Origin of the sequence: Massilibacteroides sp. (assembly GCF_028705895.1) — a bacterium.
Lineage (GTDB): Bacteria > Bacteroidota > Bacteroidia > Bacteroidales > Tannerellaceae > Massilibacteroides.
In genome coordinates, this window is record NZ_JAQWCQ010000001.1 from 57,672 (window position 1) to 115,342 (window position 57,671).

At 39.8% G+C, this 57,671-nt stretch carries 41 protein-coding genes and 1 riboswitch (2 of these 42 cut by a window edge); of the genes, 30 read left to right on the forward strand and 11 right to left on the reverse strand.

Annotated elements, in window-relative coordinates:
• The 6 genes from PHT93_RS00255 to PHT93_RS00280 all read left to right on the forward strand — a co-directional run.
• A protein-coding gene (locus PHT93_RS00255; protein ID WP_300238130.1) for a FecR domain-containing protein crosses the window boundary here: on the forward strand, positions 1 to 160 show its 3' end. The gene continues 815 nt to the left of window position 1, outside the view; only the last 160 of its 975 coding nucleotides appear in the window; the start codon falls outside the window, past its left edge; it ends in the stop codon at positions 158 to 160.
• A gap of 202 nt (positions 161 to 362) precedes the next feature.
• Positions 363 to 3,749, forward strand: a complete 3,387-nt coding sequence (locus tag PHT93_RS00260) for a TonB-dependent receptor (protein ID WP_300238131.1) — start codon at positions 363 to 365, stop codon at positions 3,747 to 3,749.
• A gap of 18 nt (positions 3,750 to 3,767) precedes the next feature.
• Positions 3,768 to 5,246 carry a RagB/SusD family nutrient uptake outer membrane protein gene (locus PHT93_RS00265; RefSeq protein ID WP_300238132.1) on the forward strand — a complete coding sequence of 493 codons (1,479 nt, stop codon included), beginning with the start codon at positions 3,768 to 3,770 and terminating at the stop codon, positions 5,244 to 5,246.
• Between the two features lie 109 nt (positions 5,247 to 5,355).
• Positions 5,356 to 6,891: a right-handed parallel beta-helix repeat-containing protein gene (locus tag PHT93_RS00270; protein WP_300238133.1), complete on the forward strand. Its 1,536-nt coding sequence runs from the start codon at positions 5,356 to 5,358 to the stop codon at positions 6,889 to 6,891.
• Positions 6,892 to 6,922: 31 nt separating this feature from the next.
• Entirely contained in the window at positions 6,923 to 7,957 is a 1,035-nt protein-coding gene (locus tag PHT93_RS00275; RefSeq protein ID WP_300238134.1) for a glycoside hydrolase family 43 protein, read from the forward strand.
• Positions 7,958 to 7,994: 37 nt separating this feature from the next.
• Positions 7,995 to 10,088 carry a beta-galactosidase gene (locus PHT93_RS00280; protein ID WP_300238135.1) on the forward strand — a complete coding sequence of 698 codons (2,094 nt, stop codon included), beginning with the start codon at positions 7,995 to 7,997 and terminating at the stop codon, positions 10,086 to 10,088.
• A gap of 11 nt (positions 10,089 to 10,099) precedes the next feature.
• Here the strand turns inward: PHT93_RS00280 and PHT93_RS00285 are convergent, their stop codons facing one another.
• The 3 genes from PHT93_RS00285 to PHT93_RS00295 are packed head-to-tail and all read right to left on the reverse strand — an operon-like array spanning position 10,100 to position 11,370.
• Positions 10,100 to 10,726 (reverse strand): lysine exporter LysO family protein, encoded by a 627-nt coding sequence (locus tag PHT93_RS00285; RefSeq protein ID WP_300238136.1) that lies wholly within the window; start codon positions 10,724 to 10,726, stop codon positions 10,100 to 10,102.
• Positions 10,723 to 11,004: a LysO family transporter gene (locus PHT93_RS00290; RefSeq protein ID WP_300238137.1), complete on the reverse strand. Its 282-nt coding sequence runs from the start codon at positions 11,002 to 11,004 to the stop codon at positions 10,723 to 10,725. The genes PHT93_RS00285 and PHT93_RS00290 overlap by 4 nt, the downstream gene beginning before the upstream one ends.
• 6 nt (positions 11,005 to 11,010) lie before the next feature.
• Positions 11,011 to 11,370, reverse strand: coding sequence for a hypothetical protein (locus PHT93_RS00295; protein WP_300238138.1), 360 nt, complete (start codon positions 11,368 to 11,370; stop codon positions 11,011 to 11,013).
• Between the two features lie 151 nt (positions 11,371 to 11,521).
• Between PHT93_RS00295 and PHT93_RS00300 the strand changes: the two genes are divergently transcribed.
• The 14 genes from PHT93_RS00300 to PHT93_RS00365 all read left to right on the forward strand — a co-directional run bounded on the left by PHT93_RS00300 (position 11,522) and on the right by PHT93_RS00365 (position 37,139).
• Positions 11,522 to 14,794 carry a glycosyl hydrolase gene (locus PHT93_RS00300; RefSeq protein ID WP_300238139.1) on the forward strand — a complete coding sequence of 1,091 codons (3,273 nt, stop codon included), beginning with the start codon at positions 11,522 to 11,524 and terminating at the stop codon, positions 14,792 to 14,794.
• Between the two features lie 237 nt (positions 14,795 to 15,031).
• A complete protein-coding gene (locus PHT93_RS00305) occupies positions 15,032 to 19,615 on the forward strand; it encodes a translocation/assembly module TamB domain-containing protein (protein WP_300238140.1) in 4,584 nt (1,527 codons plus the stop codon).
• Entirely contained in the window at positions 19,612 to 21,924 is a 2,313-nt protein-coding gene (locus PHT93_RS00310) for a BamA/TamA family outer membrane protein (protein WP_300238141.1), read from the forward strand. The genes PHT93_RS00305 and PHT93_RS00310 overlap by 4 nt, the downstream gene beginning before the upstream one ends.
• A gap of 57 nt (positions 21,925 to 21,981) precedes the next feature.
• Positions 21,982 to 22,941, forward strand: coding sequence for a tetratricopeptide repeat protein (locus PHT93_RS00315; RefSeq protein ID WP_300238142.1), 960 nt, complete (start codon positions 21,982 to 21,984; stop codon positions 22,939 to 22,941).
• Positions 22,942 to 23,088: 147 nt separating this feature from the next.
• Positions 23,089 to 23,241 (forward strand): 50S ribosomal protein L34, encoded by a 153-nt coding sequence (rpmH, locus tag PHT93_RS00320; RefSeq protein ID WP_022456740.1) that lies wholly within the window; start codon positions 23,089 to 23,091, stop codon positions 23,239 to 23,241.
• A 260-nt stretch (positions 23,242 to 23,501) separates the two neighbouring features.
• Positions 23,502 to 23,660 (forward strand): hypothetical protein, encoded by a 159-nt coding sequence (locus PHT93_RS00325; protein WP_300238143.1) that lies wholly within the window; start codon positions 23,502 to 23,504, stop codon positions 23,658 to 23,660.
• A gap of 1,088 nt (positions 23,661 to 24,748) precedes the next feature.
• Positions 24,749 to 25,375 (forward strand): PASTA domain-containing protein, encoded by a 627-nt coding sequence (locus PHT93_RS00330; protein ID WP_300238144.1) that lies wholly within the window; start codon positions 24,749 to 24,751, stop codon positions 25,373 to 25,375.
• Position 25,376: 1 nt separating this feature from the next.
• Positions 25,377 to 26,450 (forward strand): RluA family pseudouridine synthase, encoded by a 1,074-nt coding sequence (locus PHT93_RS00335; protein WP_300238242.1) that lies wholly within the window; start codon positions 25,377 to 25,379, stop codon positions 26,448 to 26,450.
• Position 26,451: 1 nt separating this feature from the next.
• Positions 26,452 to 27,438 (forward strand): D-alanine--D-alanine ligase, encoded by a 987-nt coding sequence (locus PHT93_RS00340; protein WP_300238145.1) that lies wholly within the window; start codon positions 26,452 to 26,454, stop codon positions 27,436 to 27,438.
• Between the two features lie 16 nt (positions 27,439 to 27,454).
• Positions 27,455 to 28,618 (forward strand): 1-acyl-sn-glycerol-3-phosphate acyltransferase, encoded by a 1,164-nt coding sequence (locus tag PHT93_RS00345; RefSeq protein ID WP_300238146.1) that lies wholly within the window; start codon positions 27,455 to 27,457, stop codon positions 28,616 to 28,618.
• Between the two features lie 313 nt (positions 28,619 to 28,931).
• Complete coding sequence (locus PHT93_RS00350) at positions 28,932 to 32,423, forward strand: DUF6383 domain-containing protein (RefSeq protein WP_300238147.1); 3,492 nt, start codon at positions 28,932 to 28,934, stop codon at positions 32,421 to 32,423.
• Between the two features lie 249 nt (positions 32,424 to 32,672).
• Positions 32,673 to 32,872, forward strand: a riboswitch (cobalamin riboswitch).
• Between the two features lie 35 nt (positions 32,873 to 32,907).
• Positions 32,908 to 34,902 (forward strand): TonB-dependent receptor, encoded by a 1,995-nt coding sequence (locus PHT93_RS00355; RefSeq protein ID WP_300238148.1) that lies wholly within the window; start codon positions 32,908 to 32,910, stop codon positions 34,900 to 34,902.
• Between the two features lie 15 nt (positions 34,903 to 34,917).
• A complete protein-coding gene (locus tag PHT93_RS00360) occupies positions 34,918 to 36,015 on the forward strand; it encodes a DUF5074 domain-containing protein (protein WP_300238149.1) in 1,098 nt (365 codons plus the stop codon).
• Positions 36,012 to 37,139 (forward strand): ABC transporter substrate-binding protein, encoded by a 1,128-nt coding sequence (locus PHT93_RS00365; RefSeq protein ID WP_300238150.1) that lies wholly within the window; start codon positions 36,012 to 36,014, stop codon positions 37,137 to 37,139. Before PHT93_RS00360 ends, PHT93_RS00365 begins: the two co-directional genes overlap by 4 nt.
• Before the next feature lies 1 nt (position 37,140).
• Here PHT93_RS00365 and PHT93_RS00370 read toward each other — a convergent pair whose 3' ends face one another.
• On the reverse strand, positions 37,141 to 38,511 hold the full coding sequence (locus PHT93_RS00370; RefSeq protein WP_300238151.1) for an FAD-dependent oxidoreductase: 1,371 nt from the start codon (positions 38,509 to 38,511) through the stop codon (positions 37,141 to 37,143).
• 356 nt (positions 38,512 to 38,867) lie between these two features.
• Here PHT93_RS00370 and PHT93_RS00375 point away from each other — a divergent pair, with 356 nt between their 5' ends.
• The 6 genes from PHT93_RS00375 to PHT93_RS00400 all read left to right on the forward strand — a co-directional run bounded on the left by PHT93_RS00375 (position 38,868) and on the right by PHT93_RS00400 (position 48,228).
• A complete protein-coding gene (locus PHT93_RS00375) occupies positions 38,868 to 42,119 on the forward strand; it encodes a S41 family peptidase (RefSeq protein ID WP_300238152.1) in 3,252 nt (1,083 codons plus the stop codon).
• Between the two features lie 351 nt (positions 42,120 to 42,470).
• On the forward strand, positions 42,471 to 43,151 hold the full coding sequence (locus PHT93_RS00380) for an ABC transporter ATP-binding protein (RefSeq protein ID WP_300238153.1): 681 nt from the start codon (positions 42,471 to 42,473) through the stop codon (positions 43,149 to 43,151).
• Positions 43,144 to 44,418 (forward strand): ABC transporter permease, encoded by a 1,275-nt coding sequence (locus tag PHT93_RS00385; RefSeq protein ID WP_300238154.1) that lies wholly within the window; start codon positions 43,144 to 43,146, stop codon positions 44,416 to 44,418. The genes PHT93_RS00380 and PHT93_RS00385 overlap by 8 nt, the downstream gene beginning before the upstream one ends.
• A gap of 24 nt (positions 44,419 to 44,442) precedes the next feature.
• Positions 44,443 to 45,699, forward strand: a complete 1,257-nt coding sequence (locus PHT93_RS00390) for an ABC transporter permease (RefSeq protein WP_300238155.1) — start codon at positions 44,443 to 44,445, stop codon at positions 45,697 to 45,699.
• 40 nt (positions 45,700 to 45,739) lie between these two features.
• Positions 45,740 to 46,861: an efflux RND transporter periplasmic adaptor subunit gene (locus PHT93_RS00395; protein ID WP_300238156.1), complete on the forward strand. Its 1,122-nt coding sequence runs from the start codon at positions 45,740 to 45,742 to the stop codon at positions 46,859 to 46,861.
• A 23-nt stretch (positions 46,862 to 46,884) separates the two neighbouring features.
• Entirely contained in the window at positions 46,885 to 48,228 is a 1,344-nt protein-coding gene (locus tag PHT93_RS00400; RefSeq protein WP_300238157.1) for a TolC family protein, read from the forward strand.
• An 80-nt stretch (positions 48,229 to 48,308) separates the two neighbouring features.
• On the opposite strand, the gene nagB is transcribed toward PHT93_RS00400, so the two are convergent.
• The 6 genes from nagB to PHT93_RS00430 form a co-directional block, all read right to left on the reverse strand.
• Positions 48,309 to 49,121, reverse strand: a complete 813-nt coding sequence (nagB, locus tag PHT93_RS00405; RefSeq protein WP_300238158.1) for a glucosamine-6-phosphate deaminase — start codon at positions 49,119 to 49,121, stop codon at positions 48,309 to 48,311.
• Between the two features lie 26 nt (positions 49,122 to 49,147).
• Positions 49,148 to 50,341, reverse strand: coding sequence for an FprA family A-type flavoprotein (locus PHT93_RS00410; RefSeq protein WP_300238159.1), 1,194 nt, complete (start codon positions 50,339 to 50,341; stop codon positions 49,148 to 49,150).
• Positions 50,342 to 50,354: 13 nt separating this feature from the next.
• On the reverse strand, positions 50,355 to 51,170 hold the full coding sequence (gene lgt / locus PHT93_RS00415) for a prolipoprotein diacylglyceryl transferase (protein ID WP_300238160.1): 816 nt from the start codon (positions 51,168 to 51,170) through the stop codon (positions 50,355 to 50,357).
• Positions 51,171 to 51,172: 2 nt separating this feature from the next.
• Positions 51,173 to 52,069, reverse strand: coding sequence for a diaminopimelate dehydrogenase (locus PHT93_RS00420; protein ID WP_300238161.1), 897 nt, complete (start codon positions 52,067 to 52,069; stop codon positions 51,173 to 51,175).
• A 78-nt stretch (positions 52,070 to 52,147) separates the two neighbouring features.
• Positions 52,148 to 53,143, reverse strand: coding sequence for a metallophosphoesterase family protein (locus PHT93_RS00425; RefSeq protein ID WP_300238162.1), 996 nt, complete (start codon positions 53,141 to 53,143; stop codon positions 52,148 to 52,150).
• A gap of 30 nt (positions 53,144 to 53,173) precedes the next feature.
• Positions 53,174 to 54,166, reverse strand: a complete 993-nt coding sequence (locus PHT93_RS00430; protein WP_300238163.1) for a sugar phosphate isomerase/epimerase family protein — start codon at positions 54,164 to 54,166, stop codon at positions 53,174 to 53,176.
• Positions 54,167 to 54,332: 166 nt separating this feature from the next.
• On the opposite strand from PHT93_RS00430, the gene PHT93_RS00435 reads away from it, so the two are divergent.
• Positions 54,333 to 55,271 (forward strand): hypothetical protein, encoded by a 939-nt coding sequence (locus PHT93_RS00435; protein ID WP_300238164.1) that lies wholly within the window; start codon positions 54,333 to 54,335, stop codon positions 55,269 to 55,271.
• A gap of 7 nt (positions 55,272 to 55,278) precedes the next feature.
• On the opposite strand, the gene PHT93_RS00440 is transcribed toward PHT93_RS00435, so the two are convergent.
• Positions 55,279 to 56,082, reverse strand: coding sequence for a tRNA threonylcarbamoyladenosine dehydratase (locus tag PHT93_RS00440; RefSeq protein ID WP_300238165.1), 804 nt, complete (start codon positions 56,080 to 56,082; stop codon positions 55,279 to 55,281).
• A gap of 210 nt (positions 56,083 to 56,292) precedes the next feature.
• On the opposite strand from PHT93_RS00440, the gene PHT93_RS00445 reads away from it, so the two are divergent.
• The 3 genes from PHT93_RS00445 to PHT93_RS00455 all read left to right on the forward strand — a co-directional run.
• Positions 56,293 to 56,511 carry a hypothetical protein gene (locus PHT93_RS00445; RefSeq protein ID WP_300238166.1) on the forward strand — a complete coding sequence of 73 codons (219 nt, stop codon included), beginning with the start codon at positions 56,293 to 56,295 and terminating at the stop codon, positions 56,509 to 56,511.
• A 182-nt stretch (positions 56,512 to 56,693) separates the two neighbouring features.
• Positions 56,694 to 56,897: a hypothetical protein gene (locus tag PHT93_RS00450; protein ID WP_300238167.1), complete on the forward strand. Its 204-nt coding sequence runs from the start codon at positions 56,694 to 56,696 to the stop codon at positions 56,895 to 56,897.
• A gap of 30 nt (positions 56,898 to 56,927) precedes the next feature.
• A protein-coding gene (locus tag PHT93_RS00455; RefSeq protein ID WP_300238168.1) for a metallophosphoesterase crosses the window boundary here: on the forward strand, positions 56,928 to 57,671 show its 5' portion. 162 nt of this gene lie beyond the right edge of the window; the window shows 744 of its 906 coding nt (coding positions 1-744); it begins with the start codon at positions 56,928 to 56,930; its stop codon lies off the right edge, out of view.

Sequence of the window (57,671 nt, forward strand, 5' to 3'; positions counted from 1 at the left end):
GGATATTGTTGTCAAAGATCCGGAGATATTGGACTATGAATATGTCGGTAAATTTCGGCAACGAGATGGTATTCTGACCATTTTGCAGGTTATTCAGAAGATTCATAAATTTAAAATAGAAAAAAATGACGAACTAAATAGAATTGTATTATCAAAATAAAATTGTTAACATTTTAAATCCGTATTAGTATGAGCCCGTGAACAATATAAAAAATCGGCAGATGGTTGCAACACCTGCCGATTGTGAAAGTAAACCCATTGATTAAAACATAGTATTTACTTAATTAAACGAAGATATGAAAAAAAATTCTTTGTTAACCCATTGGTTATACCAAAAACTAATCAAAAAAACATTCAGGATTATGAAGATAGCCTTCTTATGTATGTTTGTTTTCGTCTCACAGATGTTTGCCTTTACAGGTGAGGCGCAGAATGCCGTTGTAGAACTCCGGTCAGAGAGACTTTCAATAGAAGAATTGTTTAAAGAGATTGAGAGTCAGACAGATTATTTGATTGTTTACAGCACGAGTGAGATAAAATCAAATTTTGATGTTTCATTAAGTACTAAAAAAGCGAAAGTGTCAGAATTACTTGATGAGGCATTGAAAGATAAAAGTATGAAATATGAACTTTCTGATAATTATATCGTTTTATCACCTTCAGTAAAGAGTGGAAACACTCAGCAAAACGATAAGATTATCTCCGGAATCGTTGTTGACCAAAAAGGAGAATCTGTCATTGGTGCTAATGTTATAGAAAAAGGAACAACAAACGGTATCATCACAGATATGGATGGACGATTTACGTTGAGGGTCAGTCCCGATGCTATATTGTCGGTGTCTTATATCGGCTATAGACCCATAGAAATCAAAGTTGGGAATCAGGAATCTCTATCGATCACTCTTCAAGAAGACACGGAAGTATTGGAGGAAGTAGTGGTTGTGGGCTACGGCTCTCAACTAAAAAAGACAATTACAGGAGCGATTTCTTCTGTCAAAGCGAAAGATATTGAAGCGCCGAATGCTGTCAGTGCGGATAATTTATTACAAGGGAAAGTCGCCGGTTTGATAATTTCCCAGAATTCAGCTCAGCCGGGAAGTGCTATGTCTGTTAATATTCGTGGAAAATTATCTCCAAATGGCTCTAATAGCCCGCTGTATGTAATAGACGGTATGATTGTAAGTTCAGAATCTAATAAAGCTGCGAAAGTTGGACCTTCTGGCTTGCTTAGCACAGTTTTAAGAGATGGTTCGGATAGAAGCCCGTTGGCAACATTGAATCCAAATGATATAGCCTCTATTGATGTTTTGAAAGATGCGAGTGCCACAGCTATTTACGGATCTTCTGCGGCAAATGGTGTAATTCTTATTACTACAAAGAAAGGACAAAGTGGAAAACCCAAGGTAACTTATAGTGGTTCATTCTCCGCTCAGGGGGTGAAAAAATATTACGATATGTTGAACGCACAGGATTTTATGAATCTGGCTAACTTGGGAATGAAAGAACAGTGGTTGTATATTAATCGTTATGCTCCCTATGGAAATACATCAGCTCCAAGTTCAGGTTGGAGTGTTTTATATAATGAAGAACAACTAAAACAAACAGAATCATATGACCATTTTGATTCTGTAAGTCGTACAGGTCTGATCAATAACCACAATGTGTCCTTTAATGCGGGTAGTGAAAATTTCAAAGTGTATGCTTCCTTTAATTATTTTAATCAAAAATCATTGATGAAAATAAGTGATCTGGAACGTTTTAGTGGTCGTGTAAACATAGAAGCAAACTTTAGCAAGAGATTGAAATTAAATCTTTCAAGTATGTACTCCTTGTTGAATGCCAGCAATCCATCATCAGGTATGTGGCGTGGGAATGCAAATGAGGCGAACCAGACTAATGCGGCACTGTATTTTTCTCCTCGTCTTCCGCTAGAAGACGAATTCGGAAATCTTACAGCACCGGAAAATGCAATGTCTGCTAATCCATTGGCTTGGAGTTACATGAAAGATGAGACAACAACAAAGCGTATTATGTTTGCGCCGAATTTAGAATTTAAAATTTTGCCGGAACTTAAAGCTAATGTTCAGTTGTCTATAGATAAAACGGATGAAAACAGAGATGTCTTTTCTCCTTCCAAGTCTATTTTGCCACAACAAACGCAACGTAATTTTGGTGGATATTCTAATGCATACAATAATAATTATGGAATCGAAGAATATCTGACTTTTGATAAACAAATCGGCCAGAATCATCGCCTGAATGCAGTTTTAGGTACAGGTTACTATGTAACATCCGGAAATAATTATTCTGTAACGGTTTTCAATTTTCCATCAGATGCACTTGAAAATAATTATTTGGAATTATCATCAGATGTTGATCAAACAACCTATAGTTCAGGTAGATGGGAACGGAACAAATTGTCTTATTTCGGACGATTTAATTATACTTACAAAGATCGATATACGGTTGGTGCAACTCTTCGTAATGACGGTTCTTCTGTTTTTGCTGCTAACCACAAATGGGGATGGTTCCCTGGAATATCAGCGGCATGGACTATTTCAGAAGAAAGCTTTATGAAAAATATGAAGGATTTGAATTACTTAAAAGTGAGAGCTGGGGTCGGAACGTCAGGGAATGAAAGTATATTGACTAACGGCAATTATAGTTTGACGACGTATGGCATGGCTACCGGTGCTTTGTATTATTTCAATGGAACACTTAATAAAGGGATAATTCAAAAACAAAAAGGAAATAAGAATTTGAAATGGGAGACAGATGTAACGGTAAATGCCGGTGTGGATTTTTCTCTCTTTAGCGACCGTCTCTCAGGAAGTGTGGATTATTATGTTCGTACGGCAAAAGATTTGCTGGACTTTGCGTCATTGCCTGCGACTGATATGGTGGCAACGTTGGCTAAAAATGTTGGCTCTACACGTAGTACCGGTTATGAGTTTGCGTTAAAGGGTATTATTATGGAGAAAAAAGATCTTGACTGGAATGCATATTTGAATTTTAGTCATAATCATTCGTATTGGGTGGAACGTAATCCGGAGGTGGATTTAGCACCGTGGATAAAAGAACGTGACGATCTGAGCCCGATTTATGGATGGAAGACAAATGGTATTTTTCAGTCGTTAGAAGAAGTGCAGGAATATACATCTAATGGAAAAGTGCTTCAACCGGATTCTTATCCGGGGAATAAGAAGTTTGTTGATATTAATGGTGACGGCGTATTAGATGACAATGATATAGTGAAACTGGGTAATCAGGAACCAAAACTTAATTTTGGTTTAGGTACTAGTTTGCGGATTAAAAATGTACAAATCGATATTGATACTTACGGAGTATTAGGGCAGAAGTCTTATGATGCGTGGTTGTTCCGCGGTTTGGCAGGTGATAAACTGAATACAAGTTACCACTACAAGGATGTTTGGACATCTTTCAATACAACAGGTTGGTATCCGGGTATAGCTCCGAATGCAGCTGCAAACAGTAATAAATCAGGAACAGATGACTTTACGTTGAAAAATGTAAACTATTTACGTTTCAAAGATATAAAGGTGACTTATACATTACCAAAAAACTGGCTTGAAGGAAGTAAAATTGCTTCTAATGCTTCTGTGTATATGGATTTACAAAATACGCTGTTGTTCTCTAACTATGATGGCCTGGATCCTGAAATGGAAAAAAATGCCGCTCCTTTTCCTATCCCGTTTACTGTAGTTGTTGGTGTTGATATTACGTTTTAAAATTAATCTGAAAGAATCATGAAGACGAAAATAATATATTCACTATTGGTATTTTGCATGACTGTCTCCTTTAATTCATGTGATTTGGATTCAAAGGTTTATTCATCATTCGCAGAAACGAATTTTCCGAAAACTGAAGAAGATGCAGAATCTTTGTTGACAGGTCTGTATGCATACTTTAAATGTAATTCAGGAGCTGTAAATGATAATAGTAACGGTGTATGGTGCTGGCCTCTTTTTACTACAGGTTACGGTGGCTGGTTAGGTCTGTCTGAGATGACTACAGATGAGATCTATAATATAGAACATCAGGAAATCTTTTTTAACTGGGGGAGTGCTTTTGATACGTATTCCACTTATACGGTAAGTCGTAATATAAGTCGCGCAACTTATATTCTGGATGTTTTAGATAAATCAAATGAAATCCCGGAAGAAACGAGAAAGGGACTGATGGCCGAAACAAAATGTTTGAGAGCCTGGTTAATGTTCTGTTTCTATGACTTATATGGTCCGATACCGGTTGTTACAGATCCGACTAAATTAGAAAATATAAAGTATGAACCGCGTCCTTCAAAAGAAGAGTATTTTAATCAAATGGTAAAAGACCTGACTGAAGCGATCCCTTATTTATACGATAAGACTAACAATACGGAAAATTGGGGAAAAGTAAATAAGGGCGTTGCTTCTATGTTGTTGATGAAGCTCTATATGAATGACCATCAATATGATAAGGCATTGCCCTATGCTGAGAGTCTAACACAAATGGGGTATTCTCTTGCGGAAGATTATAGTAAAGTGTTTACTGAAGAACATAATAATGAGAATATCTGGTCGGTTCCGAGCGGTGTTCAAATGGGAAATGAATGGTTCTTTTATATGATACCTCCCACTTGTGCAGAGGTTTGCGGTATAAAAGTAACTCCATATTGGGGTGTAACTATGATGCCCTGGGATTTTTACGATTCATATGCAAAAGACGATAAGCGTCTTGCTGGTATAGCAGATCGTTATACGGGACCTGATGGTGCTTTTTATTCTCGGGAAGGAAATCAGGGAGAACGCTTACCATACGGAGCAATTATGGTAAAATATTTATTGCCAAAGGATTTAACAAGTGCCGGAAATATTCCTTTAGTTATATGCAGATATGCAGACGTTATCTTGTCATTGGCTGAAATTGAAAATGAACTGAATGGGCCGACTGATAAGGCTTTAGGTTATCTGAAACAAATCACGGATCGTTCAGGCGTAACTCATACAATCCCATTGGATATCCAAACAAGCAAAGAGAAATTCAAAGAGTTTCTATTGGCCGAACGAGGTCGCGAACTTTATTTTGAAGGATGGAGACGTCAAGATATGATTCGATTCGGGAAATATATCGAATATGGTCAGAAAATGGGTTATCCGGCAAAAGATCATATGGTGTTATTCCCTATTCCTCCAAAAGTGATTATTGAATCGGGAGGTGTAGTTGAGAATAACCCGGGTTATTAATTTTTATGTTCATGTAATTATAGAGATATGGAAAGTTTGATAATTGAATGAAATCAAGAATCTATCTTTCTATATCTCTTTTTTATTAGAAAAATTAAACCTTATTACCATGATAAAAAAAACATGTACGACACTCTTTCTTTTCCTTCTTAGTTTCTCTATTTATGCCTTTGGCGTAGAAGATAAGAAGAAGGTTGATGATATTATATCCGTGATAAAATTCAAGGTTAAGAATGACGGATCGCAAATTGGTTCAGAACTGAACGAATTGGTGAAAAAGAGTTACGGGAAAACACTCTATTTCCCTGCTGGTGTTTATAACCTTACGGAGCCGATCGTTCTTCCGTTTGATTATACCAAGAATGTTAATATTGTATTTGATAAGAACGCATTGATCAAGACTGACCTGCAGTTAGAGGCCTTGCTGAAGATCGGTTATTCAGAAATGTCAACGCCGGATGTAACGCATCGTCGTTTTTCGTATATTGAAGGTGGGATGTTCGATTGTTCTAATGTGGATAATGGCATACTGGTGAATGGGCTTAAGCAATTGGTTTCATTAAGAGCGATGAGTTTGTTTAAAGGACGCAAAACACATATCCGGATACATGTTACCGACGACTTTAGAGGAACCGGCAGTTGTGATACGAAGATTGATAATATAACCATACAAGGAATATCTTCTAATGAAGAGGTGTATGGTATCTATATTGATCATTCATGCTGTGATATTAAAATGTCTAATACATTTATTTATGCAACTAAATATGGAATTGTAACAAAATCGGCCGGTCTTATTTTGAATCATGTTCATATTCTCTCCATGAATACTGGCGGCGGTCTGGATATAGGAAAAGAAAATTTCCGGAAAACAGAAGGAATACGTGTGGAAACAGGAGGTTTCTTTGTTTTTAATGAAGTTTATTTCGATACGATTGATAAGTCTATTGTTTTGGCAAAAGATGTGAACCCCACTCTGATTCTTGATAAAAACATCTTTTATTCTTATTTGAAGAATTTTGGTACGTCTTTTATTTATAAAGATCATGGAGCTGTAGAACCGTTTCAGGTGAAAATCTCCAATAGTATAATTGAGGTAGCGAAGCAAGGCTATAAGATATTTGATATCAATCCGGGAGTGATAGGTAAAGATGTAGAAGAAAATTTTACTTTTGTAAATTGCGCTATGCGTACTCCTCAGTTGTTAAGTCCTTTCGACTTATCTTTGTTGCAGCGCATAAAAGGAAAGAGAAGCGATGCTGTGTTAGTGGCTGATCAACGTCTGCCGGAAGGTGATTGGTCTGCTTTAGGAGCTGTACTTGCATCTCTTGTACATAGTACGTTAAGAATTGATCTGACTGATGATTGCGCAATCGAATTAAGTGTGCGATTTGAAAAAGGGAAAACACCCCGTATCAATAGTAAAATCTCAGGTGAATCAAATGCTCTTTCTTTTCAGATCGGATATGCCGTTAAGGGTGACTATTGCGTATTGTTCATTAAACCTAAATATGGTTCGGTAAATCCTTTTATAAGTGACTTGTTGGGATACGGATCATTTCTGTCCACTCCATCAAAGAACAGGAACTATTCTTTGTCGGATTATGGGATAACGGAAGCCTCGATATTAATTGTAGAAAAATAAACTATTATAAACTTATTGATCACTCATTTATATGAAACGTTTTTACTTTGTATTACTTTCTTCTTTATGCTTGTTGTTGGCAAGCTGTAGGCAATCTGCTACAAAACAGACCAAGAGTTATACCAATCCGTTGATGACGACGGACAGTGCGAAGTTGTTTATTGCTGATCCTTTTGTTTATCAACACGATAGTGTTTACTATATGACGGGAACTACGGTTCTTCCGGAAGGAGAAGGGTTTGCTTGTTATACTTCGACTGATTTGATTACCTGGAATTATAAGGGTGTTCTTTATAAGAAACCGGAGAATCATATCGGGAGTTTTGCTTTTTGGGCACCGGAAGTGGAGTATTATAAAGGTAAATTCTATATGACGTATAGTTGTTATGTTAAAGGGGTTGATCGTATGTTGACCTGTCTTGCCGTTAGTGATAAACCGGAAGGTCCTTTTGTTGACCTTTATACTCCTTGGTTTGATTTGGGCTATTCGGCTATCGATGCGGATATATTTGTGGATGACGATGATACGCCTTATTTATATATTAGCAAGAATGTAACGTATGAGGGGCCGATCGGTACCGGTGAATTATACGCTGCCAAATTGAAGAAGGATCTTTCCGGGCTTGACGGAGATGTGGTCTTTGTGTCTTCCGCTTCACAGGACTGGGAAAAGGTAAACTGGAGTAAGAACAGATGTAATGAAGGGGCTTTTGTCTTTAAAAGAGGAGACACGTATTATATGACTTATTCTGCGAATGATACGGGCTATGAATATTATGGAGTTGGGGTGTCTTATGCAAAGAATCCGTTAGGCCCTTGGGCAAAGAGTGAAGATAATCCCCTGATGACGACCGATCTTTCAAAGGGTGTGTCATCGCCCGGCCATAATTCGATTGTTGAAGCTCCTGACGGGGAACTGTATATAATTTATCATCGCCACGCGGATCCGCAATGCCAGAAACCAAACTGGGATCGTGTGGTTTGTATGGATCGTCTGTATTTCGACGAAAATGGGAAGTTGCGGGTTAACGGACCAACGAATACGCCTCAGCAGGTTGGTTGGTAATCTGTGCTTAATCAAAGAATAGTTTAAATAGAATGTAATGAAAATAGTACTATCTGTTCTAAGTTTGTTGTTTTCGGCCGTAGCATTTTCACAATCTCCGGTCGATCAATCTTTCTCAAAGAAAGACCTTTTTGCATTAGGCTCCTATTATTATCCGGAACAATGGAACGAATCTCAATGGGAAAGAGATTTGAAGAAGATGTCTGAAATGGGAATCCAATTTACTCACTTTGGCGAATTTGCATGGGGTATGTTGGAGCCGGAAGAGGGTAAATATGATTTTGAATGGTTGGATAAGGCTGTTTCCTTAGCAGAAAAGTATGGGTTGAAGGTGATTATGTGTACGCCAAGTCCGACACCACCCGTTTGGTTGTCGAAAAACTATCCGGACATTCTGACACAGCGGGATAATGGCGTGAATATTCAGCACGGTCGTCGCCAGCATGCTTCCTGGAGTAGTGATCGTTATCGGGCTTATGTTGAAAATATTGTATCAAAACTGGCAGAACATTACGGCAAGAATCCTACAGTTATAGGGTGGCAGATAGATAACGAACCCGGACATTACGGATTGGTGGACTATAGTCAGAATGCACAAGGGAAGTTCCGGCTCTGGTTACAAAAGAAATACGGAACGATTGAGAAATTGAATGAGGTTTGGGGAAATAGTTTCTGGAGTGAAACTTATCAGACATTCGATCAGATACGACTTCCGAATCAACAGGAACTTCCGGAGAAACCGAACCCCCACGCGATGCTTGATATGAATCGTTTTATGGCGGATGAACTGGCCGGATTTGTGAATATGCAGGCGGATGTGTTGCGCCGGAAAATAGATTCGATGCAATGGATAACAACGAATTTGATTCCGATTTTTAATCCGGTTGATCCTGTAAGGATAGACCATACCGATTTCTTGACCTATACGCGTTATTTAGTGACCGGCCATAAACAGGGAATCGGAGAACAGGGTTTTCGCTTAGGAATACCTGAAGATATCGGTTTCTCTAATGACCAATTTCGGAATACCGTCGGCAAAACTTATGGTGTCATGGAATTGCAGCCGGGACAAGTGAACTGGGGTATTTATAATCCACAACCAATGCCCGGAGCTGTACGTATGTGGGTATATCATGTATTTGCCGGAGGAGGACGATTTGTCTGCAATTATCGTTTCCGCCAACCGCTAAAAGGAAGTGAACAGTATCATTACGGTATGATTATGACAGATGGCGTAACTATGTCTCCCGGAGGAGAAGAATACGTGCAGACGGCCCGTGAGATTAAGCAACTACGTAAAGCTTATGATCCGAAAAAGAAGATGCCGAAAGAATTATCCTCTCGGCGGATAGGCCTGTTGTTTGATATGAATAATTACTGGGAAACGGAATTTCAGAAACAAACAGATCAATGGTCAACAATGACTCATGTGCACAAATACTATAATGTACTTAAAGGATTGGGGGCTCCTGTTGATGTTATTTCAGAAAAAGAAGATTTCTCAGCATATCCCTTCTTAATTGCTCTAGCTTATCAATTGTTAGATAGCGGATTAGTGGATCGGTGGACAGATTATGTAAAACAAGGAGGACATTTAATTCTGACTTGCCGTACGGCTCAGAAAGACCGTGACGCAAAACTTTGGGAGGCTCCTTTAGCGGCTCCTATCCATGATCTGGCGGGAATTGACAAACTCTTTTACGATCACCTGCCCTGGAATAGATATGGCAAAATTGATTTTGAAGGAAAGCAATATGATTGGAATAACTGGGCGGATGTAATCATTTCTCAGAAAGGCACGGATAACTGGGCTACTTATGCCGATCAATTTTATAAGAATTCGGCTTCCGTAACACATCGCAAGCTTGGCAAAGGAACTGTGACTTATATAGGAGCTGATACAGATGACGGTAAACTGGAGAAAGATGTTTTACGTCGCGTATATACCGAAGCAAAAGTAGCTGTAGAGGAGATTCCTTATGGCGTAGTCAAAGAATGGCGTGATGGTTTCTATATTGCCTTGAATTATACATCGGATGTTCAGCAAATAACTCTTCCTGCAAATTCGGAAATACTGATAGGCAGTACTTCCCTTGAACCTGCAGGTGTTCTTGTCTGGAAAGTAGAGTAACGAACTTCAATCTAAAGGCTGCAGAAGAACGGAACAAAAAACGGGACGGAGAGATCTACTAATATTCCATGAAAGATGGAGATGAATACCATATCTTTGCCGCAATAACGGGTGATAACAGGCAATGTGGTATCCATCGTGGTAGCTCCGCCGGCACAGATTGGAGCTAATCGCCCGAAATACTTTACAAATAGAGGAGCTCCGAGTAGCGCTATTATTTCCCGGAAGATATTGGCCATAAGTGCTATTGTTCCTAATTCTGCTGCAACCTGTACGCCAAGTGAGGCTTCCTTTAGTTCGGTGATCAGGATAGAGGATAACGAGTAGTAGGCAAAGCCGCTGCCGACAGCAAGACAATCATACATACTCCACCGGCTGATCAATAAGCTGACCAAAGCTGATGCAATCAGCGTTCCCACTATTGTTGCCATGGGAACTAACAATAGATGAGGACGAATACTGCTGAGTATTTCTTTTAATTTCTTGTCGCTACCAATGCTAAGGCCAACCTGAAACATCAGGAAATAAAGTACATAAACAGTAAAATTCTGTTCCAGTAATGATGAGGGTAATAGCTTAGTCCACCCCAACAAGCAACCTAAAACGAAAAAACCTACAATGATAAGACTACCTTTCATATGTTGCTCTCTTTTCTCTTGAAGAAAAATCTATAAACTACCCAAGCTGCCACTACGCTGCCCAATGTTCCTGCAAGAGCAATTAAGAAAGCCTCCAAGCCAAGCGTTCCCAGATTGTTCATAATCGTTTCATTCGTGCCGACAGATATACCCAACAGAAAAAGCAGAAGATAGATAGTGTAAGAAATACTTGCGTTTAGCTTTTGAAGAAAGGCTATCTTCCGAAACAGATAGCCAATCCCAATGCCTCCAAACATGATTCCGATAATAATAAACATGTACGTTTATTTTTTTGCCGGTTTACAAGTAAAAGGAATATCCATACCTCCTCCGGTAGCTTGTCCTTCCAATTCGTTTTTCCCTTTAAGCTTTAGCGTAATGTCAATCGCTTGCCCATCAATATATAAACTACAGGTGTAGCCCTCTTTCTCCTTCTTGATTTCTTTGATTGCAGCAGTATATTCTTGGATTTTTACTTCTCCGGTCAGTTTTCCGTCCTTTTCCTTAATCAGAAAAGTTCCCTTTTCATAGCCATAAGGAGCATCCGGTGCGGAATATTCCCAAAGATTTACAATGTCTTTGTTTTGTGCTTGCAGCGCTACGCAAAGAAATAAGCTGCAGATAATGATCATTAACTTTTTCATAAAATACAGATATTAAAATAAGACAACTAAAAATTTGTTTCAAATATAACTTAAAACTCTTAGAGTTACTGTTTGTTCTGTGGTGAACTTGGCGTTATCTTTTATATATTTGCTTGACTTTGTTGTCTAAATTAGCTGTAAAATCAAAAATATGAAAATAGAAACCCTACGCTTTGTTCTTTTATCTGTTTTATGTTGCTTCCTGTTTGTTGACGCTTCAGGACAAAAAGCAGGTCTTCCTTCTGTTGTCGAGCTAAATAAACCGTTCGGAGAGAAAGATAAAACTGCCTTTCGCTCGCCTGCTAAAGTTCATTACCCCGAAACCTGGTTTCATTATATCGGAGGAAATGTTTCTTTACCGGGGATTACTGCAGATTTGGAAAATATCGCTGCGGCGGGTATTTCGGGAGTGCAACTTTTCCATGGACAATTTGGAGGAGCATGGCCTGGCGTAGATCCTCAGATAGCTTGTCTTAGTCCTTTGTGGGATAATGCTGTTAAATATACAGCAGAGGAATGTCGCCGTTTAGGTCTTCGTTTTACTATGCAGAATTGTCCCGGTTGGGCGATGTCGGGCGGACCGTGGATTAAACCGTCAAATGCGATGCGCCATTTGACCTTTAGTCGGACAGATATTCGTTCTCAATCTTCCGTTCAACTGTCTTTGCCTGTCCCCGCACTGGCTGCCGACGATTGGCGGGATTATAAGGATATAGTTGTGTTGGCTTTCCCTACGCCGCTGGATGATAGCGGTGACGTTTTAAAGCCTTCAGTGATTGATAGCAACCGGGATCTGAATTGGGAAGAGTGTCTTGGAGGAGATCTTAAAACACCGCTAAAGTTGGCTCCTACAACGAGTAGTGATCCTCATTGGATAGACGTGACTTTCCCGGAATCCGTGAAAGTGAGAACACTGGAACTTCCTTCAATTAATAGTTTTAATCACGGATGGTGTTATGAACCGGGTGTAACCGTAACGATGCAGGCTCTTTTACCAGACGGTACCACCAGAACGGTATTACATTCGGACGTACCTTCGGGTAGTTGGCAAGATGATTTTCCTATGTCGATAGCCTGTCCCGAAGTTGAAGGAGTAACTAAATACCGGATTTCTATCGTAAACAAGCATGATCTGTCTCTTAAATCGTTACGTTTATTTTCCGCTGCCCGAAAAAACAATTGGGAGTCGGAAGCGGGGTGGACATTGCGTGGTTTTGAAAGAACCGGAGAACACGTAAATCAGTCCCTTGAGGCATATCTACGGGCTGATCAGATTTATGATATTTCTGATAATATGAGTGATGACGGCACACTTAAATGGCAACCTCCGTTTACGGGAAAATGGACGGTTTTACGAGTAGGACATATAAACACAGGCCAGAAAAATGCTCCTGCACCTCCAGAAGGTACAGGTTGGGAGTGTGATAAACTATCAGAAGAAGGACCAAACGTTCATTTTGCCGGATATATTGGTCGTCTTACAGGCGGGGTTTTGCAAAATGGTCTGCTGAAGGGGATGCTATTGGATAGTTGGGAGTGTAAAACGCAAACCTGGACTACGAATATGGAACAGGTATTTGAAGATAAAAGTGGTTATCCTTTGCGTGAATGGTTACCTGCTGTATTCGGCTATGTTGTGAAAGACCCGGAAACAACAGCTCGCTTTCTACTTGATTGGCGTTCTACGATTGGTGATCTGTTTGCGAATAAATTCTATGGACGAATGTCGGAATTGGCAAAAGAGAATAATCTGACTATTTCTTATGAAACAGCCGCCGGAGATGTTTTTCCTGCAGATATTCTGGAATACTTTAAATATGCAGATATCCCCATGTGTGAATTCTGGCATCCTTTAGGCGAAAACTATGTGGGGTCGTTAAACTTTAAACCGATAAAACCGACAACTTCGGCAGCACGTTTATATGGAAAACCGCGTGTTTCAGCAGAAGCTTTTACTTCTTTTAATCTAACATGGGATGAACGATGGGAAATGCTGAAAGAAGTGGCGAATGTAAATATGGCACAAGGAGTAACACACCTGGTTTTTCACACCTACACCCATAATCCTCGTACCGATTTCTTACCACCTGGAACATCCTTTGGTTCAAGTATCGGAACGCCTTTCCTACGTGGACAAACCTGGTGGAAATATATGCCGGAATTTACCGGTTGGCTTTCTCGTTGTAGTTACTTGTTAGAACGGGGTAAACCTGTTTCAGATGTCTTATGGTATCTTGGCGATGAAATAAGTCATAAGCCGGATCAAGACGCACCGTTTCCACAAGGATTCAAGTATGATTATTGTAACCCGGATGTCTTGTTGAACAGACTAAGTGTTCAAAATGGAATGCTTGTCACCCCTGAAGGAGTCAGCTATAAAGTTCTGTGGATTCCCGACAACGAGAGAATGAGACCAGAAACGTTAGAGAAAATCTATTCATTGATTCAAGAAGGAGCTACTGTTGTCGGAAATGCCCCCAAAGGATTAGCCACTTTAATTGGTGGAGATACGTCGCAGAAAAGATTTGATGCTGCTGTCAAAAACATTTGGGGCAGTTCTCAAAAGAAAGAGATCCAACATTTAGGAAAAGGAAAACTTGTTTCTGGTTTAGATCTGGACACCGCATTAAGTAAATTAGGTATCCTTCCTGATGTAGTGGGAGGGAATGCCCTATGGTTACATCGTCAGACTGATGGAGCTGATTGGTATTTTGTGGCTTCTCCGCAAGGAGAGGGCTTTAAGGGAACATTAGATTTCCGTTGCGTAGGACAGGTTGATCTGTGGGATCCTGTTACAGGTGATATTACTCCGGTAAAAGGAGCAAGAAAAGGAGATTACACATCAGTAAGTCTGGTATTGCCTAAGGCCGGATCTTGTTTCCTTGTATTTACGCCAAACAAAAAAGAAAGAGAAATCCCCGAGTTTGATACCGAAAAAACACTTCTTCAGGATATGCAATGGACGTTGTCTTTTCCGCAAGGCTGGGGGGCACCTGCCTCATTGCAGATAACATCGCTCCAACCCTGGAAAGATTTAGATCTATCGGCAGAAGGGAAGGCTTTTTCAGGAACAGTGACCTATTCTACCACTTTTGATCTGAAAACGGTGAAACCGGAAATGAAATTTGTTCTTGACCTTGGAGATGTCAGCATGATTGCAAGTGTCTCAGTAAATGGGACGCATCTACGTACATTATGGGCATCACCTTATAAACTCGACTTGACAGATGCTATAAAAAAAGGGCAGAATACACTTATGATTGAGGTGACCAGTACTTGGTTTAACCGTCTTGTTTATGACGCCGGGCAACTGGAGGATAAGCGTAAAACGTGGACAATAAATGGACCCGGTAAAGATGCTTCCTTAAAAGATTACGGATTGTTAGGCCCTGTAACGTTATCTGTAAAAAGTAAAAGGAAATGAAGAAAGAAAGGCAATATAAAGAACCAACTTATAAAGTGGGACCGAAAACCGGTAAAATTCTGTTGTATGTTTTGTTTCTGCTAAGAATTATTCTTTTTGCAGCTTGTGTCTGGGGTTTATACCTTCTTTTTGGTTAGAGAACGAAAATACATCGTTTTTCTTCCTATTTTTGCCTGATATTAAACCAAACGGTCTTGTTTACCGTTATCATGTAAAGACAAGAATTCAAAGGTGTGTATGAATAAGTGGGTGAAACGAATAGGCATAGTCTGTTTAATACCGGTAGTCTTGGTATTGATTGTCTCGTCGCTCCTTTATATTCCGGCTATTCAGTCTTATACAGTAAAGAAGGTGACGGATTATGCTTCAGAAGCATCTGGTTTCTTGATTTCGATAGACCGTATCCGGCTCTCTTTTCCATTAAACCTTTCTGTTCATGGAATAGAAGTACAATCGTCCTCTTTAGATTCTATTCTTTCAATTCAGGAGCTTTCTGTCTCTGTAAAACCTCTTCCCTTATTAAAAAAAGAAGTATCTGTTAACGGTGTAAAAGTTGAAAATGCAACTCTAAACACGCTTGACTTGATTGATGGGATGGTTGTCAAAGGCAAAATTGGCTCTCTTTTTCTGAAAGCGGAGCATATTAATTTGGAAACTGAAAATGCAGTATTGGATTTGGCTGAACTTTCACAAACCGATCTTACTTTAGAAATAACAGGCAAACCAAAAGAAGATACGACAACTACGGCAGTAAACTGGCAAATAGACCTCAAAAAGGTTCTTGTAGATGATTTTAATTTTTCCTTTAAGACGTATGAAGACTCTATGTTGATTTCTTCTTCTCTCTCCAATACCCTTTTGAGTAATGGTTTACTGGATTTAGGAAAAGAGCAATATTCAATTGAACATGTAAGTCTGAACGACGGGACGTTAAACTATAATATGAATTCAAAAGTTCCGGAATCAGGGTTTGATTCGGATCATATTGAATTAACGGACGTTGGATTTTCTCTTGATTCTATCTTTTATAAAGAGAAAGAAATTAATGCCGTTATTAGAGATTTCAGATTAAAAGAACGGTCGGGATTAGAAATAGTATCCTTGAATGGTGCTGTTCGTGCGGACACTACTTCGATTGTGATACCGGAAATTCTTTTAAAAACACCTTATTCGGAGGCCCGTTTGCTTGCATCTATGCCTTGGAGTGTGCTTGATGAGCAGTCAACCGGTACGTTAAGAGCACTCTTTTCTGCTTTTGTAGGAAAGGAGGATGTGCTTCTTTTCTCGGGTATTCCGGTTTCAGCCCCTTTTGCAACGGCTTATCCTGACCGCGACTTGGTGCTTACTGCCGGTGTTGAAGGTAATTTAGTTGATCTGAAAATTAAACAGGCAAAGGTTGAATTAGACAGTGCCTTTACATTAAATGCATTCGGGAAAATACAAAACATGACAGATAGTATCGGTCGCTCGGGAGAGTTGACCTTTGATGCTTCGACGGATAAATTAGACTTTCTGTTAACTTTGTTTGATGCCGAAACACAACAAAGTCTGAATCTTCCCCCGGGTATGACGCTGAACGGTAATGCAAGTTTGAAGAGCCAGGTATATCAAACAGATTTTTTGTTTACTGAGAATACCGGAAAAATAGCTCTTGAGGCTACTTATAATACTAAAAATGATGCCTATGAAGCGGTTCTGAAGGTTGATAGCCTTGAACCTGTCCATTTTATGCCGCAGGATTCTCTGTATTGGTTGACAGCCTTTGTGGAAGCCAAAGGAAAAGGTACGGATCTTTATTCTAAACGCACTTATGCAGACTTAAATGGCAAGATCACGGATATTCGTTATGGAGAAAGATCAGTTTCTGATGTCTCTCTGAAGGGGATGTTTAAGGAACATCAGTTTGAGGCCACATTGGATAGCCGGTATCCTTTGGCGAGGATGACATTGACTTTGTCGGGTTTGTTGGAAAGAAACAAACTTGAAGGGATGTTGATCGCGGATGTGGAAAACATAGACCTTCAGGGATTCCATCTGACGGAAAACCCGTTTTCGACCTCTTTCCAGCTGTTTACTGAAATAAAGTCCGACTTTAATAAAGATCATTTACTCGATATGACTTTGGGTAATTGGGAAATGACTACATCAAGTCAACAGTTTAAGCCGAAAACACTTACATTACATGTTCAAAGCAATCCGGATACAAGTCGGGTTTCTTTCCATGCCGGAGATTTAGGAATTGTTCTTACCGGTACATCGGACTTGATGACGATACAGGAAAAATTGGCAAAGGCGCAGGAAAACGTAAGGCGACAAATAGAACAGGATTCGACGATCCATACGGAAGTGTTGCGCCCCGATCTACCTGAAATGTTATTGACTGTGACAGCCAGAAAAGATAATCCGGTATATAATATTTTGCAGTATTTTTTCAATTTGTCTTTCACCGGTATAGATATGACTGCCTCTACTTCGCCGGAAAGCGGAATGAGCTTTGATGCCGGTGTATATACCATTATCCGTGATAGCATGTTGATAGATACAGTCCGGTTGGCTGTACGGCAAGATACATTAGGATTGCTCTATAATGCGGATGTGATTAAGAAAAAATATCTGAATCAAGAGGCTTTTGCCGGTGGGGTGTATGGTAAGATTCGTGATTATTATGGTGATGCACAGCTTTATTATAGAGATCAACGTGGAAACATCGGATTAGAACTCGGGATAAGAGCCGATAAAGTAGAAGAGGGAATAAAACTGAGCCTTTTCCCTGAAGAACCAATCTTGTTCTTTCATCCATTTTCTTTGAATGAGGATAATTATATTCATATAAAAAATAAAAAGGATATAGACGCAAACCTGAAACTTACAGGTAATAATAATGCGTCGCTTTGGATTCACTCTATGCCGCTTGAAGGGGTTATGGAAGAACTGCATATGGAATTGAGCCAGATTGACTTATCGCTTATGTCAAAAGGCTTTTCTTTTATGCCGAATTTGCAGGGATTATTGAATCTGGACTTACAGTATGCCCCTATGGATGATTCGTATATGTTGGTGGCCGATGCTAATATTGATAATCTGCTATATGAACGTGGGCGTGTTGGTGAGCTGATGTTTAATGGGGTGTTTCTTCCGTTAGATAAGCAAAATTCACAGGTGGATATGCACTTCTATCGTGATCGGGAAGAAGTTGTACAGTTAACAGCATTATATACGGCAGGGAAAAAAGACCGGATTGAAGGTGAGGCAAATATTACGGATCTTCCGTTAGATATGATTACCCCGTTTATTCCTGATAAGATGGCATCATTGGGTGGAAAACTGAAGGGGAATCTCGCTGTGAGCGGAACGACCGACTTGCCTTTGATAAACGGAACTTTATTAACGGATAGTGCATCTGTCTATGTCTCTGCGGCAACATCAACTTATCGTTTTGAGAATAAGGAGGTGAGTATTAAAAATAACTTGTTGTCATTCAATAAATATAAAGTATTTGCCTCGGGAGATAATCCATTTGTTTTAGATGGAACAATCAATATGAACGATCCGGAAAAAATGATGGCGGACTTAACCATGACTGCTGATAATCTCCAATTACTTAATGTGAAGCGAAATAAAGAAAGTCTTGTTTACGGAAAGATGTTCGTGAATCTGAACTCCACATTGAAAGGTCCATTAAACTCACTTAAAATGCGTGGTAACCTGCGGGTATTGGGAAATACGGATGTGACATATGTAATGGTTGAATCCCCTTTGACCGTGCAGGATCGGTTAGATGGATTAGTTACTTTTACGTCTTTTGCAGATACGTTGTTTAATAAACGCAGAAGGCCAATGGGGGCTCTTTCCGCAGGAGGAGTAGATATGTTGATGACTATTCGTGTAGATCCTGCCGTACAATTGAAAGTTGATTTAACCCCTAATCGCTCCAGTTATGTGGAACTTGAGGGAGGGGGAGATCTGACATTTCAATATACACCATTAGGTGATATGCTGTTTAACGGTAGATACACGCTTACGGGAGGCGAAGTAAGGTACGAACTTCCCATTGTGTCAGCCAAGAATTTTACCATCAAGGAAGGTAGTTATGTAGAATGGAGCGGAGAAATGATGAATCCGCGTTTGAATCTGACAGCTACAGAGAGAATACGTACTTCTGTTACACCTGAAGGACAATCTTCCCGACTTGTGAATTTTGACGTCGGAATAAAGATCCAGCAGACTATGGAAAATATGGCACTTGATTTTACTTTGGAAGCACCGGAAGATATGAGTATGCAGACAGAACTAACAACAAAAGGAGCCGATGAACGACGAAAACTGGCTGTCGGACTATTGGTTACGGGAATGTATGTCGATAAAAATAGTACAGCATCAGGTATGAATATGGGATCTGCCTTGAATAGTTTCTTACAGAATGAAATAAATAATATAGCGGGAAGTGCTCTTAAGACAGTCGATATTTCTTTTGGAATGGATACGTATGACGGAGATCGGACGGACTATTCTTTCCGTTTTGCTAAACGGTTTTATAATGATCGGATTCGGATCGTAGTAGGCGGACGTCTTTCTTCCGGTGAGGATGTTGGAGAAACACAGTCTGACAATTTTATTGACAATGTATCTATAGAGTATAAATTAGATGAAAGCGGTAGCCGGTATGTTAAATTGTTCCATAATAAAAATTACGAAAGCATGCTGGAAGGGGAGATTATTGAGACCGGAGTTGGGGTGGTGTTAAAACGCCGGATGGTTAAATTTTCTGAACTCTTTGATTTCAGAAAAAAGAAAACAGAACCTGTAACTGAAGAAGAATGAGGTCAAAAATTAAAATAGTCGTGTCGTTAAGTCTGATGATTGTCCTTCTGGCTTCTTGTTATACTACTCGTAATTTACCGGAAGGAGAAGTCTTATATACGGGTATAAAGAATCTGACTATAGACGATACGGAAAATACAAAGGCAAGCGAAACGGCGAAAGAAGAGATAGAAGCAGCGTTAGCGTATGCTCCCAATAACGCTTTTTTAGGAAGTTCGAGTGTCCGTACTCCTTTTCCTGTTGGGCTGTGGGTGTATAATGCATTTGTTAACAGAAAAGGAGCGGTCAACAAATGGATATTCGAAACAATGGGAGCTGAACCTGTTCTTATTAGTGCAGTCAACCCCGAAATACGCGTGAGAGTAGCCAAAAATCTGTTGAACGAACATGGCTTCTTCAATGGTACGGCATCATATGAAATAATACCCGACAAGAAAGATTCTCTGAAAGCAAAGATAAATTATAACATTGTTATGAATGAAGCTTATACGTATGATAGCATCCGGCACATACGTTTTCGTCATCGTGCGGATACGATCATGCAAATGTATAAGCACCGGCAAATTATAAAACCCGGAGATAACTTTAATGTAATGAGCTTAGAAGAAGAACGTCAACGTATCTCTACCTTGTTGCGTAATGAAGGGTATTACTACTTTCGTCCTGAACATATCGTTTATCAGGCGGATACAACTATTTCTCCGGGCAAAGTCTCTCTTAGAGTGATGCGTAATCAGAGTATGCCTCGAAACGCGTTGCGCCCATGGAAAATAGGCAAAGTCTCTGTTTCGCTATACGGTTATGAAAATGAGAAGCCTACCGACTCGCTCCTTTACAAAGACCTGATGATTTATTACGAAGGTAAATTGCGCATACGACCAACTGTCCTTTATCGGCAGTTAAAGTTTAAAAGCGGAAATTATTACTCTGAAAGAAGACAGGAACGTACGCAGGAGTCTTTCTCCAAGTTAGGGATATTCCGTTATACGGATATGCAGTATATGCCAAGAGATACGTCTCGAAGATGCGATACGCTTGATTTACATATAAGCACAATTTATGACTATCCGTTGGATGGAGAATTGGAATTTAACTTTAAAGCGAAAAGCAATGATCATATGGGGCCGGGAACCGTTTTTAGTCTGACAAAAAGAAATCTTTTCGGTGGAGGAGAGTCCTTGACAGGAAGCGTAAACGGATCTTATGAGTGGCAGACCGGACGAAGAATTGATGATGCGGGAGGTGTTATAAATAGCTATGAATTCGGGGCCAGTCTTGCCCTGACTTTCCCCCGTGTGGTTTTCCCCGGATTACTATATAAAGGGTTGGATAATTATTCAAGTACTACCTTCCGTTTGAATGGTAACCAATTGAACCGAGCGCATTTCTTTAAAATGCTATCGTTGGGAGGAAGCTTGACTTACGAATATCGGCCGACACGGAAAAGTCAACATATAATAACCCCATTCCGGTTGTCGTATAATAAGCTGACCGATCCGACTCCCGCTTACGATACCCTTTCTGCTGCTAATCCGGCATTGAGGCAGAGTCTTCAGGATCAGTTTATTCCTGCGATATATTATTCGTACACCTATGATAGCCCGGTTAGAAAATGGCGGGATCGCATCTGGTGGGAGTTTTCAGTAACCGAAGCCGGTAATCTGATTTCCGGTATTTATGCGTTGAATGGAAAAAGTTTCAACAAACGGGATAAGACGATTCTGGGGAATCCGTATGCGCAATTCGTGAAACTAACAAATGAATTAAGATACAATCGTTGGATAGACCGGAATCAATCAGTTGTAGGTCGTATTATGGTTGGTGCGATTTATAGCTATGGAAATGCCCGCATCTCACCGTATAATGAACAGTTTTTTGTAGGAGGCTCCAACAGTCTGAGAGCTTTTACGATACGAAGTATAGGGCCGGGTCGTTTTGTTCCGGATAAGAACAATCGGTATGCCTATATCGATCAGACGGGAGATTTTAAAATAGAAGCGAATCTTGAATATCGATTCCGTTTGTTAGGAGATCTGCAAGGCGCCCTTTTTCTCGATGCAGGAAATGTCTGGCTGTTAAGGCAAGATGAAAATCGTCCCGGAGGATATTTGTCTGACGGAAATTTACTCAAGGATCTGGCTTTAGGCACAGGAGCCGGAGTACGTTATGATATGGATTTTCTTGTGGTTCGATTTGATGTCGGAGTCGGGCTTCACCTTCCCTATGACACCGGAAAAAAAGGCTATTATAATATCCCGAAATTTAAAGATGGGCTTGGTTTTCACTTAGCGATAGGTTACCCATTCTAAAAAAAAACATACATTTGTGTCAGTTTGAATAAATTGAACAATAAACAAGAATACAAAATGGCAAATTTCTTTACTTCCTTATTTTCCTCGTCCGTAGAGGAAACTACCGACGGAATGAGTAAAAGCGACCGCAAAAAGTTTGATATATTAAAATATGACGGAGTACGGGCTCAGAAAATTGGGAAACTGCCTTATGCAATAAAATGTTTTACGGAGGCATTGGCAATAAATGATGATTTGGAAACAATGAGTTATTTAGTTGGAGCCTATACTATGATACACGAACCGGAGAAAGCGCTTGACGTATTAGACCAGATGATAAAGTTGGATCCGGAATTACTGACAACACTTTTTACGCGCGTCAGCGTGTTGTTTATGTTGAATAGAGAAAAAGAGGCGATAGAAGAATGTCTTCATATAATAACCCTGGAACCTTCTAATCATCTTGCTTATTATTTAATGGCGAAAGCAAAGAAGAACTTAGCTGATATGGATGGCGCTCTGGATGATATAACAAAAGGAATCGCTGTAAACGAAGACTTTTCAGATGCTTATTTGCTCCGTGCTGAAATTTGGTTGGCGAAGGAAAATGGAAATACAGCTCTTGATGATATCGAACACGTTATCTCCAAAGAGGGTGAAGAAGAGAATGCTTACTTGTTAAGAGCAAAAATTCATATGTTTTTGAATAATCTTCCAGCTGCTGAAGAAGATTATAATAAAGTACTTGAACTGAATCCGTTTAATGAAGAGGGTGCTTTGAAGTTGATCGATCTGTTGATTTTGACAGAACGATATGAAGATGCTTTAATCGCTGTAGATGAGTTGATAGAATTGTCCCCTTCGCTATCAGATGCTTATACGAGACGAGGAAAGATAAAACAACTAACCGGAGACGAGAATGCTGCTGAGGCGGACATGCAAAAAGCAGAAGAACTACGTAATGTGCAGATTGAACATGGAGGACAGGTTGATTTCAGTAATCTTAATAAAGGGGCACATAACGTCTTTGGATAATAGAAATGTAACAAAAGCAACTTTTGCCAGCGAGAAAAAATGACTAAAAAATAGTATCTGCATTTGTTTATCCCAAAAAAGACCTTAACTTTGCAGCCCGAATCGCTTGTGTAAGAAGAAAAAAGATAATAATAAATAGAGAATAAGATGAAAAGAACATTCCAACCTTCCAACAGGAAAAGAAAGAACAAACATGGCTTTCGTTCAAGAATGGCTACGGCTAACGGACGCAGAGTATTGGCCGCTCGTCGTGCAAAAGGAAGAGCTAAACTTACTGTATCTGACGAATACAACGGATAATCCGAAGATCGTTTGATTAATGAATAAAGAAAGGTATCCTCAAAAGGGATGCCTTTTTTGCTTATCTGCATTCAATCACATAGCCCGCTATGCTCATTCACAGGCTCTAAAAAAACGCGCAGAAACGCGAGCGTAATTTTCTCAAATCAGAGAGGGCTTTACGATTGCCCTTTTCAGCCGATAACAACACACAAAAAAATGGATAGTACACAAAGAAAAATATAAAGGTTATTTTGGATCAGGCAAAATATCCGGTTGTTATGGTAATCATCCATCGTGATACGTCTATACTGCAAACTGGCATTTTAAAGACCAATGTCATCAACTCAAACTTCTTGCTCCACTTTAGTCTTACTATTCATCGAATAATTCCGGCTGAAAGCCGAGTATATATCAGCCCAACACAACGTGTTGGGTAATAGGACACCCTTCCTTTGCGGCCTGAAAGGACAGTATAAACCTGTCCTAACATCTGCTATGTTGCCCCTTCAGGGCGCGAGACTCGTTCTACATCCTTCCCAACGCGTTGCGTTGGGTTATAATATAGCAGGTTTTCAGCCTTAAAACCAAACTGTATAGCTTAAGTTGATGACATTGGTTTAGAAACTACGCTGAGCAGAGGCTTCCAATAAAATCAATCCCGCTCATATTGCTGATTTACAATACATTAAAATCAATCGAATAGTTTTTATTTTTGTGTTTTGTTTTGACAAATAGATACTTTTTTCGTTCTTTTGCTTACGCGTAAAAAATGCCCATCCTTGTTTTTTTGATTTATAGCATCGTTTTAGACCAATAAATATTGTATTTAGACTAAAACAGCCCGTTTTTTACCGAAAATATAAAGGTTATTTTTTGAAAAATATCCTTTATATTCAAAAAAAGAATAGAATCTTTTTCCAAAAAGAATAGGGAGATTTTATCCATTGCCTTTTTTTGTTCAATTTTGATAATTCAAAAAAACAGGCATGCCGTATCGTGCGTTTTAAGTGCGGTTTTTCGGTGTTTGTTTTTCGGGTACATATATTGTCATTTTATTTAATAAAGCGTGTTAAAACAACGCTATTGAAGCCGACGACAATTTGTCTGAAAATGACAAGTTTTGCTATTATTTTGTTTTTTACTTCGCTTTTTTATATTTGCTGTCCACGATTTGTTTTAACCTATCGAGGTAATCCCATTAAAAAACGACATAATCCAAGTGTATAACAACCGGAGTTTCGGACTGAAAAGGATATAATTGGACCTTTATATTTTCGGGTAAAATATGTTTCTGATTATCAGTGATTTACAAAACGCCTTTTGGGGTGGAATTCAAGCCTTTTTTCTTTAGATATACCAACCGGATATTCTACTTGTCCGCCTCTTTCTGTAAAAGACTTTTCACTTTCTGAAAACACCTCTGTTTGGTACCTAATTCCGAATTAAAAGATGTGTTTGCCGGAGGTATTGCTCCTATGTAATGTTTTTTTTCTACTTTTGTCATGCTTATTATAAAAGAATAGGAATGAAGGATTTTCTTGTTAAGCTGATAAAGAACCCTTTTGTGGTTAATTTTCTTTTGATGTTTGCAGTTTTTGGTCTACTCATTTTCGGAACGTTGAAGTGGTTAGACCGTTATACTCATCATAATGAAGTGGTGGTAGTGCCGGATGTGAAAGGCCTTACAATAGAAGACGCAGCATCTTTCTTTGAAAATAATGGCTTACGATATGATATTATAGATTCTGTTTTCTCTAAGGACGTAGCTCCGGGAACAATTGTGGAATTGAAGCCGAATGCAGGTTCGAAAGTAAAGGAAGGGCGTATTGTATTTATTACGCTTAATGCCTTAGGGGCGCAGATGGAAACAATACCTGATGTGGAAGATATGTCCTTTCGTCAGGCTTACGCTTTGCTTAGAGCACGCGGGTTTGAAACTGTGGAGATCGAGTACGTGCCTGGTGATTTTAAAGATTTAGCCATGGCGGTGGAATTACGTGGTCGCGTATTACGTAGCGGAGAAAAGGTGCCTTTGACTTCTCCTTTGATTCTGAAGGTTAGCAATGGTGAAGACGAAGTACTCCCTGAAGATTCTTTGGGGTTGGACCAGCCTGTGAAGTCTTTGGATAGTGAAGACGAGAAGTGGTTTTGATATGGATGATTTCATAGAAGATATAGACGATCTGGAAGATGACGGTGTGTTTGACCCTGCCTCAGAACCGGAAGAATCTATGTATGAACATTTTCGCTTTACCGCAGACAAAGGACAATCTTTGTTGCGCGTTGATAAGTTCTTAGTGGATCGGATGATGGGGGCAACACGAAACCGGATTCAGTTAGCTGCCGAAGCAGGTTGTATTCTGGTGAACGGGGCGCCTGTAAAAAGCAATTATCGGGTTAAACCCTTAGATGTAGTGTCGCTTGTTATGGCACGTCCCCGACGTGAACTTGAAATTATTCCCGAAGATATTCCTCTTAATATAATGTATGAAGATGCGGATTTATTAGTTGTAAACAAACCCGCAGGATTGGTTGTGCATCCCGGACATGGAAACTATACCGGTACGTTGGTGAATGCATTGGCCTGGTATTTAAAAGATGACCCGGCTTATGACCCCTCTGATCCGAGACTTGGATTAGTGCATCGGATTGATAAAGATACATCCGGTCTGTTAGTTGTCGCCAAGAAACCGGAGGCAAAGGCTGATCTGAGTCTGCAGTTCTTTAATAAGACAACAGAACGGACATATCATGCTTTGGTCTGGGGTATTATCCGTGAAGAAGAGGGCATAATCGAAGGAAATATTGCCCGCAATCCTCGTGACAGGATGCAGATGATGGTTTTCCCCGAAGGCGATCAGGGTAAATCAGCAGTAACACATTACCGGGTGCTGGAACGTTTAGGTTATGTAACGCTTGTGGAATGTCGTCTGGAGACAGGACGTACTCATCAGATACGTGTACACATGAAATATATCGGGCATACCTTATTTAATGATGAACGTTATGGCGGCCACGATATATTGAAGGGAACTACATTTGCAAAATATAAACAATTTGTGCAGAACTGCTTCATGCAATGTCCGAGACAGGCTTTGCATGCCAAAACGTTAGGCTTCAGGCATCCCTCGACAGGAGAAAACATGTCTTTCGACTCGGAAATCCCAGTCGATATGGAAGGGCTGATACAACGTTGGCGTATGTATGCAAATACTAAAGATTTATAAAATGAAGAAGAATGTTGCCATTGTTGCGGGAGGAGACTCCTCCGAAATTGTTATTTCATTAAAGAGTGCGGCAGGACTCTCAACTTTCATTGATAAAGAAAGATATAATCTGTATATTGCAATCCTGAAAAAGAGTGAATGGGTTGTACAACTGCCGGATGGAACAAACACAGCGATCGACAAAAATGACTTCAGTTTTCAGGAAAACGGATTCATTAAAAAGTTCGATTTTGCATATATAACGATTCACGGCACTCCTGGAGAGGATGGCCGTTTGCAAGGTTATTTTGATATGATCGGAATGCCCTATTCTTCTTGTAATGCTTTGGTGAGTGCTATTACATTTAATAAATATGTATGTAATGGCTATCTGAGAGGCTTTGGGGTGAAGGTGGCAGATTCAATTCGTCTGTTCAGAGGGCAGACTGCCGATACAGATGAAGTGGTAGCTCGTTTAGGCTTGCCTTTGTTTGTGAAACCCAATGTTGGCGGAAGTAGTTTTGGTACAACAAAAGTGAAAGCGGCTGCCGGATTGCAGGATGCGATAGCGAAGGCTTTTGCGGAAGGCGATGAGGTGATCATGGAGCAGTTTGTTGCCGGAAAAGAAGTGACAAGTGGTTGTTACAAAACAAAAGAGAGCTCAGTTTTGTTGCCTTTAACAGAGGTGGTGACCGGAAACGATTTTTTTGATTTTGATGCAAAATACAATGGACAGGTAGAAGAAATAACGCCTGCTCGTATATCTGTTGAGATGACAAAAAAGATACAAAACGAGACATCGCGAATTTATGATTTGTTAGGCGCATCGGGGATTATTCGGATTGACTATATTATTCCTCAGAATGGAGAGCCGGTTATGCTGGAGGTAAATACCACTCCGGGCATGACTGCTACCAGTTTTATTCCACAACAAATCCGTGCTGCCGGATTGGATATAAAAAACGTCATGACGGAGATAATTGAAGATGTATTGCTAAAAAGAAAGTAAAAAATAAATATAGATTATGGATAAAGAATCGGTACCCTTAAATTTCGACGAGATTCGTCCCGTGAATAACGACGAAGTAAAAGGCGCGATAGAGGAGTTAATTACTAACGAAGATTTTGAAAGAGCTTTTCGCTATTTGAAACCAGACTTGGACTGGGAGGCTTTCTCTAAAGTTATGAGGGCTTGCAAGACGAAGGAAGAGTTTAAGGCGTTGTTGTCTTATGATGCGGTTTCTACAGTTGCCCGGAAAACAACCTTTTCGTTAACAGTCTCCGGAAAGACCCGTTTGCCGGAAGATAATTCTCCTTGTACGTTTATTTCCAATCATCGGGATATTGTGCTTGATGCCGCGTTCCTGAATGTGATGCTTTATGACGTTGGTTATGGCATGACTCAGATAGCTATCGGGGATAATCTGTTAATCCGTCCCTGGATTAAAACCTTAGTTCGCTTAAATAATAGCTTTATCGTAAAGCGTGGAGTTTCTGTCCGTCAGATGCTTGAGGTGAGTGGAACCCTTTCTGCCTATATCCATCATACGATCAAAGAAACGAAAGAATCTGTATGGATTGCTCAGCGAGAAGGACGAGCTAAAGATTCGGATGACAAAACGCAGGCCAGTATTCTTAAAATGCTGAACATGGGAGGAGATGCCGGCATATTAACAAATCTGATGTCTCTTAATATTGTGCCCGTATCTATCTCATATGAATACGATCCTTGTGATTTTCTGAAAGCGCAGGAATTCCAACAAAAACGTGATAACCCTGATTTCGTAAAATCACAACGCGATGACCTGTTGAGTATGGAGACCGGTATATTATATGATAAAGGACGAGTACATTTTACAATGTGTTCTCCAATCAATGAAAAACTACAGAATCTGGACCCGGACATGGATAAGGCGGAATTATATTCCTCTGTGGCTACAATTATAGACAAAGAGATCTATAAGCACTATCGTTTCTATCCCGGCAACTATGTGGCCTATGATCTGCTGTACGAAACACGAGATTTCGAGACTAATTATAGTCTTAAGGATAAAGCGGAGTTTGAAGATTATTTGCAGAAGCAATTAGATAAAATTGTAATACCGGATAAAGATGTACCATTTCTTAGAAAAAAAATATTAGAAATGTATTCCAATCCACTAAAAAATAACGTAGAAACAGCCGACTGATCTCACTTCCTTTAAATTACCTGTTGTACGTTTTTATGGTGGAACAAGTCTCCCTCATCGGGGGGGGAGGGAGGGGTTTGTCCTCAAAACCATAGGTTTCGTACAGGAATCCCTTAAAAACAGATAAAAAATGGGGAGATGATGCGGAAAATTATCATTAAATGGTTGCTCATATAAAAGTTATCATTAATTTTGCTACGTGAAAAGACATTTGTTTTGTAAGTTCTTCATAAGAACGATTTGCTCTTAACTGTTGTTTTTTGCTTGAATTATAAGAATTTGTATTTCTATTATTAATATTAATTTATCAATTATGAAGAAAAAGTTTTTTACTTTATTAGCTGCTGCAGCATTCCTTTTAGGAACCGCTGTGCCTGCTTTTTCTGCTGTACCCCATACTACTATTGCGTCAGGAGCGATGGTTGGGGGAGATGCGGCAAATATGGTGGTTGGTGCAAATAGAGGTTTGTATCACATTACCAATGTGGATACGGCGGGTGTTCCTCAGGGTGTTTTGTATGTGGATAATACAGGAAACACGGGAGCTGTTTCTATTGAAAATCCTCTTACAAGCTCGAAGTTCTTGATGGAGTCATTATGGTGTGTGGAGATAACGACTGAAGCACAAGGGAAAAATCCATCTTTCAGCTTTTTGAATAAGGCTTATGGAGATAATTTGCGCGCGGAAGAAAAAGCAGTTTCTTCTTTGACTTTAGATGGAACATTAAGTGACTGGAAATTTTCTAATGTTTATGGCGAAAATGTTGCATTAGAAAAAGTACAACCTCTTTATTCTTATATTAATGGTAGCCAGGCAATTGTTTTGGTGGAGGGCGCTGGTGGTGTTGGTACGGTTGGAACAGCTATCGCTGACGTGACTGAAATCGAAGCTAAGGCAAATTCATTCAATCCAGCTATTAGCACAATAGGAGGTGGAAATGCTACGATGCTTTTCTTTACATTGAATGAGGCTACTCCTATCGTTCTTACTGCAGATCAATTCAATACGAAGTTGGGCATTGAGCCAACAGCTACAGGTCAGAAGTTGACTTTTGATCCTGATAGAAACGTGGGTTCTAACCCGTTTACAGAAAATGTATTGAAGGCTACAAATGTTGCAACTAATACTGGTGGTGCTGATTGGTATTTGAATTTGCAAAATACAGATGGTAAATATCTTCGCGTAGATACCTCTGTGGTTAATAATACTGGTAACTACTTCTTGACATTCAAATTTACTGATAGAATTGAAGATGGAACACTCCCTGCTGGTCAGTTGCATCCTGTAAACTTGACAAATCAGTATGCTTTCCGTTTTGTTTATTTCCCATCTCATGATAGCTTGATTATTAATGTTAAAGATGTTCTTCAGTCAAGTAAGACTTTGGAAAGTGCGCTTACTCCTGTTAAGTTGTTCTGGGAAATCGATGCTTTACTTGGTGTGGGTGCTCATGGCGATAGTGAAGGAAAATTACAATCTTCAGACGATGTTTATTCTGACACTCGATTGATTGACTTTACTTATGTGGTTCTTCAGGATTTGAATAACAATAAAGTTGTAACTATCGGTGAGCTTCCTTCTCAAACTCGTATTTCTTTAGGCCTGGGAGATTGTAAAGCTGCTGTAAATAAAACTTCATTGCAAGGTTTGTATACAATTCAAAATAAGGAAGGTAAATATTTGCAAGTTCCTATCTATACAGATACACTTATGACTGGTAAAAGAGTTGCTCAATGGGTTACTTTAGAGTCTTATGTAGATCCTATGGAATTGCCTTCTTTCCAATGGGTAGTTGAAAAAGTAAGATCTAACGATACAGATAATATTTCTTTGATTAAAATCACAAACCGTGAATATGCTAACAATGCTGAAGTTGAAACAATTCAATTGTGGAAAGATAAATCAACGACTCTTTTTGATGCTGAATTAGCTGCTAATGCGGTTGGATTTACAGAAGTTCCTGAAGCGAAGAGATTGGATCCATATTTGGGATACAAATATGTTCCTGAAGATATTGCTAAGTTGAGAACTTATACATTCAATTATCTACACGAATTGGATCAAAACACATACTTGTCTGTAAAGAACAGCCAAAGCGATTCTTTATTATATGTTCAAAAAGATAATGCTGACGGTTTTGAATTAGTCCCTTACCACCATAGCTATACAGCTGCTAATGGTTGGAGTGTAAAACCAGTTGATTATGGTTATACTGGAAGCATTGAAAAAATCAATAACAAAGCTTATGCTGCGAAGTTGGTAAGAACTGCTTATGTGTTGAAAATTAAAGAAGGAAACAAGATCTATAACACAAATAAAGTTGTAGTTGTTGATAAAGAAGGTCGTTACGCTGTAACTCCTGATAACAACAACGCGATTTCCGCAGGTGATAGTGCTGTATTCTATCTGAAAGCAAATAATACTAAAGATGGTATTAACTACTATGCATTGGTTGATACTGCTTCGTTTACAAAGAATAATTTTGTTCAAAACGGTAACCTTGATAGAGTAACTGTTAAGGGAGGTGTGACTGATCACAATTTGTGGTTGAAAGTTCAGAACCATTATGAAGTTAGAACTTCTGCATTTGCTGTAGAACCTAACGAAGAGCCTTTATACAGAAGGTTCAACAGAACGGTTGATGGAATTGAAAATGGTGCTACTAATTTCTATGATGATGTAGATCTACCTGTAAACTTGAGATTCTTCCGCGTGAACAACGAAAGCGAATTCTTGTATGAAGATGAGCACCATCCTAAGTATTCTGAAGGGAAAGGTATTAACTTCCTTGGTTATAGACACGAAGCTGACTTTTCAATCAAAGACGAGCTTAGCGAAGATTTAATCAAAGAGCGTACTACGTTATTTGTAGATACTGCATTCGTTAACAGACCTGCAACTGAGGGTGCTGAATTTGATACCCCAAAACCTCAATATCTGATTGGTGTTGGTGTCTATGAAGTAGAAGGATTTACAACTGAAATTCCTTGTGAGCCCTCAGTTACAACTCCAAGTTACTATCGTGGTCGTTACCTAATCAATGCAACTGACTCAGTTTACGGTGCAACTCGTAATTCTTTGACAAACTGGACAAGCAAATGGCAAGGAGGATGGGGAACCTCGAATATTGATCATTCAAAAGATAACAATAAAGATGGTATCAACGATTATATCTGGGATACTAAATGGGAACGTTTAGCATTTGTTGATGCAGTTCGTTTGTATGACACGCTTTACGTATTGAATGGTGCTACTGAATATGCAGATCCTATTGACTTTGCAAAATTAAAAACTGATAAAAGAGTACATGCTATCCGTTTAGATAATAACTTCCATAAAGATGTTGTATGGCAGTTCCGTCTGATTGATACTGAAAAAGGTGTTGAATACAAAGATCAGGTTCAAAACTTCCTAATCGAATCTGAAACAACAAAACGTGGTCAGCAAGAAATGCTTGCCCCGATGACTGGTGGTTGGGTTAAAGTGCAGAATGGTGTTCCTGTAATCAGCCGTGGTAACTATACCGACGCTATTACTGACGCTGAAAAATTCAATGTTGTAGCAAGTGATGCTCAGGCTGTAAGCAATGAAGATATTAACGTAACTGACGTTAATGTAGTTGCTGGAAATGGTGAAGTTACTATCTACAATGCTGCAGGTAAAACTGTTGCTATCAGCAATATCTTAGGACAAACTATTGTTAACACAGTTATTACTTCTGACAACGCTACTATCGCTGCTCCTAAGGGTATCGTAGTGGTTGCTGTTCAAGGTGAAAAAGCTGTTAAAGCAATTGTAAAATAATAGAACAGAGTTTATAATCAAATAATTCTAAATTATCATCAATGGCTCTCTTTCGGGAGAGCTATTAAAGTACCCTGTGAAGGAGAAAGGTGATACATTAATATTAAGTGTTAAAATAAAGTTCTAACTGTCGGTATATCTGTGAAGAAGGAAGACAGAAAAGATAGAGGCTACCCAAAAGGTAGCCTCTATTCATTTTTACCTATTCTACATATGCGTTACTTCTTACTTCCTTGTTTTTTTGTTTATCTTTGTTCCTGAAAATTGGGTGTAATGATTTCTTATTCAGGAAATCTTAGTAAAAGGGAATCCGGTGTAAGTCCGGAGCTGTGCCCGTAGCTGTAAGTTCTAATAATAATGTCGGCATTCTTCATAGCCACTGTCTTCGGATGGGAAGGCGCCGACAAATGGAACCAGCCAGAAAACCTGCCCATATTTGTTTTATGCGTGACCTCGGGTAAAGGGAACGATAAATCAAAATTCTATGCGTGCTTTTTACTATAAAAGACTTCTATGCCTGATTGGATGGCTCTTGTTTGCTCTTTCTGCTTATGCACAGCAGGTAGATACCACCAAGTTATACAAACTTTCCGGAGTTGAAGTGGTCGAAAAAGCACGTGTTTCAACTACCCGAACAAGCAATCCTGTCCAAATAATGACTTCTACATCCATTGAACGACTCGGTATGCAGGATTTGACAGAAGCTGTTAAACGTTTTTCCGGTGTTACAGTGAAAGATTATGGGGGAATAGGCGGCTTGAAGACTGTCTCAATCAGAGGTTTTGGTGCACAACACACGGCCGTAAGTTATGATGGAATAACGATTACTGATGCTCAAAGCGGACAAATCGATCTTAGTCGGTTCTCTTTAGATAATGTTGAGCAGGTATCCTTAACGATCGGACAAAGTGATGATATTTTCCAGACTGCGCGTATGTATGCCTCAGTAGGGGCTCTCTCTATTCGTACGAACAGACCTTCGTTTAAAAATAAGGACTATAATTTTCGTGCTAAAATAGGAGGGGGAGCATTCGGTTTGTTTACACCCTCTTTGCAATATGACTACAAGTTAAATGATCGTTTCTCGCTTTCTGCCAGAGCCGATTGGATTAGTGCAAAAGGAGAATATCCGTTTACACTAAAGAATGGTAAGCTGGTAACAGAGGAAAAACGTACGAATAGCGATGTTCAATCTTTACGATTAGAAGGCAATCTTTATGGTTCTATTAAAGGAGGTGAGTTAACCGCGAAATTGTATTATTTTGATTCAGAGAGGGGATTGCCCGGATCAATTATCTATTACAACGATTATGCGAAAGAACGATTATGGGATAATAATTTCTTTGGACAAGTGAATTTTTGTAAATCCCTAAGCGATCAATTTACTATTCAATCTTCGACAAAATATAGCTATGGCTACAATAAGTACAGAAATATTGATAACAAATATCCCGATGGCCTGCAAATTGACCGGAACACACAGCAAGAGTATTATCTTTCCGTAGGTGCATTGTATAACCCCATAGAATCTTTTTCGGTTTCGTTAACCTCAGATTTATCGTATAATGATTTGGAAAACAATTTTACAAATGCGGCTTTACCCCAGAGGCTTACTTCTCTCTCTGTATTGGCTGCGCAATATCAGACAACGCGATTGACTCTTACGGGGAGTTTGCTTGGTACGTTTATTACAGATGAAGTAAAATCCGGAGATAAACCGGCTGATCGTAAACGCCTTTCGCCGGCGGCCAGCTTGTCCTGGCGTCCATTTGAAGAGACAAATTTTCGTATCCGGGCATCTTTTAAAGATATATTCCGGGTTCCAACGTTTACTGATTTGTATTATCTCCGTGTAGGTAATACAAAATTAAGACCCGAAAGAGCTTTACAATACAATCTGGGGATAACATGGAGTGGGGAGTCTTCCCTTTTTCGGTATATGAGTGCCTCTGCAGACATTTATTATAATAAATCTGAGGATAAGATTGTTGCTTCTCCGACGATGTATGTCTGGAAGATGATTAATCTTGGAGAAGTTGAAAGTAAAGGAGTGGATATAAATCTGCAGACGGAAATGCCGTTGAACTCCCATATGGCAGTGTTGCTGACAACGAATTACAGCTATCAGCATGCAATAGATGTGACTGATAAAGAAAGCAAGTATTACCGACATCAAATTCAATATACCCCAAGACATACCGGAACAGGGTCTGTTACGTTCGAAAATCCGTTTGTGAATCTGACTTATAGTCTGATGGCAGTTGACAAACGTTATTCTTTATCTCAGAATATTCCGGATAATAGAATTGACGGTTATGTAGAACAAAATATATCCCTAAACCGTACATTCAGGTTGGGTCGTACATCTTTACGTTTGCAAGGTGAAATCCTGAATCTTGAAGATCGAACCTATGATGTGATAAAATATTATCCTATGCCGGGACGCTCCTGGCGTTTAAATGCAATACTGACATTTTAAAACAGAAAAAAGAAAATGAAAAAGAAAATTTATTTTTTATTATTAGCAATTTTTTTTGTGTCTCCTTTTTTGTTTGTCTCATGTAGTGATGATGATGACGATCCGGACATAAATCCTGATCCGGAATTAACGACTTCAGGTGTTTATATTCTGAACAATGGTTCGTATGGACAAAATAATTCTACACTTGATTATTATAATCCGGAAACAAATGAACTAACTAAGAAGGTGTTTAATACTTCCAACGGTAGAGGGTTAGGCGATACCGCAAATGATTTGTTAGTTTATGGTTCAAAGATGTATATTGTTGTTAATGTTTCAAGTACTATTGAAATAACGGACCTGGAAGCCGGTTCACTTCAAACTATTTCACTTACGAGAGATGAACAGCCTCAGCAACCACGTTTTGCGCAACCTCATAAAGGTAAGGTGTATGTGACGACATATGATGGTTATGTGGTGAAAATAGATACAACAAGCCTGGAAGTTGAAGGACAGGTTGAAGTCGGTCTTGGCGCAGAGCAGTTGAGTATAGTAGGTGATAAATTATATACTGCCGTATCGGGATATATGACTCCGATGACAAAGGTTGCAGAAGTTGATCTTACTACCTTTACAAAAACGAAAGATTTTGAAGTTATTGTTGCTCCGCGTTGGATGCAGGCGGATAAAAATGGAAATCTCTATGTGATGTCTGCCGGAAATTATGCTGACATAAAACAAACCGTACAGAAATTAGATACGAAAACCGGAGAAACTAAAGTGATTTGTGAAGACGAATATGTTTCTATGACGTTGGCCGGAGATTATTTATATATCATTTCTGCAAAAACAGATTCTGAAACTTGGTCTCCCATAGATGCGAAATATTTAAAATATAACGTAGAAACAGAGACGATGGAAGAAAAAGAATTTGTCAATTCTTCTGTGGAAATAAACTACCCTACGTATTTAGATGTAGATCCTGTAACTGAGCAAATTTATATTACTGCAGGCTTGGCTACGAATACTGGTGATGTCTATATTGTTTCTCCGGAGGGTGACTTAGTGAATAAAGTAGAACTTTCCGGGTATAATCCGGTATGTTCACGCTTCTTAACGATCCTTGAATGAAAAAATATCCATCAATAATTACGCTGTTTCTCTCCATTCTTCTCTTTTCATGTGGAGGGAAACAGGGGAAAACGGTTGGAGAAGTGACATCTCTGGATTCAATCCGTTATGCTACCGGCTTCACTGTTTCAGCGTTTGATAATTATACAGTTGCGGAGATTATTAATCCATGGGATACCGCTACGATTTTACAACGTTATATTTTAGTTGATAGAAATCAACCTGTTCCTGCGGGCTTGCCGGAGGGTAGGATTGTTCGGGTCCCTGTACAAAATCTTGCGGTATATAGTGCCGTTCATATTGCCTTTATTGACCTGTTAGGTGAAATTGACCGGGTGATAGGCGTTTGTGAACCGCAATACATGAATACACCTGCCATACATGAAGGAATAACGAACGGAAGGATCGCAGATTTAGGTGAGTCGGTTTCCCCCAATGTTGAGCGGATAGTTGATATTAATACGGAAGTGATAATTACATCGCCATTCCAGAATATGAGTTATGGAGCGGTAGAGAAATTGGGTATTCCTATTATTGAAGGGGCGGACTATATGGAAAATTCACCTTTGGGACGTGCCGAATGGATTCGTTTTTATGGACTTCTGTTTGATAAGGTAGAACTGGCAGATTCTCTTTTTAAAGAAACAGAGAGTCGATATGTCGCCTTGAAAGAGAAGGTGGCTGATATAAAGACTAAGCCTACCGTTCTTCCTGAGAAACGGTATGGCGCAACGTGGTTTGTTCCTGCCGGGGAAAGTTATATGGCACAACTATATGCTGATGCGGGAGGCGACTATATCTTTAAAGATACGGAAGGCGCAGGAAGTGTACCGATGTCTTTCGAAGCGATACTTGATCAGGCAATTCATGCAGACTTCTGGCTGATTAAATACCACGACGCGAAAGACCTGACTTATGCAGGCCTTCGCGGGGAGTATACACCCTATGAGAATTTCGATGCCTTTAAGAAACGATCCGTATATGCGTCTAATTCGGCAAAAGTTCCTTACTACGAAGAGACTCCTCTTCATCCGGACTATTTATTGGCCGATCTTGCCAGAATATTCCATCCGGAACTATTCCCGGAATATACACTTCGTTATTTTCATGCGTTAGAAGACTAACTCAGGCGCGTCCATTGAGCATACCGTAGAAATATAGCGGTTTGAGGATATATACCTTCAACAACCAAGCCGCCCATTGCTCCTTAGATACGTCTAATAACGAGAATGGAAATGTAGAATCCTGTTTCTTATCGTAATCAAACTCGCACAATAATACATGTCCGTAGTCAGTTACGATAGGGCAGGCTGCATATCCGTTGTATTTTTCAACAGGCTCTTTTCCTTCCATTAACGAGATCAGGTTTTTCGCAGCTAAGGGAACTTGTTTACGAATAGCAGCTGAAGTCTTGCTGGTAGGCATGTTTGCACAGTCGCCGAGCGAAACAATATTTGAATACTTGGTATGCACCATTGTATGTTTATCAACTGTGATCCATGCCTGAGGTTCGCTCATGTCATCCGTATTGCAAAGACTCGACTCGCGCGTAAAGTCAGGAGCCGTCATAGGAGGCGTGAAGTGTAGAAAATCATAACTTTCTGTAAACGGAGTATATCTCTTTTCTTCCCCTACGGTTTCTATCTTTTCAAAATGTACCGTTTTACTTAATGTATCTATTCCTTTTACCCTCGTCAGCAAATTGATAGGGATATTACGCTCCTTGTAAATTTCCAACAGACGCGGAGTATATAAGGGCACATCGTAAAGCTGCTTAGATGCGGTAAAGAAATCTAATTGAAGATTCTCTCTCTTCTTCTGTTTTCTTGCCTGATGTTCGGTCAGTAAGCATATCTTTTTAGGAGCCCCGCCACATTTGTGTTTGGTAAACGTATCCGTGAAAATACCACGTCCCCCTTTTCTGACAAACTCCTGCATAGCTTTCCATGTCTTCTGCGCTCCCTCAAAATCATAGATTGTATGTGCGTTGCCCTCGCCTAAAGTCTCCCTTGTAATACCTTCAATATTATTGATCTGCAAACCCGGCGTCAGAACAAGAAAATCGTAAGATAAAGAGCCGTTTTTGTTCGTAGAAACCTGATTCATCACCGGATCAATCGCTTTCACAGAATCTTTAACCCACTTAACTCCTTTGGGAATACAGTTTTTCTGTTCTTTCCATACTTCATCCGGAGTATATACACCTGATGCAATTAAAGTAAAGCCCGGTTGATAAAACTGTCGGTCACTCGGGTCGATCAGGGTAATATCCGGTTCGTCTAACCAACGCTGAAGACGAGCAGCCATACTTATACCTGCAGCACCTCCGCCAACGACTACTATTTTACCTTTCGCTTTGCTTGAAAAAGCTTTTGCATCATTCGATGGAAGCAATGTTAAGACTCCCGCCGCCGCCATTGCTTTCAGAAAGTGACGACGATCTATTCCCATTTTTGCAAATGAACTTGTCATTTGGCTGTCGATTCCGTTTATCATACTAATTTAGATTCACATTATTTGGCTGCAAAGAAACGCGTAAAAGACATTTCATCCTAAAAAAACACTACTACATTACTTGCTCAAACCCTTTAAATAAGGCTTATAATCATGTTTTTTTATTCTCATGCGCCAAATATAGAGTATTGTGAAATTTTAAGGCGCCTCAACAAACGTGTCGAAGAGCCTCAACTTATGTTTCCAGGCGCCTCAACTTTTAAAACCAAGCTCCTTGAAATTTTTCTTTACTTGTCTTACTGAAAAATTAAACTATTTATAAAAAGGAATCTTCGTTATTCCTCTTTGGAAAAAGTTGGATTTTCTTCTACATTTGTATAGAACTAAAAGAATTCAATATGATTAAAAAATTAATCCTCAATTTATGTCTTTTTACAGTAGCTCCTTTTCTGACGTTTGCCTCAGAGGAAGCGCGTCTTTTGCGCTTTCCGTCAACGAACGGGAGTGAGATTGTCTTTTCCTTTGGAGGAGATTTGTATCAAGTATCCGTGAATGGTGGTGAAGCAAAACGATTAACCTCACATGTTGGTTATGAAATGTTCCCGCGTTTTTCTCCGGATGGCAAAACGATTGCTTTTACAGGGCAGTATGACGGAAATACAGAAGTGTTTACTATCCCTTCAACAGGTGGCGAACCCTTGCGGATAACTTATACGGCGACCAATCGTCGTGATGATCTTGGTGATCGCATGGGGCCGAATAATATCGTGATGGGTTGGACTCCTGACGGACAACGTATTGTATATCGTAACAGAATCAGTGATGGGTTTACTGGTAAATTATATACGGTAGAAAATGAAGGCGGATTGTCTGAAGCTATTCCGCTTCCGGAAGGTGGTTTCTGTTGCTACTCGCCGGATGGGAAACGTTTAGCTTATAATCGCGTAATGCGTGAATTCCGTACCTGGAAATATTACAAAGGGGGGATGGCCGATGATGTATGGATATATGACCCGGCAAAGAAAACGGTTGAAAATATTACGGAAAACAATGCGCAGGATATCATGCCGATGTGGATTGGGGATGAAATATTCTTTATCTCAGATCGTGACCGTACTATGAATATTTTCGTGTACAACACCAAAACGAAACAAACATCCAAAGTAACAAACTTTACGGACTATGATGTGAAATTTCCAAGTGCGAACGGAAATACGATTGTTTTTGAAAATGGGGGATATATCTACAAATTAGATGTAACTGCCAAGAAGCCCGAAAAAGTAAATATCCGTCTGACATCCGATAATGTGTATGCCCGCAATGCCATTAAAAATGGAGTTGACTATATAACCAATATCAGTCTTTCACCTGGAGGCGAAAGATTGGTTGTGACTGCACGAGGTGAAGTGTTCAATCTGGCAGCAGATAAAGGCGTTACCAAAAATATTACACGTTCGCCCGGCGCTCATGACAGGGAAGCACAATGGTCGCCTGATGGTAAATATATCGCTTATATCTCAGATGCAACAGGCGAAACTGAACTTTATCTGCAACCCGCCGAAGGGGGTGAACCTGTACAGATCACTAAAAATAATGACACCTATATCCGCTCGTTTGAATGGAGTCCGGATGCTGCTACAATTGTATATACAGATCGCGAAAATCGGATTAACTTATTGACTGTTGCTACGAAACAGGTCGCTACGGTTTTAAAAGATCCTCTTGGTGAAATAAGAGATGTAACGTTCTCTCCGGATAATAAATGGTTAACCTATTCTCGTATTGCAGAAAACGATTACAATATTGTTTATGTTTACGATATCGCAGCAAAGAAAGAATATCCGGTAACAGACAAATGGTATGCTTCCTATTCTCCTGTTTTCAGTACAGATGGTAAGTATCTTATTTTTACCTCTGCAAGAGATTTTAATCCGACGTATGGTTCTCTTGAATGGAATCACGTATATAATAATATGAATGGTGTTTATCTGGCCTTATTAACTAAAGACACTCCTTCTCCCTTCTTACAGGAAGATGCAGTCGTTAAAACTGCGTCGAAAAACGAAGATAAAAAAGGGGATGCGGGGAAAAATGATACAGATAAAAAAGATGCTGCTGCTAAATCAGCTGCTTCAACAGTAAAGATTGATCCGGAAGGACTGAGTGAACGTATTGTTAAATTACCCATCGATCCTTCCCGTTATGGAAATTTCTATTCGGATGGTTCCAAAGTATATTATTGGGGTAGGGGGGCAACTCGTGTTTACGACCTGAAAAAGCAAAAAGAAGAAATTGTTGCAGAAGGTGTGTATATGGGAGTTGAACCAGGAAGCAAGAAAGCCGTGTTCCTAAAAGGTAAATCATTCTATGTAACTGATATTCCTTCTGGAAAAGCTAATTTAGAGGATGCTGTGGATCTTTCAAATATGAAGATATCGGTTGACTTTACTCAGGAATGGCCTCAGATATTTGATGAAGTTTGGCGTGCTTTCCGTGATGGATTTTATGTTGATAATATGCATGGACTGGATTGGAAAGCAATAAAACAGAAATACAGTGTATTGCTGCCGTATGTGAAGACGCGTTTAGACCTGAATTACGTGATTGGCGAAATGATCTCAGAATTAAATTGTGGTCATGCTTATGCAAATCCGGGGGAAACCGAGCGTCCGGAACGTATCGCTACCGGTTTGTTGGGGGCAGAAATATCACGCGATAAAAGTGGCTTTTTCCGCTTAGAGAAAATCTTGCAAGGCGCGTCCTGGAGTAAAGATTTACGCTCTCCGTTGACCGAAGCCGGCATTGATGCTAAAGTAGGTGAGTATATTGTCGCTATCGACGGAGTGCCGACTAATACAGTGAAAGACCTGTATTCATTATTAGTAGGTAAAGCCAATGTGCCAACTGAAATTCTATTAAACTCTAAACCCCAAACGGCAGGTGCAAGAAAAATTGTAATCAGTCCCCTTGAAGAAGAATACTCTTTATATCACTACAACTGGGTGCAAAATAATATCCGTAAAGTGGACGAAGCTACGGACGGAAAAGTCGGTTATATCTATATACCGGATATGGGGGTAGAAGGACTGAACGAATTTTCCCGTTATTTCTATCCGCAATTAGATAAGGAAGGCTTGATAATTGATGATCGTGCCAATGGCGGAGGAAACGTATCGCCAATGATTCTCGAACGCTTAGCCCGCGAACCGTATCGTCTGACTATGCGTCGTGGTTCAAGTCGTATCGGTACAGTGCCGGATGCTGTTCAAGTTGGTCCGAAAGTTTGTCTGATTAATAAATATTCAGCTTCAGACGGTGATTTATTCCCTTGGGGATTCAAAGCATTAGGCTTGGGTAAGTTAATCGGAACACGTACTTGGGGAGGAATCGTTGGTATAAGCGGGCCACTTCCCTACATGGACGGAACAGATATCCGTGTACCTTTCTTTACCAGTTTTGATGCCAAAACAGGAGAATGGATTATTGAAAACCACGGAGTAGATCCGGATATCTATATTGATAATGATCCTATCAAAGAATGGAACGGAGAAGACGAACAGTTGAACCGGGCTATTGAAGAAGTGATGAAAGACGTCAAGACCCGTAAACCTTTACATAAGGTACCTGCCCCAAGAAATTGGAGCAAATAAAAATAAAAAAAGAAGGTGTCTCACGACACCTTTCTTTTTTTCATTACCACAGACTAATTACCAAACTATAAAAAAAAGTTATTGTTATATCTTTCCATTACAAAGATTCATTCTATTTTTCAAACAATAATGCTCTCGATTTCGCAGAAAATGTTCCAAAAGACGCATAAATAACTCCTTGGATAAACGTCAATTTTATTTTTGTTAATATTTTGTAAATAAACTACCTTGTTATGCAAGGTATTGTGTTTTTGCATACTTTTGTTCTGAGAATAAAAAAGTGACTATTTGCTGTAACATTTCTTGCATTGTTTGCGTCTTATTATATAAAAGCTTAAATACGATATTAGAATGATTCAATTAAGAGGGATTAACAAAACGTATTTCAATGGAGCTCCATTGCATGTACTCAAAGGAATCGACTTAGATATAAAAACAGGAGAAATGGTTTCTATTATGGGAGCCTCCGGTTCCGGAAAATCTACATTATTAAATATATTAGGAATCCTCGATACTTATGATACGGGAACTTACACGCTTGACGGACATCTTATTCAAGATTTAAGTGAAAGTCGCGCTGCTGAGTTCAGAAATAAAATGATCGGGTTTATTTTTCAGTCTTTTAATCTGATCTCTTTCAAGAATGCCATGGAAAATGTTGCACTTCCACTCTATTATCAAGGTATAAAACGTAAGAAAAGAAACCAGATGGCACTGGACTATTTAGAGATGGTAGGACTAAAGGATTGGGCGCATCATATGCCCAGTGAAATGTCCGGAGGACAAAAACAGCGGGTTGCAATTGCGCGCGCTTTAATTGCCCAGCCACGTGTGATTCTGGCCGATGAACCTACCGGAGCCTTAGATAGTGTGACCACTGTAGAGGTAATGGAACTTCTTCGTAAAGTAAACAAGGAGGGAATGACCATGATTATTGTTACGCACGAACAATCCGTTGCAGATGCTACCGATAGGATCATTCGGGTGAAAGACGGAATAATTGAAAACGAAGAACAAGCGCTCTATGTTTGATTTTGAGAATACACGTGAAATCTGGAGTACGATAAAGAAAAACAAACTCAGGACATTTCTGACGGGTTTTTCCGTTGCTTGGGGGATTTTTATGCTGATCGTATTGCTTGGTGCAAGTAATGGATTGCGCAATGGTATCATGTATAATTTCCGGAATATGGCAGATAACAAAGTAAATGTATGGGCTCGCTATACCACCCTGCCTTATGACGGACTGCCAACTAACCGTAGGATTCAATTCACAGAAGAGGATTTAGCCGCGATTAGTAATGAACATCCTGAGATAGACTTGAAATCGGCCACTATTTATAGATCAGATACGATCAGCTTTGGCGAAGAATATGTTACAGGTAGTCTGAATGGTGTATTTCCTGCACATGCAAAAATTAATTTCATAACAATGAATGCAGGCAACGGACGTTTCCTGAATGATCTGGATATTTATGGAAGACGGAAAGTAATCGTAATCAGTCCCCGTATGGCAGAAGTTCTTTTCCGTGAGATAAGCCCGTTAGGACAATACGTGAAAATAGGTGCGGGAATGTTTCAGGTTGTCGGTGTTTATCATGATGAAGATAAAAGTAATGACTCTCCCGCATATATTCCATTCTCTACAGGACAGCTTTTATATAATAAAGGATATGGGTTAAGTAACTTGATGTTTACAGTAAAAGGAGTGCTGACCGAAGAAGATAATAAAGCTTTTGAAGATAGATTCAGAGCGTCAATGGCTAAAAGGCATCGATTTGATCCTGCGGACAAGAATGCAATCGGCATGTGGAGTACTGCCAATGAATTTCGGATGATGAATGGAATGATGAACGGGATTACATTTTTTGTGTGGATTGTCGGTATCGGAACTTTGATGGCTGGAATTGTGGGCGTAAGTAATATCATGTTGATAACCGTCAGAGAGCGTACACGTGAATTTGGCATCCGCAAAGCGATAGGAGCTAAACCATCTTCTATCCTTCAACTGATAATCTTCGAATCGATTATGGTTACTGCTGTATTTGGGTATGTCGGGATGCTTGGTGGTATCGGGTTAACAGAAATTATAAATTATGGTATGGAGATGTCGCAGGCAGGTGCTTCTACCGGAGGAAATATGGGTGAGAATACATCTATTTTCCGAAATCCGACGGTAAGTCTTGGGATTTCGATCTCAGCCACTTTGTTAATCATTATTGCAGGTGTACTTGCGGGTTATTTCCCGGCGCGTAAGGCCGTCAAAGTATCGGCTGTAGAAGCCATGAGGTATGAATAAAAACAGAAAAAACGAACTACGAATATGTTTGATGCAGATAGGTGGGTAGAAATATGGGTAACCATCACCCGCAATAAAACACGCAGTATTCTGACTTGCTTTGGGGTATTTTGGGGTATCCTGATGTTGGTTCTCTTGCTCGGTTCAGGTACGGGTATGAAAAACGGTATGTTTGCCGGATTAGACGGATTTGCTACAAATTCTGTGTTTATGTGGTCTGATCGTACCAGTGAAGCCTATAAGGGGTTTAACAAAGGGAGATTCTGGGACCTCAGAAACAGGGATGTGGAAGGAATGAAAAAGAATATTCCCGGAATTGAATATCTTTCTCCTATCATTTGGGGAAACAGATCGGAAAAAAATGTTGTCTTCGGACAGAAAACAGGCACCTATACGGTTAAAGGGGTATATCCTGAGTACTTTAATATTGAGAGCCAGAAAATACATTACGGACGTTTATTCAACGAAATAGACCAGATTTCTAAAAGAAAAGTATGTCTTATCGGATCAGATATAAATAACGTGTTGTTTAACGGAGCAAATTCTTGCGGTGAATATATTCGTGCTAATGGAATTTATTATCAGGTGATCGGGGTTGTTGAAGCGAAGGGTAACATTAGTATTGGCGGGCGTTCGACAGAATGTGTCTTTGTTCCGTTTTCTACTATGCAGCAGACCTTAAATCAGGGGGATATCCTTCATTTCCTCTGCATGAGCATTAAGCGTGAATACAACGTGAAGCAAGTGATAGATGAGTGCACAGCCTTGGTTAAATCCAATAATGAAATTGCGCCATCCGATCCACAGGCCATTGGTGTTGTGAATCTGGCAGCACAGTTTGCTACTTTCGATATGTTGTTTACGGGAATAGATATCCTTGTATGGCTTGTCGGTATGGGAACTTTGTTAGCGGGAATAATCGGAGTAAGTAACATTATGATGGTAACCGTAAAAGAGCGAACAAAAGAAATCGGTGTCCGTCGGGCGTTAGGAGCAAAGCCCTGGAATATAATCTCTCAGGTTATGAGCGAAAGCCTTTTACTTACGGCATTGGCCGGATTGATGGGACTGAGTTTGGGGGTCTTTATCTTAGACATGGTAGATAAAGTTCTTTCGGCACAAGCGGAATCAGGAGGTACGTTCTTCCGTAATCCGGGAGTGAGTATTGATACAGCTATAGCAGCCACTATTATTCTTTTGATAAGTGGTCTTTTAGCCGGACTTATCCCTGCCTGGAGAGCTATGCAGATCAAAGCCATCGACGCAATCAGAGAAGAATAATTAAAATATAGAAAATAATAAATAAAACAGATACATCATCATGAAGAATCGCATCGTAAAGAAAATCCTACGTATCGTGTTACTTGTTCTCGTAGGAGCGGCAGTAATCGGAACATTCTATTTCTTGTGGAAAAAGGCTCAACCCGTAATAACGGTCTATGAGGTTGTTACCCCGGCTAATGATACGATAAAAACCAAGACAGTGGCAACAGGAAATGTTGAACCTCGTTATGAAGTGCTTATCAAACCTCAGATTTCAGGTATTATATCTGAACTGACTAAGGAAGCCGGACAGATGATCAAAGAAGGAGAGATTATAGCACGTATTAAGGTTATTCCGGAAATGGTGCAATTGAACAGTGCCGAGTCTCGCGTTAATATTGCTAATATATCGCTTAAACAAGTAGAAGAAGTTTACCAGCGTGATGAACAATTATTTAATAGCGGAGTGGTTTCAAGAGAAGATTTTGAAACGTCAAAGGCCAGCTTTCTAAAAGCAAAAGAAGAACGTGATAACGCGCAGAGTGCATTGGAAATTATCCGCGACGGTATTGCGAAAAACTCAAAAGTGGCCAGTACTACTCAGATACGAAGTACGATCACAGGTATGATTCTTGATGTGCCGGTGAAGGTTGGAAACTCCGTGATCCAGTCAAATAACTTTAATGATGGAACGACGATTGCGACAGTCGCCAATATGAACGACATGATCTTCAGAGGAAATGTAGATGAAACTGAGATTGGTCGTATCCACGAAGGTATGCCGATCAAACTGACGATCGGGGCAATGGAAAGTGCCACATTCGATGCTGTGCTTGAATATGTGTCGCCTAAAGGAGTCGAAAAGAACGGAGCAATTCAGTTCGAGATCAAAGCAGCTGTTACTATTCCGGATGAAACATTTATTCGTGCAGGATATAGCGCGAATGCAGAAATTGTACTGAAACAAGCTTACGATGTATTAGCTATCCCTGAAAACTGTGTGGAATTTTCCGGAGATTCTGCCTTTGTACAACTTGTTACACAAGAAACACCGGAGCAGAAATTTGAAAAGAAATACATTAAGACAGGCTTGTCTGATGGGATAAAAATTGAGATTTTAGAAGGACTTACTTCTGCAGATAAGATACGTGGTTCAGCAATTGATCCGAACAAAAAATAATAACCAATCAGAATCAGCGTAAGATGAAAAAAATAGTATATATCCTTCCCGCTCTCCTGCTTTCCTGGAACGTAGGAGCGCAGGAAAGCGTAAAAAAATGGACATTAGAAGAATGCATCAATCATGCGATTGCTAATAATATTGATTTAAAGCAACAGGAACAACAGCGGGCTGCAAGCGAGGTAGATCTGAATACGAGTAAAAACAGCTGGTTGCCTGATCTGAATGCTTCATTAGGGCAGAATTTTGACTTCGGTCGGTCTCCATCCAAAGACGGAACGATTGTGGATCGAAATTCGTCAAACTCTTCTGCTTATATTGGAATAAGCATGCCGATATTTGATGGCTTTAAGATCAGGAACGATATAGCGGCACGTAAATTAGACCTGCAAGCGGCAACAGAAACGCTGAATAAAGCGAAAGAAGATCTGGCTATTGGAGTTGCATCTTATTTCTTGCAGGTTCTTTATAATAAAGAAATGCTGACCGTTGCTGAACTACAGCTCGATCTTACTTCTCGTCAGGTAGTACGTACTGAAGAATTAGTAAAAGCCGGTCGTGTTCCTCTATCTAATTTATACGATATAAAGGCTCAATTAGCAAAGGAAGAAGCGACGTTAGTGGAAGCCCGGAATAATGTAAATCTGGCTTTACTGGATCTTGCTCAGGGATTAGAACTCGAACGGGAGACATCTTATTTCGATATCGAAGCACCTACAATAGATGATGCGGTTGAAAAATACATCAGTAGCATTCTACCTCCGACCAATGTATATGAAAGTGCCGTAGCTGTTAAACCTCAGATTAAATCTCAGGAGTATCTATTAGAAAGCAGTAAAAAAACATTGAAGATTGCTCAGGCCGGTTATTTGCCTAAGCTTAATCTTAACGCAAGTTATAGTAACGGATATTATCATTATAGTGGTGATGATGTAACAAACGTACCGTTTAATGATCAGTTAAAACAAAACGAACGGAAAACGATCGGGTTTAGCCTTTCAATCCCTATTTTCAATCGTTTTCAGGTACGCAACAGTGTTCGCAGCGCAAGAATTAATATCATTAACAGAGAGTTGGCATTAGAGAACAGCAAGAAGGTACTTTATAAAGAAATCCAACAAGCGTATCATAACGCTACAGCTTCACAAGAAAAGTATATAGCCGCAGGAAAGGCTGTTGATGCCGGTAAAGAAGCTCTTTCATATGCAGAAGAGAAGTATAAAACAGGAAAAAGCTCTGTCTATGAATTTAACGAAGCAAAAACAAAATATGCGCAGAGTCTCGCAGAACAAGCACAAGCAAAATATAACTTTATATTTCGGGCAAAAATCCTGGACTTTTATAACGGGAGCCCGATTACTCTTTAAGATTTGTTGATAAATACACATTCTAAAAAGGCCCCTCTGCGATAGAGCGGCCTTTTTGCATTATACTCAATATTATTCCTTTATTTCAATAAACTATCCGGGCAGAGATTAGCTCCTTCAATATCTTTGAAATAATTGTAAGTACCTACTTTTAGTTCGGCACAAGCAGCCTCATCGCAAACGATGATGCCTTTCTCGTGCAACTGAAGGGCTGTTATTGTCCACATTTGGTTTACGGCTCCTTCTACAGCCTGTTGCAATGCACGTGCCTTTCCGTGTCCGTTTACCATGATCAACACTTCTTTTGCATCGAGTATTGTTCCTACACCAACGGTTACAGAAGTTTTAGGTACTTTATTTATATCATTGTCAAAAAAGCGAGAATTCGCAATAATCGTATCAGCGGTTAATGTCTTAACTCTGGTACGTGAAGACAATGAAGATCCGGGTTCGTTAAAGGCAATATGTCCGTCAGGTCCAATACCTCCAAGGAACAGATCCACCCCTCCGGCAGCTTTCATTTTTGCTTCGTAAGCAGCACATTCAGCCGCAAGATCCGGTGCGTTTCCGTTCAGAATATTCACATTGGCCGGATTGATATCCACATGATTAAAGAAGTTGGTCCACATAAACGTGTGATAACTCTGCGGATGATCTTTCGGCAACCCAACATATTCATCCATATTGAATGTGATCACATTCTTAAACGATACTTTACCTTGTTTATTTAATTCGATCAGGCGTTTGTACATTCCTAAAGGAGATGAACCTGTCGGTAAACCAAGTACAAAAGGTTTTTCTGCGGTAGGATTTGCTTTGTTTATTTTTGCCGCTACGTAATTACCTGCCCAGGCAGATATTTGCCCATAGTCCGGCTCAATGATCAATCTCATAGTATTTGTGTTTTTTGTTGATAAAATTAATTCCCTTTTACTTTTTCGGCTACGGCTTTTCCTAATTCAAGACAAGCTTCATAATTTGCTTCGGCAAGCGCATGCTTTTGTTCAACAGGTATTCCGGTTGTTTCCCAACCCATTTTCTCGCCAAAAGCAGCTAATTTCTTTACAGCAGCGCCAGACCAGGTAAATGAACCGAAATAACTATACACGCGATTCTTTACTTCACGAATTTCAATCTTGTCCAAAATCGATTCGATTTCCGGAAATACCTGATTAGAATAAGTTGGTGAACCAATTATTAACCCTTTATATTTGAATACGTCGCGTAGTATTTCAGAACCACTACTCTTGCTGACATTGTGTAAGACAATGTTTTTAATACCATTCTCGGAAAGAGCAAAGGCGATTGTTTCCGCCATCTGTTCGGTATTACCATACATACTGCCGTAAATCATCGTTACTCCTTCTTCTCCTTCATAACGGCTTAAACGATCATATGTACCAATGGCCTCTTTTACATGTTCACGCCATACGGGGCCATGCGTAGAACAAATCGTCTTTACTTCTATCTTGCTTAATTTCTGCAACGCGCGTTGTACCGGATTTCCGTATTTCCCTACGATACAAGCATAATAACGGCACATTTCGTCCCAATGGTGCGTCAGGTTTATTTCTGAGTCAATTACCCCTCCGTCTAAAGTGCCGAAAGTACCGAAAGCATCAGCAGAGAATAAAATCTTCTCTGTTGTTTCGTAGGCAAACATAACCTCCGGCCAGTGAACCATCGGAGCCATGTAGAAAACAAATTCATGCTTCCCGGTATTCAATACAGAGCCTTCTTTTACTTCGTACAAACCGGTTGTAATGCCATGATAACCTTGCAACATGTTGAATGTCGTCTTGTTACCGACTATTTGCACGTCCGGATATTGCTGACGTAACAGGCGAATACTCCCTGCGTGATCCGGTTCCATGTGATTTACGATCAAATAATCCAGCGGACGTCCGTTCAATGCATCCGCCACTTTTTTCAGAAACACATCGGAATAGCATACATCTACCGTATCTACGAGTACACTTTTTTCATCTACAATCAAGTAAGAGTTGTAAGTAACACCATAGGGCAAAGGCCAAAGATTTTCGAACGCTGCTTTCTGGCGATCATTTACTCCTACATAATAAATGCTGTCTGCTATTTCTTTTAACTTATACATATATAACTAATTATTATTTTGTCTTGAGTGCCCGCCAAATACTCCAGCATCCTAACAGTACAAAAGGAATACTCAGCAATTGTCCCATATTCAGAGTCATATTCGCTTCAAAAGCTTCCTGGTCGTTTTTCAGATATTCAATGAAGAAACGGCTAACAAAAATTCCTAACATAAAAACTCCGAATATAAGTCCTTCCTTCTTATATGCATCTTTCTTAAAATATAACCACATACATATAGCAAATGTTATAAGATAACATCCCGCTTCGTATAATTGTGTCGGGTGACTCGGCGCAGAAAAGATCGGTTCAGCTCCTTGTTTCCACGCATGCAGGTTTTCAATAAACCGAAAACCCCACGGTTTGTCCGTAGGGTGTCCATATACTTCGTGATTCATCAGGTTGCCGAGGCGTATCATGGCTGCTACAAGTCCGGTGGGTACCACCAATTTGTCGAATGTCCACATCATACTCTTGTGCGTCACCCGTTTCGAGTAGAAATACGTTCCGATGATAATCCCCAGTGTACCTCCATGACTGGCCAATCCTCCTTCCCATACTTTCAGTATCTCAATCGGGTTTGCGAGATAATATTCCGGAGCATAAAACAAGCAGTGGCCTAAACGAGCACCTATTACAGTACCCAGCATGGTATAGATAAAAAGAGAATCCAACCAAGCCGGAGGAAGTTTTTCGTTCTTCCACATTTTGGCTACAATCCAGTAACCGATAGCAAATCCGACTGCAAAGGCTAATCCATACCAACGTATCTCGCGAGAGCCGATGGTAAAGATTGCCGGATCAACAGTCCATGTGATGAATGATAACATAGTTAAACTAATCTTTTAATTAAAACTTCTTTATCTCCGAAGAGCATATCAATTACCGGAATCTCTATCATCGTATAAGCTCCTGGAGCTTGTTTCATACTGGCACGAGCCACTGCAACTAATATTTGCGCAGTCAATGCCGGATTATTGATCTTCATGTTAAAATCGACCAATTGGTTCTGTGTCTTACCTGAAACTCCTTTACGGGTAAGATGTACGCCGTGTCCCATATCAAGTAAATTATCAACAGACTCAACCTGCATAACATGTGTTTCATCATGCGCAAAATAGTCGTCCGCTTTAATTGCAGCAGCAACCTGTTTAAAGTCATAACCCTCTTTTACTTCGATATATACCATACGACGATGAATGCCTGTACCCACAGGTATAGTCATACTTAAAGCCGCCTTAACTCCTTCAATCGCCTTTACGGCAACAGTATGTCCCATACTCATTCCCGGTCCGAAATTCGTATAGGTAATTCCTTTCGGAACCATCGCTTCAAGTAAAGCACGAACCACAGAATCACTTCCCGGATCCCAACCGGCAGAAATGATAGAAACGGCATTATGCGCTTTCGCTACTTCATTCAACGAACGACGTAACTCAACGATACCACCATGTATATCAAAACTATCAACCGTATTTATGCCTAAAGCAAGCATTTCTTTTGCAAATGCTTCCACTTGTCTTGTCGGAGTGGCCAATACTGCAACATCAACTTTATCAAGTTCTGTTATCTTATCTGTTACCTTATACGGTTTTAACTCCAACGGAACATCCTGAGGGTTGCGTCTTACAACTCCCGCTACTTCGAAATCTTCGCTGGCTTCTAATGCCTCAAGTACGTATCGGCCAATATTTCCATAACCGACAATGGCTGCTCTAATCTTTTTCATGTAATACTTACGTTGTGTTTGTGTTAGGCTACAAAGTTAACGATAAATCAGAGCCCACCAACGGTTGAATTTCTTGTTTTACTTTTTTATATAATCCTTAGGAAAAGTAGTCTCCTGAGTTACGCCCGCAGCTGTGCGTATCCAGGTACGGAATCCACGCTCTCCTTCTGTTAATTCAATAACGCGCGCTCCATTCGGAAGATCGTTATATACCGTATCTCCTCCTGAATAACGGCCATAGGCTAATATAATTCCATGCCAGTTAACGGCATAATCGTTATTATGATCGTGACCGACAAACGTTCCCATCACGTCTCCGGATTGTTTCATTGCAGTGAACATACCCGTGTTTAGTTGAGGAGGACAAGATTTTTCGCGACGGATGCCATATAACTGAGCTGCTTCATCAGATGCCGCCTGTGCATATTCCGGTAACGGTATATGGAAAAAGGCTAATGCAGGTAATGGAGTTCCGTTATTGTTTTTTGTAAATTCCGCACTTTGTTTTAAATACCAGTTAATCTGATCAAAATTAAAGAATCCGTATCCTTTCACTCCTTCAATTGTAGAATAAGCATGTGAGTCAAGGCAATAAAGAACAGCTTCATCCTTAGAGCCCGAAGAACCTTTTACCTTTAAGATGTAATTTCCTACCCCCGACAGGTTCGGCTCATCTGCAGTCAGACTATTCGGAAATTCGTCCGAAATTTTTATTAATTCTTCGCGGCTGACTTCAAACTCGTCATCATGGTTCCCGAAAAGAATTGAAAACGGAATATCATGACTTGCTACTGCTTTCAATACTGACCTTAGATTCTCTACAGCCGGTTTGCTATAGATAATATCACCTGTCAGAATGATCATGTCCGGTTTTTCGTCTTTAATCACCTGATCAATGCGTTCGAAAGCTATCGCCGAATTCGGGTCCTGATATTTTACATGCAGATCGGTGAACTGTACTACCTTAAATTTTTTGTTGCCGTTAAACTTCAATTGAGTTTTTTGGGCGAATACGGATACTCCCATGCTTGCCACGAGCAGCAGAGAAAATAATAAGCTGAATTTCTGTTTCATTTTTTGTTTTGTTTTAGCGTTTTGTTTAAGTTATTTTTTATCAAAAAAAGCGTCAAAAGCATGGGCTGAAGGGCGAAAATCCAGTCGTTTTACAAATTCGCAGGATTCTTTTGCCCCATGCTCCCTGTCCATTGCACTGTCTTCCCATTCTACAGACAAAGGACCTTGATAATTTATTGTATTCAAAGCACGTATAATCTCTTCAAAATTAATCCGTCCACGACCTACGCTTCTGAAATTCCAGAAACGACGCGGATCACCGAATGTAACGTAACCACCAAACACCCCTGCTTCCTTGGGCGTGTCGCTCCAATAGACATCTTTCATATGCACATGGAATATCCGGTCGGAAAAACGGTAAATAAATTCGACATAATCTACTCCCTGATATCCCAGATGACTCGGATCGTAATTAAACCCGAAAGCCGGATGGTAATTTACCGCTTTCAATGCACGTTCCGCCGTAACGATGTCAAAAGCTATTTCAGTAGGATGTACCTCAAGAGCAAAACGAACGCCCAATTTCTGATAAGCATCTAAAATCGGAGTAAAGCGTTTTGCAAAATCTTCAAAACCTCTGTTCACCATTCCTTCCGTTACAGGCGGGAAAGAGTATAAATAATGCCAGATAGAACTGCCGGTAAATCCTACGACAGTCTTCAATCCCAGTTGAGCTGCAACCTCTCCTGTTCGTATCAACTCAGCCGCTGCACGTTGGCGAACCCCTTCCGGATCTCCGTCTCCATAAATATAATCGGGCAATATAGCCTTGTGTCGTTCATCAATAATATCACAAACAGCCTGACCGATCAGATGGCTGGATATGGTATGTAATTGTAGATTGTATTTTTTCAGTAAAGCCTTTATGTCATCAAAATAAGCCGGTTCTTTACTATGAATATCCAAGTGGTCAGGAAGTCCGAGCTCAAGCCCGTCATATCCAAAACTCTTTGCCTTTTCACAAACGGTTTCTAAATCAAGGTCTCCCCATTGTAGGGAATACAAAGTTACAGGACGTGCCATGTTATTCGTGTGTTTTAGCTGGTTAATAAAATCAGATTTTTACAAATCTAATAATTAATGTATTGTCAGCGGGGGATTCTATTCTTAATATTTTAAAAATTGAAAAAGATACATTTACTTTGTGCCCTGAAAGAATATTTTATAATCAAAACCAAACGAAGAAAAAATGAGTATTTTACGTTTTATTATTGCAGGCATTCTTATGACTGCTGTTCTGTTGTTTTCCTGTTCTGAAAAAGAAAAAAACATCTCCGTTCACGAATTACACAAGATCTGTATTGAGCTAAAAAAGGATATCAGCATCTTGCCTTTTACCACCACAAAGAGTATTCCATCATATAATCCTGCCGATCCGCGTTCTGCTGCCGAACAAGAAAATCCGGCGTTGTTTTCAAAGATAGAATACATTGTATATCATAAAGAGAGCGGAGCTATTGTTAAACATCACACGCTGACTGATGAAAATTCGGACGACTTCGGGGATTATGTATATGACGAGCTCGAACTGGGGGAATATACCATCGTTTTGTTTGCTCATTCTGCATCTGATATAACGTTGACCGGTAATCTGTTGACTACCACAGAGGTTTCCGATTCTTTCTACGCACTTGAAGAAGTAAACATCGAACGTAATAACGATGGAAGTCCGATAGAAATGGTCTTGAAACGTATTGTTTCACGAGTTGAATTGGTGGGTGTTAAGAAAATGCCTGCCGATGCATCAAAATTTGTGTTGGAGATAGCAGAACAATATAATCAAGCTGATTTAAAAACGGGTGAGGGTGTTACTCCCAGATTATTACGTAAAGAATATGTAATTGCAGGAGGAACAGAACCTGAAGATAATTCGTTGTATATGTTCCATACGTTTGTGCCCAAACCTTTACAAGGAGACACCAGTTTTCTGAGTAAAATCAAACTAATTACGCTCAATGCACAGGAAGACACCTTGCATACCATAGACCTTCATTCCGTTCCGGTCATGAGAAACCGCATCACACGTTATACCGGAAGCTTATATGCTCCGAACACCATAGACAATACATTGCAATTAGAGATTGAAGATTATGGTCTTTGGAAAGATACGATACAGGTGCCTTTTTAAAAACCACCTAATTCTCTTTTCCGTATAAGTCCTGCATGATAAGTCCCGCAAGTGTAAATCCGAAAATAGCGGTTGTATGTGCCATCGTTCCGTTAATCCGGGCTTTCAGACTGCACCATTCATGGTTGACTAAATCGGGATCTCCCGGCCCATTATTCGTTTTGGGGCATAGGCATTTCTCTGTGCCGCAAGACGAATTTGAGCCTTTATTCTCTAAAAGTTCCTCACTGAAAACACACTTGAACTTTTTGGCCGGCTTTTCTCCTTTTTTCATCTTCCGCCTTAAAGCAGCCGCAAGCGGACATCCCTTTACCTTCCAGAATTCAGCAACCTGTATCTTCAACGGATCTAACTTTAAGGCAGCTCCCATAGAAGAAATAAAGACGGCGTTTGTCCGGGTAGCCCGGCGTATCAAATCCGCTTTATTCTCCAAACTGTCGATCGCGTCAACAATATAATCGTAGGAGTCTAACTGAAATGAAGCGGCGGTATCGGCTTCGTAGATTTGCTGAAGAGCCGTAATCTCCGCTTTCGGATTAATTTCCATCAAACGGGCTTTCAGGACATCAACCTTGACCTGCCCGACAGTCTTCGTCGTAGCCATCAGTTGCCGGTTAATGTTTGTTACACAAACCCTGTCGGAATCGACGATTGTCAGATGACGAATCCCTGATCGTATCAGGCTTTCGGCGCACCAACTGCCAACTCCGCCAACACCGAAAATAACAACTCTGGCATTACCGATTCTATCCATCACCGTGTTGCCCACTAATAATTCGGTACGATTAAACAAGCCGCGTTCTATACCCATTTTTCTTTTTTCTGAATTCGGAATGCAAAAGTACAATAAATCCGAACGTTGCAAAATAGCGGGAATACGTAATTCACAAAGGCTTACAGCATTTGTCTTTTTTATGTTCGCGTTAAATTTTATTCACAAAAAGGAAGCATCCATTAAATCACTACACATGTTATATTTGTGACGACAGATTAATAAAAACAACTAAACAGGTATTAAACGATGAAAAAGTTAATGATTTCAGCCATTATGGCATTTGCACTTATGACATCAGTTAGCGTAATGGCGCAAGACAATAAGAAGAAAGATGCTGACACCAAGGCAAAAACAGAAGCTTGCTGTAAAAAAGACGCAGATAAGAAAGGAGATAAAAAAGATTGCTGCAAGAAAGAAGGAGATAAGAAAGCTTGTTGCTCTAAAAAAGAAGAGCCAAAGAAATAAGTTTTATTTGACAAATACAAAAGCCCGGAGCCTCGTCGTTTCCGGGCTTTTTTTGCATAGTATTTGACGAAAAAAAATAAAGGATATAATTGGAAAAATAAAGGATATTTTTCCAATTATAACCTTTATATTTTTAGGGGTATTTTATTCGTTGATTATCAACGTGTTTTGTTTTGCTGTTTTTGGGGCGATTTAACCCTGTTTTATCCACTTCTAACCGTCTTTTATTTTACCTGATGATACGTCCGGCAGATTCTCACGCATTGACTCATTTTTTGTATATATGGTATAGGGAATTGGGACAAGGCTATGGTGTATGTCTGAAGGTTTTTCCAATAAATGAATTAACTTTAAATCCGAATCTGACTCAAGATCCGGGTTGGTAATAATGCAATACTAATAAACCTTTGAAGTATATGAAAAAACAAATAATAATTTCTCTACTATCTCTTCTGCTTTTCGGTTTGCTGATTTCTTCTTGTACTGAAAAACCGCAAATGATACGAATTGGTTTGATTGCTGATATACAGTATTGTGATTGTGATACGCGGGGAAGCCGTTTTTATAGGAATTCTTTGCCGAAGTTAGAAGCGGCTGTTGACGATATAAACCGGGAAAATGTTGATTTTACGGTTAATCTTGGCGACTTGGTTGACCGGGATACGGAAAACAATCTGAGGGCTATCCTGAGCCGGTTGGGAAACTTGGAGAAGATGGTTTATAATACAACGGGGAATCACGATTATGATGGTGTTGTTGATAATGATGCCTTGTATAAAGAACTTGGAATGCCGTCCGCTTATTATTCTTTCAAGAAGGGAAGCTGGCGTTTTATTATGCTGAATACGAATGAAGTTGCTTCTTATGCTAATGTAGCAGGTACGGAATTAGAGTCCGAACTGACCGAAATGCAGGAACGTATCCGCAAAACAGGAAGGAAGAATGGTGCATCTTATAATGGGGGAATAAGCCGGCAACAAATGAATTGGTTAAAACAAGAACTTGAGACTGCGCAAAAGAAAAAAGAATATGTGATCGTCTTTTCGCATCACCCATTGTATGCGGCTTCGGGATTAACAGCGTTGAATGATCTTGAAATTCTTGAAGTGCTTGCGTCTTTCTCTTGTGTAAAAGCAGGGATAAGCGGTCATCATCATCCG

Bases quoted from the DNA above. Each gene is read 5' to 3' on its own strand.
- PHT93_RS00260 (WP_300238131.1), top strand. From the start codon at position 363: ATGAAGATAGCCTTCTTATGTATGTTTGTTTTCGTCTCACAGATGTTT.
- PHT93_RS00265 (WP_300238132.1), top strand. From the start codon at position 3,768: ATGAAGACGAAAATAATATATTCACTATTGGTATTTTGCATGACTGTC.
- PHT93_RS00270 (WP_300238133.1), top strand. From the start codon at position 5,356: ATGATAAAAAAAACATGTACGACACTCTTTCTTTTCCTTCTTAGTTTC.
- PHT93_RS00275 (WP_300238134.1), top strand. From the start codon at position 6,923: ATGAAACGTTTTTACTTTGTATTACTTTCTTCTTTATGCTTGTTGTTG.
- PHT93_RS00280 (WP_300238135.1), top strand. From the start codon at position 7,995: ATGAAAATAGTACTATCTGTTCTAAGTTTGTTGTTTTCGGCCGTAGCA.
- PHT93_RS00285 (WP_300238136.1), bottom strand. From the start codon at position 10,726: ATGAAAGGTAGTCTTATCATTGTAGGTTTTTTCGTTTTAGGTTGCTTG.
- PHT93_RS00290 (WP_300238137.1), bottom strand. From the start codon at position 11,004: ATGTTTATTATTATCGGAATCATGTTTGGAGGCATTGGGATTGGCTAT.
- PHT93_RS00295 (WP_300238138.1), bottom strand. From the start codon at position 11,370: ATGAAAAAGTTAATGATCATTATCTGCAGCTTATTTCTTTGCGTAGCG.
- PHT93_RS00300 (WP_300238139.1), top strand. From the start codon at position 11,522: ATGAAAATAGAAACCCTACGCTTTGTTCTTTTATCTGTTTTATGTTGC.
- PHT93_RS00305 (WP_300238140.1), top strand. From the start codon at position 15,032: ATGAATAAGTGGGTGAAACGAATAGGCATAGTCTGTTTAATACCGGTA.
- PHT93_RS00310 (WP_300238141.1), top strand. From the start codon at position 19,612: ATGAGGTCAAAAATTAAAATAGTCGTGTCGTTAAGTCTGATGATTGTC.
- PHT93_RS00315 (WP_300238142.1), top strand. From the start codon at position 21,982: ATGGCAAATTTCTTTACTTCCTTATTTTCCTCGTCCGTAGAGGAAACT.
- rpmH (WP_022456740.1), top strand. From the start codon at position 23,089: ATGAAAAGAACATTCCAACCTTCCAACAGGAAAAGAAAGAACAAACAT.
- PHT93_RS00325 (WP_300238143.1), top strand. From the start codon at position 23,502: ATGGTAATCATCCATCGTGATACGTCTATACTGCAAACTGGCATTTTA.
- PHT93_RS00330 (WP_300238144.1), top strand. From the start codon at position 24,749: ATGAAGGATTTTCTTGTTAAGCTGATAAAGAACCCTTTTGTGGTTAAT.
- PHT93_RS00335 (WP_300238242.1), top strand. From the start codon at position 25,377: ATGGATGATTTCATAGAAGATATAGACGATCTGGAAGATGACGGTGTG.
- PHT93_RS00340 (WP_300238145.1), top strand. From the start codon at position 26,452: ATGAAGAAGAATGTTGCCATTGTTGCGGGAGGAGACTCCTCCGAAATT.
- PHT93_RS00345 (WP_300238146.1), top strand. From the start codon at position 27,455: ATGGATAAAGAATCGGTACCCTTAAATTTCGACGAGATTCGTCCCGTG.
- PHT93_RS00350 (WP_300238147.1), top strand. From the start codon at position 28,932: ATGAAGAAAAAGTTTTTTACTTTATTAGCTGCTGCAGCATTCCTTTTA.
- PHT93_RS00355 (WP_300238148.1), top strand. From the start codon at position 32,908: ATGCGTGCTTTTTACTATAAAAGACTTCTATGCCTGATTGGATGGCTC.
- PHT93_RS00360 (WP_300238149.1), top strand. From the start codon at position 34,918: ATGAAAAAGAAAATTTATTTTTTATTATTAGCAATTTTTTTTGTGTCT.
- PHT93_RS00365 (WP_300238150.1), top strand. From the start codon at position 36,012: ATGAAAAAATATCCATCAATAATTACGCTGTTTCTCTCCATTCTTCTC.
- PHT93_RS00370 (WP_300238151.1), bottom strand. From the start codon at position 38,511: ATGATAAACGGAATCGACAGCCAAATGACAAGTTCATTTGCAAAAATG.
- PHT93_RS00375 (WP_300238152.1), top strand. From the start codon at position 38,868: ATGATTAAAAAATTAATCCTCAATTTATGTCTTTTTACAGTAGCTCCT.
- PHT93_RS00380 (WP_300238153.1), top strand. From the start codon at position 42,471: ATGATTCAATTAAGAGGGATTAACAAAACGTATTTCAATGGAGCTCCA.
- PHT93_RS00385 (WP_300238154.1), top strand. From the start codon at position 43,144: ATGTTTGATTTTGAGAATACACGTGAAATCTGGAGTACGATAAAGAAA.
- PHT93_RS00390 (WP_300238155.1), top strand. From the start codon at position 44,443: ATGTTTGATGCAGATAGGTGGGTAGAAATATGGGTAACCATCACCCGC.
- PHT93_RS00395 (WP_300238156.1), top strand. From the start codon at position 45,740: ATGAAGAATCGCATCGTAAAGAAAATCCTACGTATCGTGTTACTTGTT.
- PHT93_RS00400 (WP_300238157.1), top strand. From the start codon at position 46,885: ATGAAAAAAATAGTATATATCCTTCCCGCTCTCCTGCTTTCCTGGAAC.
- nagB (WP_300238158.1), bottom strand. From the start codon at position 49,121: ATGAGATTGATCATTGAGCCGGACTATGGGCAAATATCTGCCTGGGCA.
- PHT93_RS00410 (WP_300238159.1), bottom strand. From the start codon at position 50,341: ATGTATAAGTTAAAAGAAATAGCAGACAGCATTTATTATGTAGGAGTA.
- lgt (WP_300238160.1), bottom strand. From the start codon at position 51,170: ATGTTATCATTCATCACATGGACTGTTGATCCGGCAATCTTTACCATC.
- PHT93_RS00420 (WP_300238161.1), bottom strand. From the start codon at position 52,069: ATGAAAAAGATTAGAGCAGCCATTGTCGGTTATGGAAATATTGGCCGA.
- PHT93_RS00425 (WP_300238162.1), bottom strand. From the start codon at position 53,143: ATGAAACAGAAATTCAGCTTATTATTTTCTCTGCTGCTCGTGGCAAGC.
- PHT93_RS00430 (WP_300238163.1), bottom strand. From the start codon at position 54,166: ATGGCACGTCCTGTAACTTTGTATTCCCTACAATGGGGAGACCTTGAT.
- PHT93_RS00435 (WP_300238164.1), top strand. From the start codon at position 54,333: ATGAGTATTTTACGTTTTATTATTGCAGGCATTCTTATGACTGCTGTT.
- PHT93_RS00440 (WP_300238165.1), bottom strand. From the start codon at position 56,082: ATGGGTATAGAACGCGGCTTGTTTAATCGTACCGAATTATTAGTGGGC.
- PHT93_RS00445 (WP_300238166.1), top strand. From the start codon at position 56,293: ATGAAAAAGTTAATGATTTCAGCCATTATGGCATTTGCACTTATGACA.